Source organism: Agromyces seonyuensis, assembly GCF_009789225.1.
Taxonomy (GTDB): domain Bacteria; phylum Actinomycetota; class Actinomycetes; order Actinomycetales; family Microbacteriaceae; genus Agromyces; species Agromyces seonyuensis.
In genome coordinates this window covers 1-56,838 of record NZ_WSTA01000002.1, presented here as the reverse complement: position 1 = coordinate 56,838, position 56,838 = coordinate 1, and the positions used below count along the sequence as shown (strand labels likewise).

The following is a 56,838-nucleotide window of genomic DNA, read 5'->3' as shown; positions in this document are numbered from 1 at the left end:
GCCGCCGGCTGGCGGATGGAGGAGAGCGGCACGACGGCGGCACTCGCGAAGTCGATGTCGTCGTAGCCGATCAGGGCGATGTCCTCGGGCACGCGCAGGCGGTCGACGCCCGACATCGCGAGGGCCTGGAGCACGCCCATGGCGAGCAGGTCGTTGGCGGCGAACACGGCGTCCGGGCGGGCGTGCTCGTCGCGGTCGCGCAGCGCGGCGCCGGCGGCGCGGCCCTCGATCACGGTGAGCGCCGATGTCTCGACGATCTCGAGCGTCGCGCCGGGGGTCGCCTCGACCGCGCTGCGCGCGCCCGCGAGGCGGTCTTCGACCTGTCGGATGCTGCGAGGGCCGCCGACGAAGGCGAGGCGTCGTCGGCCGCTGCGCAGCAGGTGCTCGGCGGCGAGGCGCCCGCCGGCGACGTCGTCGACGGAGACCGAGGAGAAGCGGGCATCGCCGGCCTCGCGGTCGACGAGCACGACCGGGATGCCGCTCGCGCGCAGCCGGTCGAGCCGCGGCAGGTCATCGGCGAACGGGGTGATGAGCACCCCGGCGACGCGCTGCTCCTCGAACAGTTCGAGGTAGGCGCGCTCGCGGTCGGCGTCGTCGTCGGAGTTGCCGAGCAGCACGGTCATCCCGGCCTCGGCGGCGCGCTCCTCGGCTCCGCGACCGACGTCGGTGAAGAACGGGTTGCGCACGTCGAGCACGACGAGCCCGATCGAGCGGCTGCGGCCGGCGCGGAGCTGGCGGGCGGCGTCGTTGCGCACGAAGCCGAGCTCGGCGATGGCGGCGTGCACGCGCTCGACGGTCGTCGGCGACACCTTCTCGGGGCGATTGAGCACATTCGAGACCGTGCCCACCGAGACCTCGGCGAGCGCGGCGACGTCGCGGACACTGACTGCCATCGCGATCCTCCCGTCTCGTTGTCGACGCCGCCGTCGACCCCGTTCAGTATGTCCGACCAGCCGACCGCGCGAACGGATGCCCGCGGGTGGACGGCGCCGAGGTCGTGTTCATCGAGCCGGTGCACCGCGGCCGGGCTCGGGGATCGCCGGAGCACTGCCCCGGACGACCAGCCGAGGGCGCAGCTGCACGGTGCGGTGCACGTGCTCGGCTCCCTCGTTGACTTCGGCGAGCGCGCACCGCACCGCCTCGACGCCCATCTGGTGCGTCGGCTGCGCGACCGAGGTGAGCGGCACGGGCCCGTCGAGCGCGAGGGACTGGTCGCCGTAGCCGACCACGAGGGCCTGCGAGGGGACGTCCACGCCGTGCTCGCGCAGTCCGCCGATGATGCCGACGGCGAGCTGGTCGTTCACGCAGAAGACCGCGGGGCGGTTCGGGCCCGCCGCGAGCTGCCGGCCGACGCGGCGGCCGGCGTCGACGGTCATCGCGTCGACGACGATCTCGTGCAGGGCCGATGCCGGGAGCCCGGCCGCGGCAAGCGCCCGGAGCGCACCGGCGTGGCGGTCCGCGCACTGCTGGACGGAGTGCGGCCCGTTCACCAGGGTCACCGCGGCGGCACCGGAGGACAGCAGGTGCCGCACGGCGAGTTCGCCGCCGAGCACGTCGTCGATCCCGACGGAGCAGCCGTCGGCGTTCGCAGCGATGCGGTCGAGCAGCACGAGGCGGGTGCCGACCCGTCGCAGTTGGGAGAGCCGGGGGGCGTCGGCGGTGATCGGCACGACGATGGCGGCGGCAGCGCGCTGCTCGGCGAGCGAGTTCGCGAAGAACACTTCGCGCTCGGGTTCGTCGTGGGTGACGCAGAGCCCGATCACGAAGTCGTGCCGTGCCGCCTCGTCGGCGACGGCGCTCACGATCTCGCTGTAGAAGGCGTTGGCGACTTCGGGCACGAAGAGGGCGATGAGGTGGTTGGTGCCTCGCCGCAGCGTCGCGGCGGCCCGGTTCGGCACGAAGTCGAGCTCGCGGATCGCTTCGAACACGCGATCCCGGGTCGCGACGGCGACGATCTCGGGGCGGTTCAGGGCGTTCGACACGGTCGCGACGGAGACGCCGGCGACGCGCGCGACCTCGGCGAGGCCGATGCCCTGCGTCGGTGCCATCCTGCGATCCAATCGATTCAAGAAATCCGGTTCCGGTGATCGTAGCCCACCGCGAGGCGCTCGGGCTGGCCAACGGAGAGCCCCGCGAATGCGGGTCGCTCTCGCTCGACTTCCGCCTTGACTGGATTGAATCGATTGAATAGGTTACGGTTCCGACGCAGATCTTGACGAGCCGAGCGGGGCGCTCTATCGTCAGCCTGAATCGATTCAATGACGAGGAGATGGACACCGATGCGAGACGACACCCCCGGTCTGGAATCGCCGCCACCCCCGGTGCTCTCCCTCTCCGGAGCAGTGAAGACCTTCGGCCCGGTCGTCGCGCTGGCCGACGGCACGGTCGAGATCCGCCCCGGCGAGATCCACGCGCTGGTCGGCGAGAACGGCGCGGGCAAGTCGACGCTCGTGAAGATCCTCGCCGGGCTCTACCACCCCGACGCGGGCGAGTTCGAGGTTGAGGGCCGGCCGGTCTCCTTCCGCACCGTCGCCGATAGCAAGGCGGTCGGCATTTCGGTGATCTACCAGGAGCCGACCCTCTTCCCCGACCTCACGGTCGCCGAGAACATCTTCATAGGGCGGCAGCCGCGAGGCCGCCTCGGCCTCATCAGCCGCAACGAGATGCGCGCCCAGGCCGATCGGCTCTTCGAACGACTCGGCGTGCCGATCGACCCCGACCGCATCGCCGAGGGCCTCTCGATCGCCGACCAGCAGATCATCGAGATCGCGAAGGCCATCTCCCTCGACGCCAAGGTCCTCATCATGGACGAGCCGACCGCGGCCCTCTCGGGGGTCGAGGTCGACCGCCTCTTCGCGGTCGCGCGGAACCTTCGCGACCGCGGCGCGGGCATCCTCTTCATCTCCCACCGCTTCGACGAGATCTTCGCGCTGACCGACCGCATCACCGTGATGCGCGACGGCCGGTACATCGCCACGCACGACACCGCCGCCGTCTCCGCCCCGGAGATCGTGCGCGAGATGGTCGGCCGCGACATCGCCCAACTCTTCCCCAAGGAGCCCGCGGAGATCGGCGAAGTCGTCCTCGAGGTCGCGGGGCTCACCCGTGCCGGCGTGTTCGCCGACATCGACTTCGAGGTGCGGGCGGGCGAGATCGTCGCGCTCGCGGGTCTCGTGGGGGCGGGCCGCACGGAGGTCGCGCGCGCCGTGTTCGGCATCGACGCGTACGACCGCGGCTCGGTGCGGCTGCTCGGCGCGCAGGTGCGCGCCCGAAACCCGCAGGCGGCCATCGACGCCGGCATGGGATTCGTCCCCGAGGACCGTCGCAAGCAGGGCCTCGTCATGGACCTCTCGGTCACGCGCAACGTCTCCCTCACGCTCCGCAACACGCTCGCCCGGTTCGGCCTCATCAACGGGGCGCGCGAGCGCCGCGAGGCCGCCGAGTGGTCGCAGCGCCTGCAGGTGAAGACCGGATCGCCCGACTACGCGGTCTCCACGCTCTCGGGCGGCAACCAGCAGAAGGTCGTGCTCGCGAAATGGCTCGCGACGGAGCCGAAGTTCCTCATCGTCGACGAGCCGACCCGCGGCATCGACGTCGGCACCAAGTCCGAGGTGCACCGGCTGCTCTCCGATCTCGCCGGCCGCGGCATCGCGATCCTCATGATCTCGTCCGAGCTGCCCGAGGTGCTCGGCATGGCCGACCGCGTGCTCGTGATGCACGAAGGCCGCATCACCGCCCGCCTCGACCGCGCGGACGCCACCCCCGAAGCCGTGATGCACGCGGCCACCGCCTCGATGGAGCACAGCGCATGACCCAGACCGCCCCGCCCAGCCCCGCGCCGAACGCGCCGGCGCCGACCGCGAGACGCGCGGGACGCAGCCGCTTCGGCGGCATCCTGCGGCTCCGCGAACTCCCCGTCGCGTTCGCCCTCATCGTCCTCGTCGTCGTGACCTACGCGGCGAACCCGCTCTTCCTCTCGCCGCAGGGCACGAAAGACCTCCTGCTCAACTCGACGATCATGATCATCCTCGCCGTCGGGCAGGCGATCGTGATCATCACCCGGAACGTCGACCTCTCGGTCGGCTCGATCCTCGGCCTCGTCGCCTTCGGAACGGGCAGCCTGTTCGCGACCTTCCCGGGCATCCCGATTCCGGTCGTCTTCCTCATCGGGCTCGCGTTCGGCATGCTCCTCGGCGCGATCAACGGTCTGCTCGTCACCATCGCGAAGGTGCCCGCCCTCGTCATCACGCTCGGAACGCTGTACATCTACCGCGGTCTCAGCAACGCGTGGGCGGGCGGCACGCAGTACTTCGCCGACGACCGCCCCGAAGCGTTCGGCAACCTGTCGGTCGACACGTTCCTCGGCTTCCCGGTGATCACGCTGCTTGCCCTCGCCGTCGTCGTGATCGTCGCCGTCGTCATGGCGGGCACGCGAGGCGGGCGCGACCTCTACGCCATCGGTTCCGATCCGGATGCGGCGAAGCTCTTCGGCATCCCCGTCGGCCGACGCGTCTTCACGGCGTTCGCCGTCAACGGCCTGCTCGCCGGGCTCGCGGGCGTGCTCTACGCCTCGCGCTTCAACTCGGTCGGCGCCACGACCGGCAACGGCCTCGAGCTCGACGTCGTCGCGGCGGCCGTCGTCGGCGGCGTCGCGATCTTCGGCGGAAGCGGCTCGGTCGTGGGAGCCGCGCTCGGCGCGGTGCTCCTCACCACCATCACGAGCGCGCTGGCGGCCATGCGCGTCGACAAGTTCTGGCAGCAGGCGATCGTGGGCGTGCTCATCCTCGCCGCGATCATCATCGACCGCGTCGCGAGCCTCCGCACCGCACGCCGACTCCGAATCAGCGAGGCACGGGATGTCTGAGACGAACACGAAGGAATCGACCGCGACCTCGGTGCTGAGCGCCGACACGACGAAGACGCTCCGCGACGAGCCGCGCGGGCGCACCGGCTGGAGCCGCATCCTGCTCGGGCGCGACGCCATCATGATCTACGCGCTCATCGCGACGATCGTCGTCGCCATGATCTCGGTCCCCCGGTTCGCGTCGCCCGTGACGACGGGCTTCCTCCTGCTCGACGTCATCCCGGTGCTGCTCATCGCCATGCCGATGACGCTCATCATCATCACGGGCGAGATCGACCTCTCGGTCGCCTCGATCGCGGGCCTCACGAGCGCCAGCATCGGCGTGCTCTGGCAGGCGGGCTTCGACATCGGCCTCGTGCTCGTGCTCGGCGTCGTGATCGGCCTCGTCGCGGGCGCATTCAACGGCTTCCTCGTCGCCGTGATCGGGCTGCCGTCGCTCGCCGTCACGATCGGCACGCTCGCCCTCTTCCGCGGACTCGCGCTCGTCGTCATCGGCGACAATGCGGTCGCGAACTTCCCGCCGGAGCTGACCGGGTTCTTCACCTCGAAGCTCGGCGCCACGGGCATCCCGACCGTCATGATCGGCGTGGTGATCATCGTGCTGGCGTTCGGCGTGGTGCTCCACTTCACCCCGTTCGGCCGCGGCCTCTACGCCCTCGGCTACAGCCCCGAGGCCGCCCGCTTCGTCGGCATCCACGTCGCGCGATCGAAGTTCTGGCTCTACGTCGCCTCCGGCGGCGTCTCGGCGCTCGCCGGCATCTTCTGGACGCTGCGCTACTCGAGCGCCCGTTCGGACAACGCGAGCGGCCTCGAACTCGCGGTGATCGCGGCGGTGCTGCTCGGCGGCGTGTCGATCTTCGGCGGCAAGGGCTCGATCCCCGGCGTCGTCGCCGGCGTGCTGCTCATCGGCACGATCAACTACGCCCTGCGCCTCGGCCGGGTCTCCGACGTCGTCCTCATCATCGTGACGGGCACCCTGCTGATCGCGTCCGTCATCACCCCGAGCATCGCCGACGCCATCCGGCGACGGCGCCATGATCAGCGCCTTCGGCGCTCCCTCCCTCAGGCCTAGCCAGCGCTCCGGCCTCGGGACCACCACGCGCCACGCACCCGGCGCACGATGAAAGGAAGAAACAATGGAGTTGTTCCGCAACCGCGCGGGGGGCCGCCGAGCCCGTCGCATCGCGACGTTCGCCGCGGTGACCGCGACCGTCGCGCTCATCGCCACCGGCTGCGCCGCCGGTGACTCCGGATCTGACGGGGGCTCCGGCGCCGACGGCAGCCAGACCATCACGTTCATCCCCAAGCAGCTCAACAACCCCTACACCGACGTCGTCCTCGGCGGCGGCGAAGAGGGCGCGGACGCCGCGGGCTTCGCCTCGAGCGAGGTCGTCGGCCCGCTCGACGCGAGCGCTTCGAGCCAGGTCTCGTTCATCAACGCCGAGACGCAGGCGGGCACGAACGTCATCGTGATCGCGGCGAACGACCCCGATGCGGTCTGCTCCGCGCTCGAGGAGGCCCGTTCGGGCGGCGCCAAGATCGTGGCGTTCGACTCCGACACGAACCCCGACTGCCGCGACGTCTTCATCAGCCAGGTCGTCGCCAAGGACGTCGCGCTGATCCAGACCAAGCTCATCGCCGAGCAGATCGGCGGCTCGGGCCAGATCGCGATCCTGTCGGCGACGGCGAACGCGACGAACCAGAACGAGTGGATCAAGTACATGGAGGAGGACCTCGCCGCGAACTACCCCGACATCGAGCTGGTCGCGAAGGTCTACGGCGACGACGACGACACCAAGTCGTTCCAGGAGGCCCAGGGCCTGATGCAGGCCTACCCCGACCTCAAGGGCATCATCTCGCCCACGACGGTCGGCATCGCCGCCACCGCCCGCTACCTCTCGACCTCGGAGTACAAGGGCAAGGTCGCGCTGACGGGCCTCGGTCTGCCGAACGAGATGCGTCCGTTCGTCAAGGACGGCACCGTCACCGAGTTCGCGCTGTGGGACCCGGCGCAGCTCGGCTACGTCGCGGCCTTCGCCGGCAAGGCGCTGGCCGACGGCGACATCACGGGCGCCGAAGGCGACACGTTCGAGGCCGGCGACCTCGGCGAGCGCGAGGTCGGAGCGGACGGCATCGTGATCGTCGGTCCGCCGACCGTCTTCGACGCCGACAACATCGACGACTACGACTTCTAGTCGACCCGGGCGGATGCCCCGGCGCTGCGCCGGGGCATCCGCTCCCTCCCCCGATCCCGCTGCCGATCGTTTCGACGGCTGCACCGGGTGATCGCGCCCGAACGCAGCCGTGGAATCCACCGACAGCACCGGATCGAAGGACTCACATGGACACCCCTGCTGCAGCGAGCGTCAGCGCGCTCCTGCCCCCGAAAACCCGGCGCAAGCCCCGCATCGGGCTCGTCGCCGGCGGCCTCGGCACCTACTGGCCCCAGTTCCCAGACCTGCTGCCGCAACTGCGGGAGTCGGCTCGATACGTCTCGTCGCGCTTCCAGGCGATGGACGCCGAGGTCACCGACGTCGGGTTCATCTCCGACGCCCCCGAGGGCGTCGTCGCGGCCGAGCGGCTGCGCCAGGCCGACTGCGACCTCATCGTGCTCTTCCTCACGACGTACCTGACGTCGTCGATGGTGCTGCCGATCGCCCAGCGCACGAACACCCCGGTGCTCGTCATCGACCTGCAGCCCACCGAGAAGATGGACCACGCGGCATTCGACACCGGCCAGTGGCTCGCCTACTGCGGGCAGTGCCCGGTGCCCGAGGTCGGCAACGTCTTCCGCCGAGCGGGCATCCCGTTCCGCTCGGTCTCGGGGTGGCTGCGCCAGGAGTCGGCCTGGACGCGCATCGAACGCTGGATCAACGCGGCCCATGTGCGTGCCGCGCTGCGCCACGCGCGCCACGGCCTGATGGGCCACCTCTACCCGGGCATGCTCGACGTCTCGACCGACCTCACCCTGCTGCCGACGACGTTCGGCTCGCACGTCGAGGTGCTGGAGTTCGACGACCTCCGCGTGCGGGTCGAGGAGGTCACCGACGCCCAGACCGCGGAGCGCATGACGCTGGCTCGGGAGATCTTCACGCTCGACGAGACCGTGCAGGAAGCGGACTTCGAGTGGGGCGCGCGGGTCTCGGTCGGCCTCGACCGGCTCGTCGAGGACTTCGACCTCGACTCGCTCGCGTACTACCACCGCGGCCTCGCCGGCGAGCAGCACGAGCGACTCGGTGCCGGCATGATCCTCGGCGCGTCGCTCCTGACCGGCCGCGGGATCCCGACGACCGGCGAGTACGAGCTCCGCACGACGGTCGCGCAGCTCGCGACGCAGGTCGTCGGCGCCGGCGGCTCGTTCTGCGAGATCCAGGCGTTGAACTTCGAGGACGACGTCGTCGAGATGGGCCACGACGGTCCGGCGCACCTCGCCGTGTCGAGCCGCGACCCGCTCCTGCGCGGGCTCGGCGTCTACCACGGCAAGCGCGGCTGGGGCGTCTCGGTCGAGTTCGACGTGCAGGCCGGACCGGTGACGCTCCTCGGTCTCGGCCAGGATCGCGACGGCGCGTTGTCGTTCGTGGCCTCCGAGGGCACAGTGGTGCCGGGACCGCTGCTCGCGATCGGCAACACGACGAGCCGGGTCGACTTCGGGCGCGACCCCGGCGAGTGGGTCGACGAATGGTCGGCGACCGGCATCGGCCACCACTGGTCGCTCTCGCTCGGGCACCGGGCGGGCGACTACCGCGCGGCGGCGTCGCTGCTCGGCATCGACTTCCGGCAGGTGTGAGGTGTCCGCCGTCAGCGTGGTCGCCGTGCTCCAGGCGAAGCCCGGACTGGGCGCGCAGGTCATCGAGTCCTTCCGCGAGGTCTCGCCGCTCGTCCACGCCGAGCCGGGTTGCGAACTGTACGCGGCGCACCTCGAACTCGGCGGCGACACGGTCGTCATGGTGGAACGGTGGTCCTCACGGGAGGAACTCGATGCCCATGCGGCCGGCGCAGCGCTCGCGCGCCTGAACGAGCTCAACGACGGCTTGCTCGTCAGGCCGTACGACGTGTGGTTCCTCGACGCCGTCCCGCTCGGAGACGAGCGGCGCGGCGTCGTCGGCTGAGGACTCGCGCCGAGCTCGCCGGGTTGCAGGGGCTCCCGGATCGGGTTACGCTTTGAAACGATTCATTCAGACAGAAAGGGCTCGACGATGAGCGAACGCACGGACGCCGCGATGGAGCGCGTCTGCTTCCAGCTGCAGGTCAAACCCGACCGCATCGCCGAGTACCGGCAGCGTCACGCGGCCGTCTGGCCGGACATGCTCGTCGCCCTCAAGCGCACGGGGTGGAACAACTACTCCCTCTTCCTCCGCGAGGACGGTCTGCTCATCGGCTACGTCGAGACGCCGTCGATCGCGGATGCGCAGGCCGCCATGGCGCAGACCGAGGTCAACGAGCGCTGGCAGACCGAGATGGGCGAATTCTTCGTCGATCTCGATGTGCCGCCCGACGAGGGTTTCCTCCGTCTGACCGAGGTGTTCCACCTCGAAGACCAGCTCGCGGCGCTCGCCGACGACGCGCCCGCTCCGACCGAACCGCCCCACTGACCGTCGGCCCCGCGTCGACCTCCCCGACCGACCGACCCGCACTACCTACACGAAAGCGACGATCATGACGACCTTCACCGACGACGTCAGTCAGCAGCTCGAAGCCCAGGCCATCGAGCTGCCCTCCTGGGCGTTCGGCAACTCGGGCACCCGCTTCCGCGTCTTCACGACGCCCGGCACCCCGCGCGACCCTTACGAGAAGATCGCGGACGCCGCCCAGGTGCACCGCTACACCGCGCTCGCGCCGAGCGTCGCACTGCACATCCCGTGGGACAAGGTCGACTCCTACGACGACCTGCGCAAGCACGCGGAGGACTTGGGCGTCGCCCTCGGCACGATCAACTCGAACACGTTCCAGGACGAGGACTACAAGTTCGGCGCCCTCACTCACGAGGACCCGGCCGTGCGCCGCAAGGCGATCGACCACCACTTCGAGTGCATCGACATCATGCACGCGACCGGTTCGCGCGACCTGAAGATCTGGCTCGCCGAGGGCTCGAACTACCCGGGCCAGGCCGACCTCCGCGGCCGCCAGGACCGCCTGCAGGAGTCCCTCCAGGAGATCTACGCGCGCCTCGGCGACGAGCAGCGCCTCGTGCTCGAGTACAAGTTCTTCGAGCCGGCGTTCTACCACACCGACGTGCCGGACTGGGGCACGAGCTACGCCCAGGTCGCCGCCCTCGGCGAGCAGGCCATGGTCTGCCTCGACACCGGCCACCACGCCCCCGGCACGAACATCGAGTTCATCGTCATGCAGCTGCTGCGCCTCGGCAAGCTCGGCTCGTTCGACTTCAACTCGCGCTTCTACGCCGACGACGACCTCATCGTGGGCGCCGCCGACCCGTTCCAGCTCTTCCGCATCATCTACGAGGTGCTGCGCGGCGGCGGCCTGAACAACCCCGACGTCGCGTTCATGCTCGACCAGTGCCACAACGTCGAAGACAAGATCCCGGGCCAGATCCGCTCGGTGCTGAACGTCCAGGAGATGACGGCCCGCGCCCTGCTCGTGGATGACGAGGCGCTGCGCGCCGCCCAGGTCTCCGGCGACGTGCTCGAGGCCAACCGCGTCTTCATGGATGCCTTCTACACCGACGTCCGCCCCGCCCTCGCCGAGTGGCGCGAGTCCCGCGGCCTCCCGGCCGACCCGATGCGCGCCTTCGCCGACTCGGGCTATCTCGCCCGCGTCTCCGCGGAGCGCGTCGGCGGCACCCAGGCGGGCTGGGGCGCGTGAGCTTCCCGCCGGTCGAGCCGGCGCGAAGCGCCGTCGCTCCTCCGCCGGTCGAGCCGGCGCGAAGCGCCGTCGCCCTTCCGCCGGTCGAGTAGCGAAGCGTATCGAGACCCCCGCGAGGACCCTGCGAGGTCTCGATACGCGGCTCCGCCGCTACTCGACCGGCGGAACACCCGCTGCACGAAGCATCCATCGCGAACGAAGCATCGAAGGACCACTTTCATGACGAACCCCACCGCCGCCGAGCTCATCGCCCGCTCGAACCGCCTCGGCGCCGATCCGAAGAACACGAACTACGCGGGCGGCAACACGTCCGCCAAGGGCACCGCGACCGACCCGGTCACGGGCGAGCCCGTCGAGCTGCTCTGGGTGAAGGGCTCGGGCGGCGACCTCGGCACGCTCACCGAGTCGGGCCTGGCCGTGCTGCGCCTCGACCGCATGCGCGCCCTCGTCGACGTCTACCCCGGCCTCGACCGCGAGGACGAGATGGTCGCCGCGTTCGACTACTGCCTGCACGGCAAGGGCGGCGCGGCCCCTTCGATCGACACCGCCATGCACGGGCTCGTGGATGCCGCGCACGTCGACCACCTCCACCCCGACTCGGGCATCGCGATCGCGACGGCCGCCGACGGCGAGGAGCTCACGGGCAAGATCTTCGGCGACAAGGTCGTGTGGGTGCCCTGGCGCCGCCCGGGCTTCCAGCTCGGGCTCGACATCGCGGGCGTCAAGGCCGCGAACCCGCAGGCGATCGGCACGATCCTCGGCGGCCACGGCATCACCGCGTGGGGCGACACGTCCGAGGAGGCCGAGGCCAACTCGCGCTGGATCATCGACACCGCGGCGGCGTACCTCGCCGAGCACGGCGCGGCCGATCCGTTCGGCGGCGTCCGCGCCGGCTTCGAGGCCCTGCCCGAGGAAGAGCGCCGCGCCCGCGCCGCCGCCCTCGCGCCGACGATCCGCGGCCTCGCGTCGACCGACAAGCCCATGGTCGGCCACTACACCGATGCCGAGGTCGTGCTCGACTTCCTGGCATCCGAGCGGGCGCCCGAGCTCGCGGCGCTCGGCACGAGCTGCCCCGACCACTTCCTGCGCACCAAGGTCAAGCCGATGATCCTCGATCTGCCGGCGACGGCATCCGTCGAAGACCAGCTCGCCCGCCTGCAGGAGCTGCACGAGGTGTACCGCGCCGACTACCAGGCCTACTACGACGCCCACGCGACGGCCGAGTCCCCCGCGATCCGCGGCGCCGACCCGCTCATCGTGCTCGTGCCGGGCGTGGGCATGTTCAGCTTCGGCGCGAACAAGCAGACCGCCCGCGTCGCCGGCGAGTTCTACGTCAACGCGATCAACGTCATGCATGGCGCCGAGTCGGTCTCGACCTACACGCCGATCTCCGACGCCGAGAAGTTCGCGATCGAGTACTGGGCCCTCGAGGAGGCCAAGCTCCAGCGGATGCCGAAGCCGAAGACCCATCAGGGCCGCATCGCGTTCGTCACCGGCGCCGCCTCCGGCATCGGCAAGGCCATCGCGACCCGCCTCGCGGCCGAGGGCGCGTGCGTCGTCGTCGCCGACCTCGACCTGGCGAAGGCGCAGGCCTCGGCCGCCGAGCTCGGCGGCACCGACGTGGCGATCGGCGTCGCCGCGAACGTCGCGGACGCCGCGGGCGTGCAGGCCGCGATCGACGCCACCGTGCTCGCCTTCGGCGGCATCGACCTCGTCGTCAACAACGCCGGCCTCTCCCTCTCGAAGTCGCTCCTCGACACCACCGAGGCCGACTGGGACCTCCAGCACGACGTGATGGCGAAGGGCTCGTTCCTCGTCGCGAAGGCCGCCGCGAAGGCCCTCATCGAGCAGCAGATGGGCGGCGACGTCATCTACATCTCCTCGAAGAACTCGGTCTTCGCCGGCCCGAACAACATCGCGTACTCCGCGACGAAGGCCGACCAGGCGCACCAGGTGCGCCTCCTCGCGGTCGAGCTCGGCGAGCACGGCGTGCGCGTCAACGGCATCAACCCCGACGGCGTCGTGCGCGGCTCGGGCATCTTCGCCGCCGGCTGGGGCGCGAACCGCGCCGCGACCTACGGCGTGAAGGAAGAGGACCTCGGGCAGTTCTACGCGAACCGCACGATCCTCAAGCGCGAGGTCGTCCCCGAGAACGTCGCCGACGCGGTCTACGTGCTCACCGGCCCCGAGCTCAGCCGCACGACCGGCCTGCACATCCCGGTCGACTCCGGCGTCGCGGCGGCGTTCCTCCGATGAGCGCGTTCCGCTGGTCGAGTCGGCGCGCCTCCGGCTGTTCGAGTAGCGGCGAAGCCGCGTATCGAGACCTCGTGACAAGCCTGCCGGGGCCCGGCGGGGATCCTCACCAGGTCTCGATACGCTCGTGCCTCGCTACTCGACCAGCGGATGGAAGCACCCGATGACCCCCGTGGAGGTCGCCGCCGTCGACCTCGGCGCGACGAGCGGCCGCGTCATCGTAGGGAAGGTCGGCGGCGGCGAGCTGTCGATGCGCACCCTCGGCCGCTTCGAGAACCGCGCCGTGCCGACGCCGAACGGCTTGCACTGGGACATGCTCGGCCTCTACCGCGGGGCCCTCACGGGCCTCGCGGCGGCCGTGCGCGAGCATCCGTCGATCGCCTCGATCGGGGTCGACTCGTGGGCCGTCGACTACGCGCTCTTCGGCGGCGGCCGGATGCTCGGCACCCCGTACCACTACCGGGACGCCCGCACCGCGGCCGGCGTCGAGGCGGCGCACGCGCTCGTGCCGTTCGCCGAGCTCTACCGCCGCAACGGGCTGCAGTTCCTGCCGTTCAACACGCTCTACCAGCTCGCGGCGGAGCGCGCCGAGGGACCGCTGCTCGGCCTCGCCGACGCGCTGCTGCTCGTGCCCGACCTGTTCGGCTACTTCCTCACGGGCAATGCCGTCGCCGAGCGCACGAACGCGTCGACGACGGGGCTCGTGGACGTCTCGACCGGGCAATGGGACGACGGGCTCATCGAGCTGCTCGGCCTGCCGCGCGGCATCTTCCCCGGGCTCGTCGACCCGGGCGAGCGCATCGGCGCGACGCTGCCGTACGTCCAACGCGAGATCGGCGCGGACCGCCCGATCGACGTCGTCGCGGTCGGCTCGCACGACACGGCGTCCGCCGTCGTAGGCATCCCGATGCAGGATGCCTCGCGCGCCGCGTACATCTCGTGCGGCACGTGGGGACTCGTGGGGCTCGAGCTCGAGCACCCGGTGACGAGCGACGCCGCCCGCGAGGCGAACTTCACGAACGAGGGCGGCGTCGACGGACGCGTGCGCTTCCTGCACAACGTCATGGGCCTCTGGCTCCTCTCGGAGTCGGTGCGCCAGTGGGAGCTCGAGTCCGGCTCCGCGATCGACCTGCCGACGCTCATCGCGGAAGCCGGCGCCATCACGACGCCCGTGGCCGTCTTCGATCCGGATGACGCCCGCTTCGCGGCCCCCGGCGATCTCCCGGCGCGCATCGCCGAGTGGTGCCGCGAGCACGGCGAGCCGGTGCCGGCCTCGTGGGCGGAGTTCACCCGGTCGATCATCGAGTCGCTCGCGGAGGCCTTCGCGAAGACGGTGCAGACGGCCGCCGAGCTCACGGGCCGCGACGTCGACGTCATCCACCTCGTCGGCGGCGGCTCGCTCAACACGCTGCTCTGCCGCCGCACGGCCGACCGATCGGGCATCCCGGTGCTCGCCGGCCCCGTCGAGGCGACCGCGATCGGCAACGTCCTCGTGCAGGCCCGCGCGCAGGGGGCGACGGGCGCGAGCCTCGAGGAACTGCGCGCGATCGTCGCGACGGCCTTCCCGCCGCTGCGCTACGACCCGCGCGCTTCGTCGGTCGAGTAGCGGCGAAGCCGCCCGCTGGTCGAGTAGCGGCGAAGCCGCGTATCGAGACCCCGCAAGCCGATCAGGGTCTCGATACGGCGCTGCGCGCCTACTCGACCAACAGTGCGCCGGTCGAGTAGCGAAGCGTATCGAGACCACCGCGAGCGGACCTGCGGGGTCTCGATACGGCGCTGCGCGCCTACTCGACCAACAGTGCGCCGGTCGAGTAGCGAAGCGTATCGAGACCACCGCGAGCAGACCAACGGGGTCTCGATACGGCGCTGCGCGCCTACTCGACCAGCGTGGTGTGCGCGCCTACTCGACCGACGAAGCCACGTACTCCGCGAGATGCTGCCCGGTGAGGGTCGAGCGGGCCGCGACGAGTTCGGCCGGGGTGCCCTCGAACACGATGCGGCCGCCGTCGTGGCCGGCACCCGGCCCGAGGTCGATGATCCAATCGGCGTGCGCCATGACGGCCTGGTGGTGCTCGATCACGATGACCGACTTGCCCGACTCGACGAGCCGGTCGAGCAGGCCGAGCAACTGCTCGACGTCGGCGAGGTGCAGCCCCGCGGTCGGCTCGTCGAGCACGTAGACGTCGCCCTGCTCGGCCATCTGGGTCGCGAGCTTGAGCCGCTGGCGCTCGCCGCCGGAGAGCGTCGTGAGGGACTGCCCGAGGCTGACGTACCCGAGCCCGACATCGACGAGGCGGCCGAGGATCGTCGCGGCCTTCGGCACCTTCGACTCACTCGCGGCGAAGAACTCCCGCGCCTCGGCGACGGGCATCCCGAGCACCTCGCTGATGTCGCGGCCGCCGAACTTGTAGTCGAGCACGGAGGCGTCGAAGCGCTTGCCCTCGCAGACCTCGCAGACCGTCTCGACGGTCGCCATGGGGCCGAGCTCCGTGTAGACGATGCCGGCGCCGTTGCAGTTCGGGCACGCGCCCGCGGAGTTCGCGCTGAACAGGGCCGGCTTGACCCCGTTCGCCTTCGCGAACGCCGACCGGATCGGCTCGAGCATCCCCGTGTAGGTCGCCGGGTTCGAGCGGCGCGAGCCGCGGATGGCGCTCTGGTCGATGGCGACGACGCCCGGCCGCCCCGCGACCGAACCGTGGATGAGCGAGCTCTTGCCGGAGCCGGCGACGCCCGTGACGACGACGAGCTGCCCGAGCGGCACGTCGACGTCGACGCCCTGCAGGTTGTGGCTCGTCGCCCCGCGCACCTCGATGGCGCCCGTGCGCTCGCGCACCGACTCGCGCACCTTGGCGCGGTCGTCGAGGTGGCGGCCGGTGAGCGTGCCGCTCGCGCGCAGCCCTGCGACGGAGCCCTCGAACATGATCCGGCCGCCGGCCGAACCCGCACCCGGTCCGAGGTCGACGACGTGGTCGGCGATCTCGATCGTCTCGGGCTTGTGCTCGACGACGAGCACCGTGTTGCCCTTGTCGCGCAGCGCGACGAGCAGCGAGTTCATGCGCTGGATGTCGTGCGGGTGCAGCCCGATCGTGGGCTCGTCGAAGACGTAGGTGACGTCGGTGAGGGCCGAGCCGAGATGGCGGATGAGCTTCGTGCGCTGCGACTCGCCGCCGGAGAGCGTGCCCGAGGGCCGGTCGAGCGAGAGGTAGCCGAGGCCGATGTCGACGAAGGACTCGAGCGTCTGCGCGAGCGTCTCGAGCAGCGGGGCCACGGTCGGCTCGTCGAGCCCGCGCACCCACTCGGCGAGGTCGGAGATCTGCATCGCGCAGGCATCCGCGATGCTCTTGCCGTCGATCTTGGATGCCCGCGCGTGCGGAGCGAGCCGGGTGCCCTCGCACTCGGGGCAGGTCGCGAAGGCGACGGCCCGCTCGACGAAGGCGCGGATGTGCGGCTGCATCGACTCGGGATCCTTCGAGAGCATCGACTTGCGGATGCGCGAGACGAGGCCTTCGTAGGTGATGTTGATGCCGTTGATCTTGACCTTGACGGGCTCTTTGTGGAGGAAGTCGGCGAGCTCGCTCTCGGTGTACTCGCCGATGGCCTTGTCGGGATCGAGGAGACCGGACTCGCTGTACTGCTTGACGCTCCAGCCGCCGGCCGTGTAGCCGGGGATGGTGATCGCGCCGTCGTTGAGCGACTTCGTCGCGTCGTAGAGCTGGGTCACGTCGATGTCGTTCACCCGCCCGGTGCCCTCGCAGCGCGGGCACATGCCGCCGAGCTGGTTGAACTCCCGCACCTCCTTCTCGGCGCCGCCGACCGAGATCGCCCCCTTGCCCGAGACCGAGGGCACGTTGAACGAGAACGCCTGCGGCGCCCCGACGTGCGGCTGCCCGAGCCGGCTGAAGAGGATGCGCAGCATCGCGTTCGCGTCGGTGACCGTGCCGACGGTCGAGCGCGGATTCGCGCCGAGCCGTTCCTGATCGACGATGATCGCGGTCGTGAGGCCCTCGAGCCGGTCGACCTCCGGGCGCGCGAGCGAGGGCATGAAGCCCTGCACGAACGACGAGTACGTCTCGTTGATCATGCGCTGCGACTCGGCGGCGATCGTCGCGAAGACGAGCGAGCTCTTGCCCGATCCCGACACCCCGGTGAAGACGGTGAGGCGGCGCTTGGGCAGGTCGAGCGAGACGTCCTGGAGGTTGTGCTCGCGCGCCCCGACGACGCTGATGCGGTCGTGGGCGTCGGCGGGATGCTGGGCGGCAGCGGGCGGGGCGGCGTTGTCCGTCATGCGATCAGTGTGCCGCCTGGATGCGGATCATGTTGCCCGCCGGGTCGCGCAGCGCGCAGTCGCGCACGCCGTAGGGCTGGTCGATCGGTTCCTGCGCGATCTCCGCACCGCCCGCGACGGCCTGCTCGAAGGCGCCGTCCACATCGTCGGAGGCGAGCACCACCGTGCCGAACGAGCCCTTCGCCATGAGCTCGGCGATCGTCTGCTGCTCGTCGTCGGTGAGTCCGGGGGTCGCCGACGGCGGGTAGAGCACGATCGCCGTGTCGGGCTGGGCGGGCGAGCCGATCGTCACCCAGCGGATCGGGCCGTGGCCGATGTCCATTCGCACCTCGAAGCCGAGCACCTCGCGATAGAACGCGATCGACTCGTCGGGGTCGACGTGCGGGAGGAAGGAGTTCTGAATCGTGATGTCCATGGCTTCACCGTAGGGACGCGAGGTCGAAGCCCGCTTCTCGATTCCTGATCGGTCGGCCCGCGTGCTTCGTGACGACGGTCGGCAGCCCCTCGGTGGCATCCGCATGCTGGCGCTGGTACTCGCTCGGATTCACGCCGACGAGCTCGGTGAAGCGCGTCGAGAAGGTGCCGAGGGACGACGATCCGACTGCGAAGCAGACGTCGGTCACCGAGAGGTCGCCGCGGCGCAGCAGGGACATGGCCCGCTCGATGCGCCGCGTCATGAGGTACGAGTAGGGCGATTCGCCGAAGGCGGCCTTGAACTGCCGGCTCAAGTGCCCGGCGGACATGTTGGCGCCGCGCGCGAGCGACTCGACGTCGAGCGGCTGGGCGTACTCGCGGTCGATGCGGTCGCGCACCCGCCGCAGCACGGCGAGGTCGCGGAGCCGTTGAGCGCGGTCGGCGGGAGCGGTCACCCTCCGGATGCTGCCACGCACCGCCGACGCCCTCAACCGCCGGACGCCGCGCTCAGTCCGCGCGGTCGCCCGGTCGCACGAGCCCGGCCTCGTAGGCCGCGATCACGAGCTGGGCGCGGTCGTGCGCGCCGAGCTTGGCCATCACGCGGTTGACGTGGGTCTTCGCGGTGTGCGGCGAGATGACCAGGCGCCCGGCGATGCCCTCGTTCGAGCGGCCGGACGCGACGAGGACGAGCACTTCCCGCTCGCGTTCGGTGAGGGTCGCCAGTGCGCGTCCGAGCGGCGAGGATGCCTCGGGGGCCGGCACCCCGCCGCCGTGCACGTAGCGCTCGATGAGCACCCGGGTCGCCTGCGGGGAGAGCAGCGCGTCGCCCGCGTGCACGGTGCGCACCGCCTCGACGAGGTCGGCCGGGTCGGTGCCCTTGCCGATGAACCCGGATGCCCCGGCGCGCAGCGCGAGCGCGACGTTCTCGTCGTCCTCGAACGTCGTGAGCACGAGCACCCGCACCGAGGCGAGCGCCGGATCGTGCGTGATGGCGCGCGTCGCGGCGATCCCGTCGAGCACGGGCATCCGCAGATCCATGACGACGACATCGGGCACCAGCGTGCCGGCGAGTTCGACGCCCCGCCGCCCGTCGCCCGCTTCGCCGACGATCTCGATATCCGGCTCGACGTCGAGCAGGGCGGCGACGGCGCCGCGGATGAGCGGCTGGTCGTCGACGAGGAGCACGCGCACGGTCATCCGACGACCTCCCCCGACTCGTCGGTTCCGGGATGCCCCGCGCCGCCGCCGAGCGGCACTCGCACCCGCAGCCGGAAGACACCGCCGTCGCGTTCGGCGATCAGGACCCCGCCGACCCCGCCGACGCGTTCGCGGAGGCCGACGAGGCCGTAGCCGCTCGGGGCTCCTCCGGAGCGATCCGGTCCGACCGGGTTGACGACGCTCAGCTCGAGCGACGCGTCATCCTGTTCGACGAGCACGTGCGCCCGATGCTCGGCACCGTGCTTGTGGGCGTTGGTGAGCGCCTCGCGCACGACGAGGTACGCGACGCGGTCGACGTCGGCCGGTACGGACGCGGACCTCCCCTCGCGGCGCACGCCGACCTGCAGACCGGACTCGGCGAAGTCGGCGACGAGCTCGTCGAGGGCGCCGAGGCCCGGCATCGGTCCCGTCGGCGCCGACCCGCCGGCGCTGTCCGCCCGCAGCGCCGAGAGCAGCGTGCCGATCTGCTCGAGCACGCCGCGCGCGGCCCGGCCGACCGTGTCGACGGCCTCCCGCGCGCGCGGCAGGTCGGGCTCGCGGTCCGGGGCGATCGCGCGAGCGGCCACGCCCGCCTGCAGGTTCACGACCGCGACCTCATGGGCCACGGCGTCGTGGAGGTCCTGGGCGATCCGCAGCCGCTCCTCCGCCACACGTCGCTTCGCCTCGGACTCCCGTGTCGCCTCCGCGCGTTCCGCGCGTTCGGCGAGCATCGCGACGTAGGCGCGACGGGACCGGTTGCCGTCGCCCGCGGCGCCCGCGAAGGCGATGATGACCGGCCCGGGGAAGACCCGCGGGTCGAGGCCGACGGCATTGCCCGTGGCGTACTCGACGACGACGTACGCGACCACGACCGAGCCCACCGCGATGAGTCCGACCCGGCGCGGACGGCGCTTGGCGAGGCCGTAGACGGCGAGCGCCACCGGGATCGCGAACGGCATTCCGACCCCGGCGAGGGCGCTGCCGACGAGGAGCAGCACGGATTCCCCGACGAACACCGCCAACGGCAGACGTCGGCGGAGCAGCAGCGCGCCGGCCTGCAGGCCCACGACGACGTAGAGGAGCACCGGGAGGGCGACGCCGGGCAGGTCGGGCAGGGAGGCGTGAGCGCGGGCCCCCGGATCGCGGTACGGCGCGAAGGCCCCGACGAGCGAGAATCCCACGACGAGCACGTCCCAGACCCACGCCGGCACCCGATGCCGCATCGGCATCCGGTCCGGTCCGAGCGGCGGCGGCGCCGTGCGTGCATCCATGTGCCGATCCTCGTCCATCCCGCTCATGGTGCGGGCGACCCGGTCGCGGTGTCGCGCGTCCGGGCCGCCCGTCTCATCCATCGGCCCGCTACTCGTAGCGCAGCGACTCGATGGGGTCTTGCCGGGCCGCCCGGGCGGCCGGGATGGTGCCGGCGAGGAACGCGATCGCCATGATGAGCAGCACGATCGAGAGCACGCCGAGAGGCTCGTAGGCGAACAGCATCAACCCGGGCAGGTCGGCGAATAGCGTTGTCGCGAGGACGTTGCCGAGGCCGAGACCGACGGCCATGCCCGCACCGACGCCGACGGCCGCGCCGAGCAGTCCGATGAAAGTCGCCTCGGTCGAGAAGAGCCCGAACACCTTGCCGGAGCTCATGCCCATGGCCTTCATGAGGCCGATCTCGCGAGTGCGCTCCTGCACCGACATCAGCAGCGTGTTCACGATGCCGAAGCCGGCCGCGACGAGCGCGATGACCGCGAAGGCGTTGAGCACGAGCACGATGGCGTCGATGACGGTCTTGAAGGCGCCGATCTGGTCCTCGACGGTCGTCGCGGCGAAGCCCGCGTCGGCGAGGTCGTCCTTGAGCGCCTGCGTCGCGTCGTCACCCGCGGCCGGGTCGAAGCGCACGATCGCCGAGCCGTAGCGCTCCGCCTGCGCGGCGGGCGCACCGGTCTGCTGTGCCTCGTACAGCGCGTCGGTGAGCGCCGGGTTCGGCGATGCGCCGAGGCTGCCCGCGAGGCCCGCCTCGGAGACGCCCACGATCTCGGCGTCGACGACGTGCGTGCCGCCGACGGCGTCCGTCAGCCCGAGCTCGATCGTCGCGCCCACGGCATCCGCATCGGAATCGAAGCCGAACGCCTCGACGTAGTCGACCGGGATGGCGATCTCGTTCGCGGTCGCGTCGAGGTCGGGCTGCGAACCGGCAGCGAGCTCGACCTCCATGCCGGGCACGAACGTGCCGACGCTCATCGTGTACGGAGTGCCGTCACCGACCTGCGCGTAGTCGACGCTCACCCGCTTGGACGGCTCCACGCTCTCGACGCCGTCGATCCCGGCGATCATGTCGAGGTCGTCCGCGGTGATCGGGTCGATCGCCGACCTCCCGGGCGCAGTTGCGCCGCCCGGCCCGTTGAGCTCGACGGCGTCGGGGTCGTATTCGGTCGGCCCGCTGTCGAGCCCGGCGTCCGCCTGCTCGTGGGTGACGGTCATGACGTCCTCGGCGCCGATCCCGGCGACCGTCTGATCGATGTACTGGTTAATGCCCGTGCCGAGGCCGGTCGTGATCGTGAGGGTGAACCCGCCGATGAAGATCGCGAGGATCGTCAGGATCGTGCGGGTGCGCGAACGGAACGTGTTGCCGACGGCAGTGCCGAGGACGTCTGCGGTCTTCACGCGGCCGCCTCCCCGAGTTCGGCGTCGGCCTCGGCGTCGACGTCGACGAGCAGGCCGTCGCGCACCGTGATGCGGCGGTCGCAGCGGGCCGCGAGGTCCTCGTCGTGCGTGACCACGACGAGCGTGATGCCCTGCTCGCGGTTCAACCGGAACAGGATCTCCTCGACGGAGCTCCCCGTGGCGGAGTCCAGGTTGCCCGTCGGCTCGTCGGCGAAGATGAGCGCCGGGTCGTTGACCAGGGCGCGCGCGATGACGACGCGCTGCTTCTGCCCGCCGGAGAGGTCGGAGGCCTTGTTCTTCGCCTTGTCGGCGAGGTCGAGCTGCGCGAGCGCCGCCATCCCGCGGCGCTTGCGCTCGGCCCGGCCGACACCGGCGATCTTCAACGGCAGGATGACGTTCTCCAGCACGCTCTGGCCGGGCGTCAGGAAGAACTGCTGGAAGACGAACCCGAACGTCTTGTTGCGGGCGCGGTTCAGCGCGGCGCCCTGCAGCCGCTCGGCGGGTTCGCCGTGGAGCAGCACGCGGCCCTCGGTGGGCCGGTCGAGCAGGGCGAGCAGGTGCATGAGGGTCGATTTGCCGGAGCCGGACTTGCCGACGATCGCGAGCGACTCGCCCTGGCGCACCTCGAAGCTCACCCCCTTGAGGGCGTCGAAGCGCGTGGCGCCCCGACCGTAGGACTTGCGCAGGTCCTCGACCTGCAGCACGGGGGTGGTCATCGGGTTCCTTCCACGATCCCGGGCCGCTGGCCGGCTGCCGGGTCGTGTTCCAGTCAACGCGGCGACGCGCGCTCGCACGTCCCCCCGGAGGATGCTCCTCGCATACCGCGGTCGCGGTACGGCGGAGTAACCGCAGCCCTTGTGCGACGCTCGGTGCAGATCGTTGCGGCTCGATGGGCCCTTTGCAATACTCCCCCGAACCGTGTCGCTCGTTCGTTGGGGGGTGGACGTGACACCGGACCGACGTCGGTCGTTGGCGGTACCGGCCGCCATCGTGCTCGGTACGGCATTCCTGCCGACATCGGCCGCGCACGCGATGCCCTGGGCGGGCAGCGCCGCAGATGGATGCGCGCCGGCCTTCAGCGTGGCCTCGGGCGACTCCGCGATCGGCCCGCAGGGCCTGGCGCCGTTCGGCTTCGGGTACTGCATCGGCGAGGCCGGACCCGAGGGACCGCAGGGATCCATCGGCCCGCAGGGGCCGGTCGGGCTCACCGGCGCGAACGGCACCGGCACGGGCACCGGCACGACCGGAGCCCAAGGCGCCAGTGGCGCGGACGGAACCGACGGTGCCGACGGAGCTGACGGCACGACCGGCGCGACGGGAGCCGCCGGACCGCAGGGGGCGGCGGGAGCCGCTGGCCCGCAGGGGGCGGCGGGAGCTGCAGGCCCGCAGGGCGCGGCGGGAGCCGCTGGCCCGCAGGGTGTGATCGGTCCGAGCGGACCGCAGGGCTCGGAGGGCGCGGACGGAGCGCAGGGCGACGCCGGCACCGACGGCGCGGATGGCGCCGCTGGGGTGCAAGGCGCCGACGGTGCCGCCGGACCGCAAGGCTTCCAAGGAGCGACCGGAGCACAGGGCGACACCGGAGCCGACGGAGCACAAGGTGCTGAGGGCGCAACCGGCGCACAAGGCGACGCAGGCGCCGACGGCGCCCAAGGCGCAGACGGCGCAACCGGAGCACAGGGCGACACCGGAGCCGACGGAGCACAAGGCGCTGAGGGCGCACAGGGAGCTCAGGGCGACACCGGAGCCGACGGCGCACAAGGAGCAGACGGAGCTGCCGGACCGCAAGGCTTCCAAGGAGCGACCGGAGCACAGGGCGACATCGGAGCCGACGGAGCACAAGGCGCAGACGGCGCAACTGGCGCCGACGGAGCACAAGGCGCGGACGGAGCACAAGGCGCAGACGGCGCACAAGGCGCCGACGGAGCACAAGGCGCCGACGGTGCCGCCGGCCCGCAAGGCTTCCAAGGAGCGACCGGAGCACAGGGCGACACCGGAGCCAACGGAGCACAAGGAGCCGAAGGCGCAACCGGCGCACAAGGCGACACCGGAGCCGACGGAGCACAAGGCGCTGAGGGCGCACAGGGAGCTCAGGGCGACACCGGAGCCGACGGCGCACAAGGAGCAGACGGAGCTGCCGGACCGCAAGGCTTCCAAGGAGCGACCGGAGCACAGGGCGACACCGGAGCCAACGGAGCACAAGGCGCAGACGGCGCAACCGGCGCACAAGGCGACACCGGAGCCAACGGAGCACAAGGCGCTGAGGGCGCAACCGGCGCACAAGGCGACACCGGAGCCGACGGAGCACAAGGCGCAGACGGCGCACAGGGCGCAGACGGTGCCGCCGGACCGCAAGGCTTCCAAGGAGCGACCGGAGCACAGGGCGACACCGGAGCCGACGGAGCACAAGGCGACACCGGAGCCGACGGCGCACAAGGCGACACCGGAGCCGACGGCGCACAAGGAGCCGACGGCGCACAAGGAGCCGTCGGCGCACAGGGAGCAACCGGCGCACAAGGCGCCGACGGCGGAGAAGGCGCACCCGGGGATGTCGGCCCGCAGGGCCCACAGGGCGACACCGGAGCACAAGGCGACACCGGCGCACAGGGCGCAACCGGAGCGCAAGGCGCACAAGGCGCGAGTGGCTTCCAGGGGCTTGCCGGTGCGCAGGGCCTCCGGGGCCTCCAAGGCTCTGACGGTGCCGACGGTGCGCAGGGCGCGGCCGGGGCGACGGGAGCCCAGGGTCTCCGCGGGCTCCAGGGCTTCCAAGGGCTTGCGGGTTCGACCGGTGCCCAGGGCGCAGCCGGGGCGACCGGTGCCCAGGGCGCGGCCGGGGCGACGGGAGCCCAGGGTCTCCGCGGACTCCAGGGCTTCCAAGGAACCCCGGGCGCAACCGGAGCGCAGGGAAGCGCCGGGGCGGCAGGAGCGCAGGGAGCCCGCGGATTCCAAGGCTTCCAAGGAGTGACGGGCGCGACCGGAGCGCAGGGCGCGAACGGCGGCATCGGGCCCCAAGGCCTCGTCGGCGCTGCCGGAGCGCAGGGTGCGACCGGCGCGCAGGGCACCGCGGGGTCGGCCGGCGCGGCCGGATCACAGGGTCTCCGGGGTCTGCAGGGCGCCCCCGGCGCGACCGGCGCGACCGGCGCGGCCGGCAGCGCGGGCCCCCAGGGCAGCCAGGGGTTCCAGGGCGCGGCCGGTGGTGCCGGCCCGCAGGGAACTCAGGGCGAGCAAGGCTCGGTCGCCGGCGCGCTCGCCCGCTTCTCCAACACTGCAGCGCAGGGATCGATTGCGGCGAACACCATCGTCAACCTCAACTCCAACGACGTGAATACGGCGACCGAGTTCATCTCCCGCTCCGGGAACTCGATCACCCTCGCCCCCGGCACGTACGCCCTCAGCGGTTCGATCGGCGGCGTCACCGGAGTCGCCGGCGGCGCGAGCGTCTATTTCGGCTTCTACAGCGTCACGAACGGGGCCTGGATCGGTCAGGGCGGCGCGAACGAGTCGTCCAACCTGGCCGACAACGACGCAGGTCCCGAAGGACCGGCCACGGTGGCCTTCACCACCACGAGCGTGATCACGGTGCAACTGCGGCTCGTTTCGGTGACCGCGGCGAATCAGATCTCGTCGCCGCTCGACTTCGGGACCGCCGCCTCGATCGGCCTCGGCCGCACCTGGGTGCAGATCGTCCGGTATTGATGAACCACGAGAGGAACTTCATGAATCCACGCATCGGCGGTGCAGCTGCCGCCTTGCTGGCGGCAACGCTCGTGCTCTCGGGGTGCACCGACTCGACGCAGGATGCCCCGGACAGCGCCGGCCCTTCGGCGACGTCGTCGGCCGGCGCCATCAGCGTGGATGATCTCGTGCAGCTGGGCATCGCCTCCGCGAACGCCGGCGAGACCGATCAGGCGAAAGCGACCTTCGAGAACGTGCTCGCCCTCGATCCCGGCAATGCATTCGCCAATTACAACCTCGGGGTGCTCGCACAGCAGAACGGCGACGCCGATGCGGCCATGGGCTACTACGACAAGGCGATCGAGACCGATCCGGCGTTCACGTCGGCGATGTACAACAAGGCGATCCTCCTCGAGGACGCCGACCAGGACGCCGCCGTCGCCCTCTACCGGCAGATCGTGTCGCTCGACGATCAGGCCGCGACCGCCTACTACCGGCTCTCGTCGCTGCTCGAGGCGCAGGGCGATGCGGCGGGTGCCGCGGAGGCGCGCGAGCGCGCCCTCGCGATCGACCCGACGCTGACGGACGCCCCCGCGAGCGACGAGTGAGTCCGCGCGATCGGATGCCCCGGGCATCGGTCGTCACGCCGTCGCACGATCCGCGCTTCCTCGACGCCGCCGCCGCGTCGCTCCGCACCCAGACGCTCGAGGAGTGGGAATGGATCGTGCTCCTCAACGGTCCGGCCGAGTGGGCGCCGGCGGAGCCCGACGAGCGCATCCGGGTCATCCGTCACGATCGGCCCGTCTCCGGGGTCGGCGAGGCGAAGCGGTTCGCGAACGGGTACGCGCGCGGCGACGTCCTCGTGGAGTTCGACCACGACGACGTGCTGCTCCCCGGGGCGCTCGAACGCGTCGTCGAGACCTTCGAGGCGCATCCCGAGGCATCGCTCGTCTATTCGCACGCGGCCTCGATCGACTCCGCCGGCGACCCGCTCGACGTTGCCTACAACCAGGAGATGGGGTGGCAGTACGCCGAGACCGACGTCGACGGCGTGCACTACCGGTATCCGGTCTCCTTCCCGCCGACGCCGCACAACGTCTCGTACATCTGGTTCGCCCCGAATCACGTGCGCGCGTTCCGACGGGATGCGTACGTCGCGGTCGGGGGGCACGACGCGAGCCTCGCCGTGCTCGACGACCACGAGCTCATGAGCCGGCTCTACCAGGCGGGCCCGTTCGTCGCGATCGACGAGTGCCTCTACCTCCAGCGCATCCACGACGGCAACACGCACCGCATCGCGGGGGTGAACGCCGAGATCCAGCAGCGCACGGTCGACCTCTACGACCGGCACTTCGAAGCGAACGCGCTCGCGTGGGCCCGTCGCGAGGGCCTCGCCTGCCTCGACCTCGGCGCCGCGCACGCGAAGCCGCAGGGCTACCTCGGCGTCGACCAGCACGACGGACCGGGCGTCGACGTCGTGGCGCGGCTGCCCGAGCGGCTCGACCTGCCCGACAGCTCGGTGGGGGTCATCCGCGCCGTCGACTTCTTCGAGCACGTCGCCGACAAGATCGGGCTCATCAACGAGCTCCACCGGCTGCTCGTGCCGGGCGGCGTGCTGATCACGCGGACCCCGAGCACCGACGGCCGCGGCGCCTTCCAGGATCCGACGCATGTCGCCTTCTACAACGAGAACTCGTTCTGGTACTACTCCGACGAGAACTACACGCGGTACGTGCCGGAGATCGAGGCCCGCTTCCAGGTCTCGCGCCTGCACACGCACTTCCCGACGGAGTGGCATCGCCAGACGGACATCCCGTACGTCGTCGCGCACCTGCTCGCGCTGAAGCCGGGCGCTCCGCCGAACGGCGGCCCGGTGCGCTTCGCCGGTTTGCGCTGAGCGGTCGTTCGGAGCGGGCGAGCGGATGCCGGCACGAGAAGGATGCCCGGGCGCCGCGTGCTACGGCGCGCCGCCGGCGACCTCGGCGACCCCGAGCCAGCGGAGCGCCGCGTCGACCGCGTCGGCGGGCTCGACCGCCGCGCCGGCATCCGCCCACGCGGCGAGCGCGGTGATCGTCGCCGCCTCGTAGGCCGCGGCGATCGCCTGCCTGGCGGCACGGGGAGCGCCCGGCAGCCGTCGATCGAGGAAGTCCTCGAGCAGGCCGGTCCAGGCGCGGTTGGCGGCGGCCGCCGTCGCGGCGAACTCCGGCTCGCTCGCGATGAGGCGCACCCACGCGGGCACGCCGGAACGCATGAACGGGTCATGGGAGATCGAGGCGACGACGATGCGCCGCAGCGCCTCGGCGATCGGCAGATCGGGATCGAGGTGCTCGATCGCCCCGGCGAGGCGCCCGTTGGCGGATTCCACCTCGGTCCAGGCGATGCGGTCGCGCGTGCCGTAGTGCCGCATGAGCGTGCGCGCACTGACGCCGGTCGCCTCGGCGAGCTCCTTCCACCCGGTCGCGGCGTACCCCCGCTCCGCCCAGAGCCGGAGTGCGGCCTCGGCGACCGCGTCGGGGTCGATGACGCTCGGCCGGCCGCGGCCGCGGGTCCCGTCGTCCATCGCGCGTTCCTCCCCTGCTCGGGGACCGATCCGTTCTCGGAGCGATCCCGACGCCCGATTCTCCCAGGCTCCTCCCTCTATTTTTGGCGTACGGTGTCAAATATCAGCCGAGGCGCGACGGAGCGCCCGGTCGCGATTCGGAAGGAACCACCCCATGACCCGCACCTACGTCGTCACCGGCGCCGCATCCGGCATCGGTGCCGCCACCGCCCGCCTCCTCGCCGAACGGGGCGAGCGCGTGATCGGCGTCGACCTGCGCGACGCCGACGTCGAGGCCGACCTGTCCACCCGCGAGGGCCGCCTCGCCGCGGTCGAGCGGGTCGCCGAGCTCTCCGGCGGCGTCGTCGACGGCGTCATCGCGTGCGCCGGCATCTCCGCGCCGATCCCGGCGACGATCTCGGTCAACTTCTTCGGCGTCACCGAGGTGCTCGAGGGACTGCTCCCCGCGCTCCGCGCCTCCGACGCCCCGCGCGCGGCCGTGGTGTCCTCGATGGCCTCGCTCCAGCCCGTCGTGCCCGCGATGGTCGAGGCCGCCCTCGCCGGCGACGAGGAGCGCGCCCTCGCGGTTGCCGCGGCGACCGCCGAGCAGGGACCCGAACTCGGCTACCTCGTCTACCCGTCGTCCAAGCGCGCGCTCTCGCGCTGGGTGCGTCGCGAGTCCATCACCGAGGCGTGGGCCGGCGCCGGCATCCCGCTCAACGCGGTCGCCCCCGGCACCGTCATCACGCCGATGACCGCGGCCCTCCTCGACAACCCCGAGGGCCTCGCCATGGTCGACGCCGCCGTGCCGATGCCGCTGAACTCCCACCAGCCGGCGGAGTCGATCGCGAACCTGCTGATCTTCCTCACGAGCGTCGAGAACACGCACATGGCGGGTCAGACCATCTACGACGACGGCGGCGCCGACGCGACGCTGCGCGGCGACGACATCTGGTCGTGGAACGACCCGGCCGCCTGAGCCCGTTCCTCCCCGCCCTTCCCCGCCCCTACCGAGGAGATCTGCATTCCTGAGGACGAATGCTCGCCGGAGCATCCTCAGATCGGCGGATCTCCTCGGTACCGCGACGCGGCAGGGCGAGCGGCGGCCGCTCAGGCGAACGGGTTCGGCGTGAGCGTGTACTTCGTCTGCAGGTACTCGTGGATGCCCTCGGCGCCGCCCTCGCGGCCGAGGCCGGAGAACTTCCACCCGCCGAAGGGCGCCGCCGCGTTCGAGACCACCCCGACGTTGAGGCCCATCATCCCCGTCTCGAGACGCTCGATCATGCGCTGCCCGCGCGAGAGGCTCTCGGTGTAGACGTAGGAGACGAGGCCGTACTCGGTCGAGTTCGCGAGCGCCACCGCCTCGTCCTCGTCGTCGAACGGCACGATCGCGAGCACCGGCCCGAAAATCTCCTCGCGCAGGATGTCGCTGCCCGCAGCCACGTCGGTGAGCACGGTCGCCGCGTAGAACGTGCCCGGCCCCTCGATCGCCGCGCCGCCCGTTCGCAGCACCGCGCCGCGGTCCACGGCATCCGTGACGAGCGCGTCGGCCTTGGCGACGGCGCGGTCGTCGATGAGCGGGCCGATGACGACGCCGTCCTCGGTGCCGCGACCGGTGGCGAACGACTCGACGCGCGCGGTGACGCGCGCGGCGAACTCCTCGACGAGCGAGCGGTGCACGATGAAGCGGTTCGCCGCGGTGCAGGCCTGTCCGATGTTGCGGAACTTCGCGGCGATCGCCCCGTCGACGGCTTTGTCGAGGTCGGCGTCGTCGAACACGACGAAGGGGGCGTTGCCGCCGAGCTCCATGCTCGTGCGCAGCACGCCGTCGGCGGCCTGCTTGAGCAGCGCCTGCCCGACGGGCGTCGAACCGGTGAAGGAGAGCTTGCGGAGCCGACGGTCGGCGAGGATCGCATCGGACACCTCGCCCGAATGCGCCGTCGTGACGACATTGACGACGCCCGACGGGACGCCCGCGTCCTCGAGGAGCTTCACGAAGTACAGCGTCGTGAGCGGGGTCAGCGACGCCGGCTTGACGACGACGGTGCAGCCCGCGGCGAGCGCCGGTGCGATCTTGCGCGTCGCCATCGCGAGCGGGAAGTTCCACGGCGTGATGAGGAAGCACGGGCCGACGGGGTGCTGGGTGACGATCATGCGGCCGGTGCCCTCGGGGTTCGCGCCGTAGCGGCCCTGCACCCGCGCCGCCTCCTCGCTGAACCAGCGCAGGAACTCGCCGCCGTAGGCGACCTCGCCGCGGGCCTCCGCGAGCGGCTTGCCCATCTCGACGGTCATGAGGAGGGCGAACTCCTCCTTGCGCTCCTGCAACAGGTCGAAGGCCCGGCGGAGCACCTCGGCCCGCGTGCGGGCGGGGGTCGCGGCCCACCCGGGGAAGGCCGCGTCGGCGGCGGCGAGGGCGGCGATGCCGTCGGCGCTCGTCGCGCTCGCGATGGCCTTGACGACCTCGCCGGTCGCGGGGTCCCGGACGTCGAGGGTCGCGCCACCGGACGCCGGACGCCACGCGCCGTCGATGAAGAGTCCGTCGGGGACGGCGGCGAGCAGTTCGGTCTCGTCGATGAGGGTCATGGATGCTCCTTCAGGTGTGCCGAAAGCGTACGACGCCGCGCGCCCGTTCGCGCGGGCCCGGCGCAGGGCGGCCCGGGCTAGCCTCGGAGGATGCGCCACGGTCTCGTCATCTTGCCCCAGTACGACCGACCCGAAGTCTTCCGCCGCTGGCGGGCGGCCGAGGAGTTCGGCTTCAACCACGCCTGGACGTACGACCACCTCGCGTGGCGCGGCCTCGCCGGCGAGCGCTGGCACGCGACGATCCCGACGCTCACGGCGGCCGCCCTGTCGACGGAGCGCATCGAGCTCGGCCTCTTCGTCACGAGCCCGAACTTCCGCCACCCCGTGCCGTTCGCCAAGGAGCTCGGCACCGTCGACGACCTCGCCGGGGGGCGCCTGCTGCTCGGCGTCGGCTCGGGCGGCACCGGCTTCGACGCGTTCGTGCTCGGCCAGGAGGAGCTCACGCCGCGGCAGCGCCACGAGCGCTACGTCGAGTTCGTGCGCGGCCTCGACGCGCTGCTGCGCTTCGAGGAGCCGGGCTCTGGCGGCATCTCGTTCGCGGGCGACTGGTTCGAGGCGAAGGACGCCCGCATGGTCGGCGCGCCCGCCCGCGAGCCCCGGATGCCGCTCCTGCTCGCCGGCAACGGCCCGAAGTCGATCCGCTTCGCGGCGGAGGTCGGCGACGGCTGGGTGACCACCGGCGGCGAGGCCGACGAGGCGGAGGCGTGGTGGGCGGGCGTCGCCGCCCTCGCGGCCCGCTACGCCGACGCGTGGGCGGCGACCGGGCGCGCCGGCGAGGCGCGGAGCATCCTCTCGCTCGACGGCGTCCACGGCTACTCGCTGGCAAGCACGGCCGCCTACGAGGACGCCGTCGGCCGCGCCGCCGGGCTCGGCTTCACCGACGTCGTCGCCCACTTCCCGCGCGAGTCCGGGCTGTACGCGGGCGACGAGTCGGTGCTCGAGGAAGTCGCGGCGCTGCTGCCCGGCCTCCGCTGACGGCGGGAGCACCGCCGGGACGCCGAACGGGCCGGATGCCACCCGGCATCCGGCCCGTTCGGAGCGGCGTGCGGCTCAGCCGTTGTAGCCGGGGTCGGGCCGGTTCATGTCGGGGATCACGATGGGCGTCGTCGTGGGCGAGGTCGCCCGGTTGAGGAACGCCATCGCGATGGCGCGGACGAGTTGGTCGAACAGGTAGAAGTTCGCCGGCATGATCGGGTTCAACCCCTCGCGGAACAGGATGAACGCCGGCCAGCCGACGCGGATCGTCGCGGCGGAGACGTAGTCGCGCGGCAGCCCCAGCCAGTCGCCGATCTCGTTGCCGAGGAGGTAGCGCACGAACTCGTTGAGGAACCCGCGGGTGAGGCCGCGGTCGACCTGGGCGACGAGGCCGAGCAGCACCTCGGCGAGGTACTGCCCCTCCTGCGTCCAGGTGAGCCGGGGGTAGAGGATCTCGGAGGCCTGCTGGGTCGCCGCCTTCCACGTCGCCGGGATGTACTCGTCGCGCACCCCGAGGAAGTGCAGCGCGACCTGCCACGAGTGGAGGAACGCCTCCTCGTCGCGGGTCGACATCGGGATGCGCCATTCCTTGAGCTTCTGGTACGCGAACGTGCCGGTGGAGTGGAAGGTGACGAGGATGTCCTGGTTGGAGATCGGGATCGACTCGTCGCGGACGGCGAGCCAGTGGGGCGACTGCGGCAGCAGGTGGCGCACGGCCGCGTGCGTCATGCGCGTCTTGTTCGAGGTGACGCGGAACTCGCCCGTGTTCTCGAACGCGTCGATGTCGGAGAGGTCGTAGCCGAACGAGAAGGTCTTCGCGGCGCGGTCCTGCATGTCGGCACCGCCCTTGGACCAGTAGACCGACTTCGCCTCCCGAGGGATGACCGTCGACATGATGCCGCCGCCGACGCCGTAGAGCATGAAGAGGTAGGTGTCCTTGCGACGGTTGAAGTCGGCGGCGCGGCGGAGCTTCGTCATGTCGGCCCAGGCCGGCATCTGGACGCTCTCCTGCAGCCACGCGGCGAGGTCGGCGGGCAGGCCCGCGCTCGGCACGGGGTCGTAGTGGTGCACCCACGGCAGCAGCGCCGCGTTGATCTGGGCCGTCTCGCCGCGCTGGATGGCCTGGGCGATGATCGTGTCGATCGGCTCGTCCCACACCCAGGCGGGGTCGACGGTCGACCCGCCGCCGAGGGCGGTGGGGACGACGGAATTGGCGGCCGACCAGGTCCACTCCCGGGTCGCGGCCTGGGCGGCCCCGGGTACGATGGCCCCGCCGAGGCCGAAGACGGCCCCCAGGGTCAAGACGGAACGTCGATTCAAGTCGGCCACGTTGCCTCCTGCTCTTCGAAGCGGCGGGGCGTCGTCACGCCGGCGTCGTCGCCGCCGCGAAAGCACCGCGTCCCATCCGCACTGATGTGAATGCTCGTTAACTTACGGATGTGAACCGCGATTCACAAGAGCCGGAAGATGAGAGCTTCGGCGCAGTCGGCGCACGGCCTGCGAGGGGGTACGCGCAGACCCTGGCTCGAATCACCCAGCGGACGCATGCTGGATACCGGCGGCGGCGAACGCCCGCCGTCGGAGGGGAACGCACGATGAGCACCTGGAATCCCGACGACCTGAGCGCCCTCGAACGCGCACGCGAGGTGCGCGTGGCGGGCCGACGCGCCGACGGCACGCTCCGGCCCCTCGTCACGATCTGGGACGTGGTCGTCGACGGCGCGGTCTACGTGCGCTCCGCGCGGGGAGCCGAGGGCGGGTGGTACCGCGGCGTCCTCGCCGGGACGGGCGGCGCGCTCGAGTGGGACGGCACCCCGCGCGACGTCGTCTACGCTTCCGACTCCTCGGCGGACGAGGCGGTCGACGCCGCGTACTTCGCCAAGTACGGGGACACGAGTTCGAGCCGCACGATGATCGCTCCCGGCGCCGTCGCGACGACGCTCCGGGTCGACCCGGCCTGAGCCGCCGTCGCGCGCTCGGGGACGGGGAACGGCGACGAGCGGGCCGGATGCCTCGAGGCATCCGACCCGCCCGTCGTGCGTCGCCGATCAGCCGAGCAGGTCGCCCATCTGCTTGGCGATGAGCTCGGTCGCGCGCTTCGGGCTGAGGCGGGCGATGCGGTCCATCATGGTCGCGTCCGAGCCGATGGTCGCCCGGAACTTGCCCTTGACCAGGGTGTCGACGATGACGCGGCCGGCGACGTCGACGGAGGTGGTCTTGTGCTTGGAGTCCTTCGCGGCCTCGGCGCCCTGCTCGGCCCCGCCGATCGAGACGCCCGAGTTCTTGGCGATGTTCGTCGCGATCGCGCCGGGGTAGACGACGGAGATCTGCACGTTCGAGCCGAGCAGCTCGGCGTAGAGCGCCTCGGTGAGCAGCACGACGGCCGCCTTGGAGGCGCCGTAGACGGCCTGACCGGGGACCGGCGCGTAGGCGCCCATGCTCGCGACGTTGAGGATGGCGGCCGTCGGCCGCTCGAGCAGCACGGGCAGGAACGCCTTGACCGTGTTCATCGTGCCGCCGAAGTTGACGGCCATGACCTTGTCGACCTCCTCGAACGGGAGGTCGAGCACCTTGACGAACTTCTGGATGACGCCCGCGATGTTGAGCAGGCCGTCGACCTGACCGTGGGCGGCGATCACGGCCGCCGGGAGGGCTGCGACGGCCTCGCGGTCGGTGATGTTGGTCGGGTGCAGCGAGAAGTTCTCCGCCGCGCCCGCGAGCTCCGCCGTCTCGGCGAGCCCCGCCTCGCTGAGGTCGACGCCGGCGACGCGGGCTCCCGCGCCGAGCAGCTGCAGGGCGACCTCGCGCCCCATGCCGTTGCCGGCGCCGGTGACGACGAAGACCTTGCCGTTGATGTCCATTCGGGGATGCTCCTGCTCGATCGCGAGATTTACGACGGATGTCGGAGAGCAGTGTGACAGGCGCGGATGACGGGGAGATAACGGCCTCCGTCTCCCGAGAGCGATCGCGAGACCGGCTCAACCGGCAGAGGCGTCCGCCGCGAAGCGCACGAGCCGTGCGTGGGCGAACTCGCAGAGGATCGCGTGCCGGTAGACGGTCTCGGGCACGTCGACGTTGGAATCCATCCGCAGGCTCAGCATCCCGGTCTTCCACTGCCGGAACCCGTCGTCGCCGGTGACGCGCGCGAGGATCTCGAGGAACGAGTCGTCGAAGCGCATCGAGTGCACCGCGCGGCGGTACTCCCCGAGGGTGAGCGCGATCGAGAACGGGATGTTCATGAGGCAGAGCGCCGTCTGGATGTCGAGGCGCAGCAGCCGCACGCGCCGGCGTTCGGCGTCGAGCGGCGGCACGTCGAGCTCGGCGAAGTCGAATCGCACGGGCGGCGCCGGGTCGACGCCGTCGAGCGCGATCAGCACGTCGTAGACGTTGACGTCGTGCTCGACGACGGCGTGGTCGCCGAGGCCGGCGAGCGTCGTCGGGCGGAGCGTGACCGGCGCGAGGGTCGCCGGGGTGTTCCGCAGCACGAAGTTCACGAGGTTCGTCTCGACGACGAAGTGCCGGATGAGCAGCTCGACGGCGTCAGGGGAGACGAAGCGGCGCAGGAACCAGACGCAGAGCGCATCCATCGTCGCCAGCGGCATCCACCGGAACGGCAGCACGCGCTTGAGGATCGAGACCACGGCGACGAGCACGCGCGAGACGACCCGGGCGACGGGGTAGAGCCAACGCCGCGAGAGCCGGCGCTGGTCGTCGACGATCTGCCGCACCAGCGAACGGTCGAGGGGGATCGACGGGTCGGCGGCGACCGCCTCCCACAGCTCCGGGTCGTTCACCTCAGCGATCCAGTTCTTCCAGCTGCAGCACGTAGAGGCGGGCGACGACCTGGGCGCAGCGCACGATCTCGTCGGCAGTCGCGTCATCGATGAGCCCGGAGTAGAGGATCGCCTCCATCGCGCCCGTGTGCTGCCCGTCGGCCTCCTGGTGGTACTGCATGAAGTGCACCTGGTTGTCGGCCAGGCCGAGCACCTCCTGGAAGCGGCTCGCCCAACCGGCGGCCTTGTTCGCGCCGAGCCCCTCGATGACGAACATCGCGCCGAGCAGGCCCGCGGGGTTCGGCCGATCGGCGTAGTGGAAGAGGTAGCCGGACAGCGCCTCGGAGCCGAGGTTTTTGCGGCCGGTGCGCAGTTCGGCGAGCGAACCGCCGATGGCGACGTAGTCGCGCTCGAGCATGAGGTGGTCGCGGTGCTCCTCCTCCGCGTGTCGGATCGCGGCCGAGCGCAGGTCGAAGTGGTCGACGTCGAAGTTGGAGGCCGCGCGCGCGATCCAGGGCGAGCCGTCGACGACCTGCTGACGGAGGTTGAAGAGCAGGCGCCGGTAGTCGTCGAGGGTCACCGTGCCCTCGGCGAGCGCGCGGAGAACAGGCACGCGGTCGAGCCGTGCATCGAGGTCGGCCCAGACGGCGGCGAGCCGCTCGGCGAGGATCGCGACACCGCCTCCGGCGGTGTCGGGGGCCGTGGTCGTGGCGTCGATGGTCATACCGGTTCTCCTTGTTCGGCGGGCGGTGCGGACGGCGCGAGACGCGCGGGCGGTGCGACGACGGTGAGGTGTGCGAACGCGAACGAGAAGCGGCCGGACTCGGGCACGGCGAGCAGGATCGTCTCGCCGGGGGCGAAGCGGCCGGTGCGCCAGGCCTCTTCGAGGGCGATGAAGATGCTCGCCGAGCCCGTGTTGCCGCGAGTCTCGAGGTTGGAGTACCAGCGATCGGCCTCGAGAGTCGGCAGCCGCTTGCGGAGGCCCTCGAACGCGAGGTCGCGGAAGGCGTTGGTGCTGTAGTGGCAGAGCACGTGGTCGAGATGGCCGACGTCGACGAGGCCGAGATCCACGAGTTCCTCGAACTGCGCGAGTCCGGCGCCCGCGAGGTCGTCGAGCACGCCGACGTCCTGCCGGAGCAGGAACATGCCCCTGGCCTCCGCCTCGGCGAGGTCGACGTCCTGCCAGGTGGCGCCGACGGCCGGGTCGATGCCGTCCATACCGGCGCGCATGCACACGTCGTGCTCGTGGGCGAGCGAGACGTGGCGCACCCAGTCGACCCGCAACGACGGCCGGTCGGGGTGGGGCTGGAACTCGACGACCACCGCGCCCGCGCCGTCGGAGAGCATCCAGCGCAGGAAATGCGAGTCCATGCCGGCCCGGATGCCGTCGTAGCGGCGCTGGCGGAGGCTGCGGCTCGCGAGCTCCGAACCGACGACGGCCGCGCGCGGGTGGTCGCCCAGCCGGATCTTGCTGACCGCAGCGTCGAGGGCGGCGAGGCTCGATGCACACACGCCCGACGCCGAAAGCAGCTGCATCGGCCCGCCGCCGAGCCGGCCGTGCACCATCGACGCGAAGCCCGGCACGAGGACGTCGCCCATGGTCGTGGCGCACGCGAGCATCCGGAGGTCGGATGCGGCGATGCCGCGGTCTTCGAGCGCAGCGGTGAGCGCCGCGACGGCGAGCTCTTCGTTGAGCGCCGTCGGCTCGCCGTGCTCGTCGAGGGCGTAGTGACGCTGCCGGATGCCGTTGGCGTCGAGGATGCGCCGGCGGATGCGCTCCGAAACCGCGTCGGTGCCCCCGAGCCGCGCCGCGATGCCGTCGTTGTCGACCGGGTCCCCCGGGAGATACGAGCCGAAGCCGGTGAGGTATGCGGTCGCCGTCGTGCCCATTCGGTCACTCAACCACGGACGGCATGCCGGGCCGCGCACGTGTCCACAGCCGCCGTCGGTCCACGGTCGCCGGGCCGCACCGCTCGGCGGGGAGAATGAACGGATGAGCGAGGCCGGCGAGTTCGTGGACGAGCGTCTGCGGTACGAGGGCGACGAGTACCGCGCCGAGGACGTGCGCGACGCCCTCGGGCTCGACTCGTACGGGGCCTCTGTGGGCGCCGTCCGCGGCACGATCCGCGACGCCGGCAACCGCTATCGCGGCCTCGGGCACGACGAGATCACGGCCCTCGCCTCGGAGCTGTGGTCCGTGCCCGTCTTCGAGCGCCGGCTCGCCGCCATCGTGCTCCTGCAGTCGCGGGTGCGGATGCTCGGACACAACGATCTGACGCGCCTCGAGGGCTTCCTCCGCGAGGCATCCGTCGACGCCCTGTTCAGCCCGCTCGTCGACGACGTCGTGCGGCCGCTCGTCGACGGGCTCGACGGCGCCGCGCGGACGCGGGCGTCGGCGGTGCTGGCCCGGTGGGCCGACGCCGACGACCCACGGCTCCGTGCGGCGGCGGAGCGGCTCAGCGCCTGATCGGCCGCCGAGCCGCGCATCCCGCTACGGGCGCAGCAGGATCTTGCCGGCGCGGCCGGGGGCGAAGTTGGCGCGGGCCGCCTCGGCGATGCCGTCGAAGCCGAACGTCGCCTCGACGGGCAGCGTCATCGCGCCCGAGCGGAGCCGCTCGAAGACCTCGCCCATGAGTGCGGCGCGCTGCGCGGGCGCCATCGCGGCGCTCACCCGGTTGCCCCAGAACCCCTTCACCGTGGCCTGCTTGAAGATCACCTGGCCGGAGGGGATCTCCAGCGTCGGCGAGGCCATCGCGCCGAAGACGACGAGGGTGCCGTGCTCGGCCAGGAGGGAGAGCACGTCGCCCGCCGCGGTGCCGCCGACCGACTCGACGCCGACGCGGATCGGCGCGCCGCCCGTGAGCTCCGCGACGCGATCGCGCCAGGCGGGGTCGTCCGTCGCGACGATGTTCCCGATGCCCTGGGCGGCGAGTTCCTCGACGCCCGCGGCGCGGCGCACGAGACCGAGCACGTGGATGCCCCGGGCCGGGGCGAGCTGCGCGAGCAACCGGCCGACGGCGCCGTTGGCGGCGTTCTGCACGAGCCAGTCGCCGGCTTCGAGACCGAGCGAGTCGAGGAGGCTGATCGCGCTGAACGGCATCGCGACGAGCTGCGCCGCGACCTCGTCGGGCACGCCCTCCGGCACAGGGATGAGGCCGCCGGCCGGCGAGACGAAGAACTCCGCCCACGCGCCGGGGGTGCCGCCCGTGGCGACCCGGGTGCCGACGGCGAGCCCTTCGACGCCCTCGCCGAGCGCGTCGATCACACCGACCGCCTCGGTGCCGCCGATCGCGGGCAGCTCGGGCTTGACGCCGTAGGTGCCGCGAACCGTCCAGATGTCGTGGTTGTGGATGGGCGAGGCCAGCAGCCGCACGCGCACCTGGCCGGGGCCGGGCTCGGGCACCGGCACGTCGCGCACTTCGAGCACCTCCGCCGCATCGCCGAAGGTCTCGTGCACGAGTGCCCGCATCGTCTGGTCCGCCATGTTCGTCGCTCTCCTGTTCCGCGCCGCGCGAGGATCCGGCGGCGACGATCCATCCAACGCCCGCCGTCTGACCGTTCGCCGAAGATCGGTGTCAGCGCAGGCCGGTGGGCGCCGCGAGCCGCATGGTCGCGCCCGCCCGCGCGGCGAACTCGATCGCGGTCGCGGCGATCGTCTGCGCCATGACGCCGACGGCGGCGGTCGGCGCGACGCCGGCCGGGCGCACGAGGCTGATCGTGCGCTCGAGCGCCGAGGCGTCGAGACGGGCCGCGCGCAGGCCCGGCCGGCCGACGAGCACCATCGCGGGCACGATCGCGACGCCGAGCCCGCGTTCGACGAAGCGCAGCACGGCATCCATCTCGGCGCCCTCGAGCACGACGTCGGACGTGAGGCCCGCGGCGCGGAACGCGGCATCGGTCGCCCCGCGGAGGTCGTACGCCGAACTGAAGACGATCTGCGGCAGGCCGGCGACTGTCGAGAGCCCGACGGTCTCAGCGTCGACGATCGCCGGGGCGGATGCCGCGGAGATCACGACGAGCTCCTCGACGAGCAGCGGGGTCGCCTCGAAGCGCGTCGGGGCCGCGGTGGCCTCGGAGGTCGTGACGAGCGCGAGGTCGAGTTCGCCCGCCGCGAGTTCGTCGAGCAGGCGCCGCGAGCCGTGCTCGGACAGGTGCAGCTCGACCCCCGGATGCTTCACATGGAAGGCGCTCAGCACCTCGGCGACGAGGCTGATGCAGAGGGTCGGCGTCGCGCCGAGGCGCACCCGCCCGCGCTGGAGGCCCGCGAGTTCGGCCAGTTCGCGGCGCACGGAGTCCGCATCGGCGAGCATGCGCCGTGCGAGCGGGAGGAGCGACGCCCCGGCCTCCGTCAGCGTGCTGCCGGCGCGGTCGCGATGGAAGAGCGGCGCACCGAGGTCCTGCTCGAGGGCGCCGATCTGCCGGCTCAGGGTCGGCTGCGCGAGATAGAGCCGGTCGGCAGCTCGCGTGAAGTTGCCGGTCTGCGCGACCGCGACGAACGCCTGCAACTGCTCGAGGTTCATATCCATACTCTAGGCGCATGGTCATCCCAATCAATATGCATTGGAGGAATGGGGCGCGGCTGCCTAGCGTGTCCGCATGACCGCTTCTGAACGCCAGCTCTCCACCACCGTGCTCGTCATCGGCACCGGCGGTTCGGGACTGCGCGCCGCCATCGAGATCGCCGAGGCCGGGGTCGACGTGCTCGCCGTCGGCAAGCGCCCCAAGTCCGACGCCCACACCTCCCTCGCCGCCGGCGGCATCAACGCCGCGCTCGCCACCATGGACGCCGACGACAGCTGGCAGCAGCATGCCGCCGACACCCTGAAGGAGAGCTACCTGCTCGCCGACCCGCGCGTCGTGCAGACCGTCACCGAGGGCGCAGCCCGCGGCATCGAGGACCTCGAGCGCTACGGGATGCCCTTCGCCCGCGAGGACGACGGCCGCATCTCGCAACGCTTCTTCGGCGCCCACACCTACCGCCGCACGGCCTTCGCCGGCGACTACACCGGCCTCGAGATCCAGCGCACCCTCGTCAACCGCGCCGTGCAGCTCGACGTGCCGATCCTCGACACCGTCTACATCACCCGCATCCTCGTCGACGAGGACGGCGCCGTCTTCGGCGCCTACGGCTTCGACCTCGACGACGGCACGGGCTACCTCATCCACGCCGACGCGGTCATCCTCGCCGCCGGCGGCCACAACCGCATCTGGCGGCGCACGTCCTCCCGGCGCGACGAGAACACGGGCGACTCGTGGCGGCTCGCCGTCGAGGCCGGCGGCCGGGTGCGCGACCCCGAGCTCGTGCAGTTCCACCCGTCGGGCATCATCGAGCCCGAGAACGCCGCCGGCACCCTCATCAGCGAGGCCGCCCGAGGCGAGGGCGGCATCCTCACCAACGCCCTCGGCGAGCGCTTCATGGCGAAGTACGACCCCGAGCGCCTGGAGCTCTCGACCCGCGACCGCGTCGCCCTGGCCTGCTACACCGAGATCAAGGAGGGGCGCGGCACCCCGAACGGCGGGGTGTGGCTGGATGTCTCGCACCTGCCGCGCGAGACGATCATGCGGCGCCTCCCCCGCGTCTACCAGACGATGCTCGAACTCCAGATGCTCGACATCACGACGGCGCCGATCGAGATCGCGCCGACCGCGCACTACTCGATGGGCGGGGTCTGGGTGCGCCCCGACGACCACGGCACCGACGTGCCCGGCCTCTACGCGATCGGCGAAGCCTCGTCGGGCCTGCACGGTGCGAACCGGCTCGGCGGCAACTCCCTCATCGAACTGCTCGTCTTCGGCCGCATCGTCGGACAGGCGGCGATCGACTACTCCCGAGCCCTGCCCGCGCAGCCCCGCTCGGCCGCCGCCGTGCAGTCCGCGCGCGACGAGATCGCCGGCCTCCTGGCCTCCGACGGCGCCGAGAACGTGCGCGCCCTCCAGCGCGCCATCCGCAACACGATGACCGAACACGCCGGCGTCGTGCGCGACGAGGCGGGCCTGCGCGCCGGCCTCGCCGAACTCGATGCGATCGAGGCGAGGATGACGCAGATCGGCGTGCACCCCGACATCGCCGGCTACCAGGACCTCGCCCACGCGTTCGACCTGAAGTCCGCGGCCCTCGCGGCCCGCGCGACCCTCGAGGCCGCCCTCGAGCGCCGCGAGACCCGCGGCTGCCACAACCGCAGCGACTTCCCCGACCTCGACGAGTCGTTGCAGGTGAACCTCGTGTGGTCGCCCCGCGACGGAGTCGCGCGCGAGTCGATCCCGGAGATCCCCGAGGAGATCGCCGCGCTCATGCGCGAGGTCGAGACGGTCGGCAAGCTCGTCGAATAGACCCGGCGAACGCGGAACTTCCTTCAGGCCGTCCGACGGGTCGTGCCGCGCAGCCCGATCGAGACGACGACGCCGAGCACGCACGCCCCGGCCGCGACCCAGAACGCCGCCGAGAACACGTTCGCCGGATCCGACGCGCCGACCGCGGCCGCGGCGAGGAGCGCGGAGACGACCGGCGCCGCCGACGCAGACCCGATGGTACGGACGACACCGTTCAGACCCGTCGCCGCCCCGACCTCGTTCGCGGGCGACGCGGTCACGACGAGCTGCGAGCAGATCGCGTACCCGATGCCGTTGCCGAAGCCGAGCACCCCGAACGCCACGACCACGAGCCACGGCACCGTCGGCCAGATCGCCAGGGCCCCAGCCCCGATCCCCATGACGGCCGCCGCGATCACGGCCGCGCCGCCGCCGCCGAGTCGGGCGGCGAGCCACGGCGAGAGCCTGCCGCCGAGGAAGACGAGGACCGCGCTCGGCAGCATCGCCAGGGCGGAAGCGGTCACGCTCATGCCATGCCCGTAGCCGGTCCCGGCGGGGGCCTGCATGAGGATCGGGAGGGCGACGTAGAACACGTAGGGAACGAAGCCGACGACGACGGTGAGCAGGCTCACGAGCACGATCGGGCCGTGCCGGAACGTGCGCACGTCGACCACGGGCGCCGGGCTGCGCAGCTCGACGACCACGAGCGCGGCCAGCAGCAGGATTCCCGCAATGCCGACGCCGATCGTCCACGGTGACGCCCAGCCCCACGCGCCGCCCTGGGAGACGGCGAGCAGCACGCCCACGAGGCCGCCCGCGAGCAGCAGGATGCCGGGCCAGTCGGTTCTGCGGGCGGAGGCGCCCGTGCCGCCGCTCGGCACCCACGCGAGCACGAACGCCACCGCGACGAGGATGAGCGCGGCGCCGATGAAGAAGATCCAACGCCAGCCGAGCGCGTCGACGACGAGGCCGCCCATCACGAGCGCGAGTCCGGCGCCGAGGCCGATCATGCCCGGGATCCAGCCGAACGCCGCCGCGAGCCTGGGGCCGGTCAGCTCGGCGCGCACGAGCGCGAGCGCGAGGGGGAAGGTCGCCGTGCTGACGCCCTGCGCGACCCGCGCCGCGAGCAGCACACCGAGGTTCGGCGCGACGGCGGCGACGAGCGTCGCCGCGGCGAAGACGAGCATCGCGATCAGCATGATGCGTCGGTGGCCGAAGCGGTCGCCGAGGTTGCCGATCACGGGCGAGAAGACCGCGCCGGCGAGGAGGAAGGCCGTGAGGATCCACCCAGTGCCGAGGCTGCTCGCCCCGAGCTCACGGCCGATCGTCGGCAGCGCGGGCACCGAGAGCGTCTGCATGAGGGAGAACACGAGCACGGCGGCGCTGAGCGCGAAGGTGAAGCGTCCGGGACGGGCCGGCGCGGCGGGGTGGCCGGCGCGACGCACGGCGGCGCGCTCTGGCGTCTCCGAAGCGGTGATCGCGGGGGGCATGGGCGGCTCGCTCTCGAGAGTCATCGGGGATCGAAATTCGATCGGAACGGAGGTTCCGTTCCAATCTGAGCGTAGCATCCTCCTAGACTTGAGGAATGCAAGTGCCCGACGTCCCCCACCGTCGACTGCCGGGACGCCAGCAGGAGGCCCGGTCGAACGATTCCGCAGTGCTCGCCGCCGCCCGCGAGGTGTTCTCCACCCGCGGCTCCGACGCCTCGATGGCCGAAGTCGCGCAGCGGGCCGGCGTCGGCGTCGGCTCGGTCTACCGCCGCTACCCCACCAAAGAGGCACTCATCGAAGCGCTTCGTGTGAGCGCCGTGAGCGAGGCCGCGGCACTCGCCCACGAGGTCGCGGCCGACGCCGACGCGCAGACCGACGCCGGCTCCGACGCAGGCGCCGACTCGGACACGATCGCCGAGTCGGGCGGAGCGGTCGCGACCTTCCTCCGGCGCCAAATCCTCGGCGCCGCAGGACCGAATCTCCAGCCGACGGGCGGCGGCGCGGGCAAGAGCTCGGCGGCGCTCGCGGCGGCGTCCGACTACCTGCACGAGGGGTTGGAACGCCTCGTCGCGCGCGACCTCGCCCACGGGCTCGTCCCCGCGGGCTTCACCGCGGCCGACGTCATGCAGCTCCTCCTGCACCTGCGCCCAGTACTGCCCATCCCGCGTTCACGCGCCGACGAGCTCCACCTGCGCTATCTGGGATTCGTGATGCGGGGGCTCGTCGAACAGGCGCGCGCCGGCATCCCGGTCGACGACGGCCCCGACTGGGCCGAGTGGCTCGGCGCCTGGCACGACTGACGGACGTCGGGCCCCCCGCGGCCGCGCCCGCGCCCGCGCCGGATCGTCGGGCTCCGTGACGCCGACGGGGCGCGTGGATGCTCGCAGGAGCATCCACGCGCCCCGTCGGGCGCGCTGGATCAGCCGAGGTTGAACTCGTACGTCGAGGCGTTGCCGGCCAGGTCGTAGACGACCAGGGTGTTCGCACCCGCCACGGCGCCGAAGACGCCCGGCTTGATGAAGTTCACGTCCGACCACTGGTTGTCGGTGAGGTCCTTCACCTTGCCGTTGATCGTGACCTTGTCGATCTTCTGGGCGTCGTACAGCTTGAAGCTGATCAGGCCGTAGGCCTCACCGGTCTTGACCGTGAAGCCCGCGCCGTCCTTGATCGTCGCGGTCGGCTTGGTCGCGTCGATCGTGAACTCGAACCGGCCCGTCGTCGAGATGTTGCCGGCGAGGTCCTGCGCGTTGTACTTGACGAAGTACGCACCCGTCGGGAGCGTCACGGTGGCCGAGTGCGTGCCCGAGGTCGCGCCGTTCGCCACGGCCGACTGCGTCGACTTCACGAGCGTGCCCGCCGCGTCGTAGACGTTCGCCACGATGCGCTTGAGTCCGACCTCGTCGGTCGCGTCGACGCGCACCTGGAGCTGCTGGAACGGACCGGCCGTCGTCGGGGTGACGAAGGTCACCAGCGGACGCGTCGTGTCGGGCTTCGGCACGCCCTGCTCGCCGAGGTGCAGGTCGCAGTCGATGCGGCTCGTGTAGAGCGCGTGGCCCTCGGTCGCGCTGCCGGCACCGGTGCCCGCGATGCCGTCGTCGCCCCAGACCACCGTCTTCGTGCCGTCGACGCACGTCGAGTTCGGCGCGATCGCGAAGCCCTCGAAGTTGTTCACGGGCAGGCCGGCGGGCTTCGCGTAGACGGGCTCGGGCACGATCGCACCCGTGGCGTCGACCTTCAGCACCGTGGCGGCGACGCCGCAGGTGTTGTCGCAGACCGCCCAGATGCGCTGGGCGTCCGCGTCGAACTGCACCTCCATGGCGTGGCCCATGCCGCTGTCGACGACCGAGACGCGGTGGAACGAGCCGTCGGAGTCGAGCGCGTAGGCGTAGAGCTTGCCGTCGTTCTCGAGCGCCGCGAAGTAGAGGCCGGTGCCGTGCAACGGGTAGTCCGCCGGGCGGTACGTCGTGCCCGTCGACTGGTCGACGAAGCCGTTGGCCGTCAGGTACGAGTCGGGCACGAACGCGACGCCCTCGAAGCCGAGGTTCGCCTCGGTCTTGTTGCCGGCGTGGAGCTCGGGGAACTCGGCGGTCAGGTTCCACTGCGCCGTCGCGACGAGCCGGGTGCCCGGCTGCGTCGGGTCGATCCGCAGGATCGAGTTCAGCGGGATGTCGTTGGCCGCGTTGTTGCGCTCCGACGTGATGTAGAGCGCGCCGTCGGGGCCGACGGTCAGGCCCTCGGAGTCGGGCTGGTTCGTGGCCGAGTCGGTCGAGCCGGGGAAGAAGATCTGCTTGCCCGCGGCCCAGTCGTTCGCGGTGTCGGCGACCCAGAGGCCGTCCTGCTGCACGAGGCGGTAGACCCAGCTCTTGTTCTTCACCGCGTAGAGCACGTTCGCGTCGGTCGGGTCGAAGACGAGGCCGCTGATGTCGCGGCCCTCGGGGCCGGTCGTGGTCTTCCATGCGCACACCGCGTCGGCGACGCCGACGTCGGCGCTGCCCGGCCAGGCGAGCGCCCCCGCAGGGAGCGCCCCGGTGCCGGAGGCGGCCTCGGGCTGGCAGTCGAGGCTCGGCGTGGGCTCCTCGCCCGGGTTGGTCAGGATGTTCTCGCACGCGGTGGCGTTCGAGGCGCCGAAGCTCTTCAGGGCGACCGACGCGAACGCGCCCGTGCCGTCGCCGCAGCGCGCGAAGGCGCCCGCCCCGAACTCGTTCGACTCGTCGCTGCCGGCCTCGCCGGCGGTGTACGCGGCCGAGTCGACGAGCGTGCCGTCGGCGAGGTAGACCTTCACGCCGTCGCCGCCCGAGCCGAGGCCCTTGGTCGAGGAGAAGTAGACGTAGCCGTGCGCCGGGACGACCGTGGTCGCGGTGCCGTCGGCGAGCTTCGTCGCGAACGTCTTCGCGGCAGAGAGGTCGCCGCTGTCGATCTGCAGCCAGCCCGTGAGGTCGACGTCCACGTCGCCCGTGTTGACGAGCTCGATCGCATCGCCGACGGGGGTGTTCCCGTTGTCGGAGGAGATCTCGTTGATGCGGACCGCGGCCCACGAAGGAGTCGGCTCGCCCTCGGGCGCGAACCGGCTCGTGCCGGGCGAGCCGAGGTCGCCCGCGGTGGAGGCCCACGTGCCCTCGGCGTCACCGGCGACCGAGAGCTGCCACTGCGTCGCGTCGTTCGCGCCGAGCGCGGCCTCGGTCTTCGGGATGCCCGCGACGCCCTGGGTGCGCGGACCGCCCACCGTGTTGTCGCCGTAGGCGAGCCGGTCGACGAGGTTCGCCACCGGGTCGGCGCCGTCGAAGAGGTTGATCTCGTCGGCGCGACCGAGGTTGGTCGTGTTGCCGGCGAGGACCTTCACGTCGGCGCCGAGCTTCCACTCGCTGCGGAAGGTCGCATCCGCCGACTCGGTGATGATCACGGACTGCCCGGCGGCGAGCGTGCCGAGGCCGTCGAGCGCGACCGCGCCGGGAGTGCGGCTGTCGTCGTCGAACGACCACCCGGCGAGGCTCACGGGGGCGTCGCCGAGGTTCGTGAACTCGATGAACTCGCCGGAGGAGTTCACCGGGTTGTACATCCACTCGGTGATGCGGACGTCGGAGGCGTCCGCCGCCTGGGCGGTCAGGGGCAGCGCGATCGCGAACGCCGCGCCGGCGGTGGCGGCCGCGGCGACGGCCGCGACGGTGCGGGGAAGTTGAAGTCTCACAGGCCCCGAACGTAACGACGCCGCAGGACTCGGAGGCGACCCCGAAGTGAACGCGAGGCGAACGGAGTATCCGGACGCTCCCGCTCGCCGGAGTGGCGCCGAGCGCCCGCCGTTCAGCCGAGCCGCTCGAGCGCCTCCTGCACCAACTCGCCGAGCGGATGCACGATGTCGAGCACGACGCCCGCTTCGTCGTCGCCGAGCACCTCGAGCGTCGCGAGCTGCGACGCCAGCAGGCTCGGCGGCATGAAGTGGCCGGCCCGGCCCTGAGCCCGCTCGGCGAGCAGGTCGGGCGTGCCGGTCAGATGCACGAACGCCGTACCCGGTGCCGCGGCGCGCAGCCGGTCCCGGTAGGCGCGCTTGAGCGCCGAACAGGCGATGACGACACCGCCGTCATCCCCGCCGGCGGCGAGCCGCTGACCGACGAGGTCGAGCCAGGGCCGACGATCCTCGTCGTCGAGCGGGATGCCCGCGGCCATCTTCTCGACGTTCGCTCGCGGATGCAGGTCGTCGGCATCCACGAAGGGCACTCCGAGCCGCGCGGCGAGCGCGATCCCCATCGAGGACTTCCCCGACGCGGACACCCCCATGACGACGATCTGCGGCGCGGTGCGACGAGGTTCGGACACGGCGGGCATGGTGATCACCGTAGCCGTCGGCACCGATCGGGGATCGTGGCCAACGCCCGGTCGCTCTGCTAGCGTCCGAATCGCAATCCGAGCCAATGGGGGGATCTCGAGAATGACCGAAAAGCCGAACATCATCCTGTTCATGTCCGACGACGTCGGGTGGGGAGACCTGGGCTGCTACGGCGGCGGTGAGAACCGCGGCGCGCCCACGCCGCACCTCGACCGTCTCGCCGCCGAAGGCCTGCAGTTCCTCTCGTTCTACGGGCAGCCCAGTTGCACCCCGGGGCGCGCCGCGGCGATCACCGGGCGACTTCCGATTCGCAGCGGCATGACCACGGTCGCGTTCCCCGGTCAGGGCGGCGGCCTCCCGTCCGGCGAGTGGACGCTCGCCAGCGTGCTGAAGCAGGCGCAGTACGACACCTGCCACATCGGGAAGTGGCATCTCGGCGAGGCCGACTACGCGATGCCGACCTCGCACGGCTTCGACGAGATGTACAACACGACGCTGTACCACCTGAACGCGTACACCTACACCGACAAGGCCTACAACCCGGACTTCCCGTTCGACGACCCGGCGACGATGAAGATGTGGGGCGACGTCGTCGGCGCGCTGGAGGGCAAGGCCGGCGAGGCGGCGCACGAGGTGGAGAAGGTCGACTCGTCGAACATCCCCCTCATCGACGAGAAATCCACCGACTTCGCGCTCGACTACATCGAGAACCACGCGAACGGCGACAACCCGTTCTTCCTCTACTTGAACACCGCGAAACTGCACCAGCCGAACCTGCCGCATCCGGACTTCGAGGGCGCATCCCTTGCGAAGTCGAAGTACCTCGATTCGCTCGTCGAGCTCGACCATCGTGTCGGACAGGTCGTCGACAAGGTCCGCGAACTCGGCATCGCCGAGAACACCCTGATCGTCTGGACGACCGACAACGGCGCCTGGCAGGACGTCTACCCCGATTGCGGATACACGCCGTATCGCGGCACGAAGGGCACCGACTACGAAGGCGGCAGTCGTGTCCCCGCGATCGCCTGGTGGCCGGGAACCATCGAAGCGGGGCGTCGCAACTCCGACATCGTGGGTTCGCTGGATCTGATGGCCACCTTCGCGAGCCTCGCGGGGCTCGAGCTCCCCACCGTCGACCGCGAGGGCGAGCCCACCATTTTCGACAGCTACGACCAGACCGCCCTGCTCAAGGGCGAGGGGCCCTCCGCCCGGGACCACTGGTTCTACATGACCGAAACCGAGATGATCCCCGGCGCCATCCGGCTCGGCAAGTGGAAGGCCGTCTGGAATGTGCGCGATGGATGGCGCGGACCCGCGTCCTACACCGCGATCGTCCCCGAGTTGTTCGACCTGTGGCAAGACCCGCAGGAGCGGTACGACATCTTCATGAACAGCTTCGCGGAGAAGACCTGGCAGCTGCCGCAGATGGCCGACCGTTTGCTCGGCGTGCTCCCCACCTACAAGCAGTATCCCAACCGGCCCATCCAGACCGCCGGTATCAGCTACGCCATCTTCGAGACCGACGACGCCCAAGTCCAAGAGCAGATCGCCAAGATGCTCCACGGGCTCTCCTCCGCCGGATAACCTCCGCATCGAAGGCGGTTTGGGCCGCGCCATCGCGCGGCCCGAACTCGCCCGGCAAGTACGGTCGGAGTATCCGCCTTCGACGCCGCCGGGATGCTGCCCGGCAGGGCGGGCGAGGCCGACCGAGGCGAACTCCACCGATGCGAATCGTTCGGAGACCGAGTCGACACGCGGCTCGCCGCATCCGATCTTCGAGCAGGGAGCGCATGGACCGGCGCACGATCATCATCACCGGGGCGTCCGACGGCATCGGCGCCGCCGCGTCTCGTGCACTCGCCGCACGGGGCGAACGGCTGCTGCTCGTCGGCCGGTCGCCCGAGAAGTTGGCGGCCGTCGCCGAACCGCTCGGCGCCGAGCGCTTCGCGGCCGACTTCGCGCGCCTCGACGAGGTGCGGGCACTCGCGCAGTGGGTGCAGGAACGTACCGACCGCATCGACGTGCTCGCCAACAATGCGGGCGGCGTCTTCGCCGAGCGCGTCGTCACCGTCGACGGCAACGAGCGCACCATGCAGGTGAACCACGACGCGGCGTTCCTGCTCACCCACCTGCTGCTCGACACGCTGGTCACGAGCGGGGCGAAGGTCGTGAACACCTCGAGCGCCGCTGCGGGCAAGTTCGGCGAGCTCGATCTGGACGACCTCGAGCACGACGGCAAGTACGCCGCGATGCGCGCCTACGGCGACTCGAAGCTCGCGAACATCCTCTTCACCGCCGGCCTCGACGCCCGCTACCGCTCGCGTGGGCTCAGCGCCGTCGCCTTCCACCCCGGCGACATCGCGTCGAACTTCGCCAAGGACACCGGCGGCGGCCTGGTGCGCTTCTTCTACGCGAGTCCGCTCGCCGCGTTCCTGCAGTCCCCCGAGGCGGGTGCGCACCGCCTCCTCTGGGCCGTCGACGGCACGCCCGGCGCCGACTGGCAGTCCGGTGCGTACTACTCGGCACCCGGCCGCCTCCCCCGCCGCCCGCACCCCCAGCAGGACGACACGGCCCTCATGGACGCCTTCTGGGTTGAGAGTGCGCGTCGCGTCGGCGTCGGCGGCTGATCGGAGATCGTTCGACGTGCGCCGACGACCGATTTCCGCGAACGCGCTCGCCCTTCGTGAGCCGGCCGAAGGTCCCGAACCGGCACCGCACGGCGGCTCGAACGGCTACGGTCTGCCTCCAGGAGAGAGCGGAGGCCCTGGATGTCGGCGACACCGCCCCACCCGCCGTTCGACCCCGAGCTCGCCGCGGCCCTCGCACGGTCCGCCATGCCGGCGACGATCACGGCCGACATGATTCCGGCGCGGCGGAGCGCGGCCCGCGGCATCACCGACGAGGCGCTCGCAACCCTCGGTCTCGGCGCCCGCGAGGTGCGGATCGCCGGTTTCGAGGGCGGCGGGGTCGACCTCACTGTCGTCGAGCCGACGGAACCGTCCGGCGTCGGCTTCCTCTTCCTCCACGGCGGCGGCATGATCGGCGGCGACCGGCGCGCGTTCCCGGCGCTGCTGCTGCGCTGGGCGAGCGAACTCGGCGCGGTCGTCGTGGGGGTCGGCTACCGGCTCGCCCCGGAGCATCCGGATCCGATCCCGGTCGAGGACTGCTTCGCCGCGCTCGAGTGGACGGTCGCGCACACGGCCGAACTGAGCATCCGCCCCGATCGTCTCGTCGTCGCCGGGACCAGCGCGGGCGGCGGGCTCGCCGCGGGCACCGCGCTGCTCGCGCGCGATCGGGGCGGCCCGCGCATCGCCGCACTGCTGCTGACCTCCCCGATGCTCGACGACCGCGACCGCACCGTCTCGACGCAGCAGATCGACGGCGTCGGGGTGTGGGACCGCACGAGCAACGTCACCGGCTGGACGGCGCTGCTCGGCGACCGCCGCGGCGGCGACGACGTCTCGATCTACGCCGCGCCGGCCCGCGCCGGCGACCTCGCCGGCCTGCCGCCCACCTACCTCGATTGCGGCAGCAGCGAGGTCTTCCGCGACGAGGACGTCGCCTTCGCGAGCCGCATCTGGGCGGCCGGGGGCCGAGCCGAACTGCACGTCTGGCCGGGCGCGTTCCACGCGTTCGACAGCATCGCCCCGGATGCGACGCTCACGAAGCAGGCGATCGCCGCCAGGGACGGCTGGCTCGTCCGCACGCTCGCCGAACAGCATCCGCGCTCGACCGAAGCCGAGAACACCACCGCGGCGGGCGCGCCGGCCCCCGGCACCGGCACCGGCTCCTGATCCGCGGCACGCGCGGACGCACGAAGGGGCGGGCGGATGCTCCAAGCAGCATCCGCCCGCCCCTTCGATTCACGCCATCAGCGCGAGGGGAGGCTCGGGATCAGAAGTCCCAGTCCTCGTCCTCGGTGTTGACCGCTTTTCCGATGACGTAGGACGAACCCGACCCCGAGAAGAAGTCGTGGTTCTCGTCGGCGTTCGGCGAGAGCGCCGAGAGGATGGCGGGGTTCACGTCCGTCACGCTCGACGGGAACATCGCCTCGTAGCCGAGGTTCATGAGCGCCTTGTTGGCGTTGTAGTGCAGGAACTTCTTGACGTCCTCGGTCAGGCCGACGCCGTCGTAGAGGTCCTGCGTGTACTGCACCTCGTTCTCGTAGAGCTCGTACATGAGCGAGAACGTGTAGTCCTTGATCTCGTCGCGCTTGGCCTGGTCGACCCGCTCGAGCCCCTTCTGGAACTTGTAGCCGATGTAATAGCCGTGCACGGCCTCGTCGCGGATGATGAGGCGGATGAGGTCGGCCGTGTTGGTGAGCTTCGCCCGGCTGGACCAGTACATGGGCAGGTAGAAGCCCGAGTAGAACAGGAACGACTCGAGCAGCGTCGAGGCGACCTTGCGCTTGAGGGGCTCGTCGCCGCGGTAGTAGTCCATGACGATCTCGGCCTTGCGCTGCAGGTTCGGGTTCTCGACCGACCAGCGGAAGGCGGCGTCGATCTCGTCCGTCGAGCAGAGCGTCGAGAAGATCGACGAGTAGCTCTTGGCGTGCACCGACTCCATGAACGCGATGTTCGTATACACGGCCTCTTCGTGCGGCGTGATCGAGTCCGGGATGAGCGAGACCGCGCCGACCGTGCCCTGGATCGTGTCGAGCAGGGTGAGGCCGGTGAACACGCGCATCGTGAGCGTCTGCTCGTCGGGCGTGAGCGTGTTCCACGACTGGATGTCGTTGGACAGCGGCACCTTCTCGGGCAGCCAGAAGTTGTTCACGAGACGGTTCCAGACCTCGAGGTCCTTGTCGTCCTGGATGCGGTTCCAGTTGATGGCCTGCACGTGGTCGATCAGCTTGAGCTTCTCGGGAGGAGTCATCCTTGTTCGTTCCTATTCTCGGAAAAAGACCAGATCAACGCGCCATTAGAGCATGCAGGAGACGCACATGTCGAGCTCCGTGCCCTCGAGCGCCATCTGCCGCAGGCGGATGTAGTAGATGGTCTTGATGCCCTTCTTCCAGGCGTAGATCTGCGCCCGGTTGATGTCGCGCGTGGTCGCGGTGTCCTTGAAGAACAGCGTCAGCGAGAGGCCCTGGTCGACGTGCTGCGTCGCCGCGGCGTACGTGTCGATGATCTTCTCGTAGCCGATCTCGTAGGCGTCCTGGTAGTACTCCAGGTTGTCGTTCGTCATGAACGCCGCCGGGTAGTAGACGCGGCCGAGCTTGCCTTCCTTGCGGATCTCGATCTTCGAGGCGATCGGGTGGATCGACGCCGTCGAGTTGTTGATGTACGAGATCGAGCCGGTCGGCGGCACCGCCTGCAGGTTCTGGTTGTAGATGCCGTGCTCCTGGATGCTCGCCTTCAGCGCGCGCCAGTCGTCCTGCGTGGGGATGTGCACGTTCGACGTCTCGAAGAGCTCGGCGACGCGCGCCGTGGCCGGCACCCACTCCTGCTCGGTGTACTTGTCGAAGAACTCGCCCGAGGCGTACTTCGAGTCGGCGAAGCCCTCGAAGGTCTCACCGCGCTCGATCGCGATGTTGTTGGATGCCCGCAGGGAGTGGAACAGCACCGTGTAGAAGTAGAGGTTCGTGAAGTCGATGCCCTCTTCGCTGCCGTAGAAGATGCGCTCGCGGGCGAGGTAGCCGTGCAGGTTCATCTGGCCGAGGCCGATGGCGTGCGACTTGTCGTTGCCGTCCTCGATGGAGCGCACCGACGTGATGTGCGACTGGTTCGACACCGAGGTCAGGCCGCGGATGGCCGTCTCGACGGTCTTGCCGAAGTCCGGGGCATCCATCGTCAGCGCGATGTTGAGCGAACCCAGGTTGCAGGAGATGTCCTTGCCGATGTTCGCGTAGCTGAGGTCTTCGTTGTACGTCGTCGGGGTGTTGACCTGCAGGATCTCCGAGCACAGGTTCGACATGTTGATGCGGCCCTTGATCGGGTTCGCCTTGTTCACCGTGTCCTCGAACACGATGTACGGGTAGCCCGACTCGAACTGGATCTCGGCGAGCGTCTGGAAGAAGTCGCGCGCGTTGATCTTCGTCTTCTTGATGCGCGCGTCGTCGACCATGGCCCGGTAGTTCTCGGTGAGGGGCACGTCGCCGAACGGCTTGCCGTAGACGCGCTCGACGTCGTACGGGGAGAAGAGGTACATGTCCTCGTTGTTCTTGGCGAGCTCGAACGTGATGTCGGGCACGACGACGCCGAGCGAGAGCGTCTTGATGCGGATCTTCTCGTCCGCGTTCTCGCGCTTGGTGTCGAGGAACTTCATGATGTCGGGGTGGTGCGCCGACAGGTACACGGCGCCGGCGCCCTGGCGCGCGCCGAGCTGGTTCGCGTAGGAGAACGAGTCTTCGAGCAGCTTCATCACGGGGATGATGCCGCTCGACTGGTTCTCGATCTGCTTGATCGGGGCGCCCGACTCGCGGATGTTCGAGAGCAGCAGCGCCACGCCGCCGCCGCGCTTGGAGAGCTGCAGCGCCGAGTTGATGCCGCGCGCGATCGACTCCATGTTGTCTTCGATGCGGAGCAGGAAGCAGGAGACGAGCTCGCCGCGCTGGGCCTTGCCCGTGTTGAGGAACGTCGGGGTCGCCGGCTGGAACCGGCCGCCGATGATCTCCTCGACGAGGTCGATCGCGAGCTGCTCGTCGCCCTGCGCGAGGCCGAGGGCGGTCATGACGACGCGGTCCTCGAAGCGCTCGAGGTAGCGCTTGCCGTCGAAGGTCTTGAGCGTGTAGCTCGTGTAGTACTTGAACGCGCCGAGGAAGGTCTCGAACCGGAACTTCTTCGAGTACGCGAGGTCGTTGAGCTGCTGGATGAACGCGAAGTCGTACTGCGCGAGCACCTCCGGCTCGTAGTATTCCTTCTCGACGAGGTAGTCGAGGCGCTCCTTGAGGGAGTGGAAGAAGACCGTGTTCTGGTTGACGTGCTGCAGGAAGTACTCCCGAGCCGCCTCGCGGTCCTTCTCGAACTGGATCTGCCCGTCCGCGCCGTACAGGTTGAGCATCGCGTTGAGCGAGTGGTAGTCCATCGCCTGGCGCGGCGCTTCCATGAGGGCTACGCCGTCTGCTGCCGGTGCGTTCGCCGCTGAGTTGACCAAAATGCGTCCAATCCGTCGATGACGACGCGCACGTCGTCGGGAGTTCCGAAGAGTTCGAAGCGGTAGAGGTGCGGCACCCCGGTCTTCGCGGCGATCACATCGCCGGCGAGTCCGTAGGCCGAACCGAAGTTGGTGTTGCCCGCGGCCATGACGCCGCGTAGGAGCGATCGGTTGTGCGGATCGTTGAGGAACTTGATGACCTGCTTCGGGACGGCGCCCTTGCCGTCGCCGCCGCCGTAGGTCGGCACGATCAGCACGTAGGGTTCGTCGGCCTGGATCGGTTCCTCGCGCGGGAAGACCGGGATCCGCAGTGCGGGGATCCCGAGCTTCTCCACGAAGCGATGCGTGTTGCCCGAGACGCTCGAGAAGTAGACGAGATCCGCCATGATTCCTCCTGCTCGCGCTCGTCGGCCGGCTTCCGAGTCATCCGATCGAACGGATGACCGACCGCCGGCCGCGGGCCGACCCGATCAGATGCGGGCGGCCAGCTCGGCGATCTTGTCGGGGCGGAAGCCCGACCAGTGATCTTCATCGGTGATGACGACGGGCGCCTGCAGGTAGCCGAGGTCCTTGACCGTCTGGAGGGCGAGCTCGTCGGCCGAGACGTCGAGCACTTCGTACTCGATTCCCTTGCTGTCGAGGGCGCGGTAGGTGGCTGCGCACTGGACGCAGGACGGCTTCGTGTACACCGTGACGGTCATGTCGGTTTCCCCTCGTTGAAAGTCGTTCCGAGTCCCCCGTCCCCCCGGGTTCCTCTTGGGCTTCGATACTACATCTAGTGCCGGACATCGGGAACGACCCCTAGATGCAGTAGTTACAAAGGTGTAGTTTTCCACAGCTTTCCACCGGTCCATCAACAGCCGCCGGCGCCGCGAGGGCCGGAATTCCGGGCCGGTCGGGCATGTTGTCCACAGCTCGGGGCAGTCGGCGGTTTCGGCCTGTGGATGCCTCCTGGGCGTGTCGTCGGCGTGTCGCGAGTTTCCCTCGCCTTCACCGACCGCACATCTCGTGTCGACCCCGCTTCCGACCCCCACATGTAGTGGTGACCGCTGCCTCCAGTCTCCGCCCCACCGCCGACAATTCCTCAGCACCCGACGCCGATCCGCGCCGACGCCGTTCCGCTTGACCGGTGCACCCCGCATCCGTACACTCGGCGACGTCCGCATTTCGACGCAGAAGTCGAAACTTTCGAGAGGTGTTCAACGATGAACCAGCACAGCAGCATCAGGAGGGCGATCGGGGCGGCGACCGCCGCGGCCGCCATGGTCGCCCTCGCCGGGTGCAGCGGCGCGAGCGAGGGCGGCGACGCCGGAGGCGACGTCACCCTCACGTGGTGGCACAACGCCACGTCCGGTCCCCTGCCCGCCGTCTGGGAGGAGGTCGCCGCCGAGTTCGAGGCCGACCACCCCGGCGTCACGGTCGAGCAGACCGGTTACCAGAACGAAGACCTGCAGCGCACCCTCATCCCCAACGCCCTGGCCGCCGGCGACCCGCCGGACCTCTTCCAGGTCTGGCCGGGCGGCGAGCTGCGCGACCAGGTCGCCAACGACTACCTCATGCCGCTCGACGACGCGATCCCCGACACCGTCACCGCCGTCGGCAGCACGGTCGGCCCGTGGCAGGTCGACGGGGCCACCTACGGCATCCCCTTCACCTTCGGCATCGAGGGCTTCTGGTACAACACCGACCTGTTCGAGCAGGCCGGCATCGACGCGCCGCCGACGACCCTCGACGAGCTCGTCGACGACGTCGCGAAGCTGCGCGACGCCGGCATCACCCCGATCGCCGTCGGCGCGGGCGACAAGTGGCCGGCCGCGCACTGGTGGTACCAGTTCGCCCTCCACTCCTGCTCGGCCGACGCCCTGCAGGCCGCCGAAACCGACAACGACTTCGACGACCCGTGCTGGGTCGAGGCGGGCGAGCAGCTCGAGGAGTTCATCGGCGTCGAGCCGTTCCAGGACGGCTTCCTCGGCACCCCCGCGCAGACGGGCGCCGGTTCGTCGGCGGGCCTCATCGCCAACGGGCAGGCCGCCATGGAGCTCATGGGCCACTGGAACGCCGGCGTCATCGGCGGCCTGACGGCCGACCAGCAGGTGCCCGAGTTCCTCGGCTGGTTCCCCTTCCCCGGCATCCCCGGTTCGTCGGGCGACCCGACCGCGGCCCTCGGCGGCGGCGACGGTTTCGCCTGCTCGGCCGACGCGCCCCCGGAGTGCGCCGAACTGCTCGCGTACATCATGAGCGACGACGTGCAGGCGCGCTTCGCCGCGAGCGGCGCGGGCATCCCCACCGTCGCGAGCGCGATGGGCTCCATCGAGGACCCGAACCTCGCCCTGGTGGCCGAGGGCCTCGCGGATGCCTCCTACGTGCAGCTCTGGTTCGACACGGCCTTCGGCACCACCGTCGGCAACGCCATGAACGAGGGCATCGTGAACCTCTTCGGCGGCGCCGGCAGCGCGGAGGACATCGTCACCAAGATGCAGGACGCCGCGGCGACGCTCTGAGCCATGACCGCACTCCTCGAATCGGCCGGGCCCGCCACCGCGGGCCCGGCCCCCCGGTCCCCCCGCTCGGCCCGCCGCGG

49 protein-coding genes (1 of these 49 only partly in view) are annotated in these 56,838 nt (G+C 71.0%); 24 read left to right on the top strand and 25 right to left on the bottom strand.

Going from position 1 to position 56,838, the window contains the following annotated elements; translation table 11 throughout:
• On the bottom strand, positions 1–893 hold the 5' portion of the coding sequence (locus GB864_RS00985) for a LacI family DNA-binding transcriptional regulator (protein WP_160422413.1). It extends 127 nt beyond the left edge of the window; only the first 893 of its 1,020 coding nucleotides appear in the window; it begins with the start codon at positions 891–893; the stop codon falls past the left edge of the window.
• Positions 894–1,001: 108 nt separating this feature from the next.
• Positions 1,002–2,048 (bottom strand): LacI family DNA-binding transcriptional regulator, encoded by a 1,047-nt coding sequence (locus GB864_RS00980; protein WP_160422412.1) that lies wholly within the window; start codon positions 2,046–2,048, stop codon positions 1,002–1,004.
• Between the two features lie 231 nt (positions 2,049–2,279).
• On the opposite strand from GB864_RS00980, the gene GB864_RS00975 reads away from it, so the two are divergent.
• The 10 genes from GB864_RS00975 (at position 2,280) to GB864_RS00930 (ending at position 14,546) form a co-directional block, all read left to right on the top strand.
• Positions 2,280–3,812 carry a sugar ABC transporter ATP-binding protein gene (locus tag GB864_RS00975; RefSeq protein ID WP_160422411.1) on the top strand — a complete coding sequence of 511 codons (1,533 nt, stop codon included), beginning with the start codon at positions 2,280–2,282 and terminating at the stop codon, positions 3,810–3,812.
• Complete coding sequence (locus GB864_RS00970; protein WP_160422410.1) at positions 3,809–4,864, top strand: ABC transporter permease; 1,056 nt, start codon at positions 3,809–3,811, stop codon at positions 4,862–4,864. Before GB864_RS00975 ends, GB864_RS00970 begins: the two co-directional genes overlap by 4 nt.
• A complete protein-coding gene (locus tag GB864_RS00965; protein WP_160422409.1) occupies positions 4,857–5,936 on the top strand; it encodes an ABC transporter permease in 1,080 nt (359 codons plus the stop codon). Before GB864_RS00970 ends, GB864_RS00965 begins: the two co-directional genes overlap by 8 nt.
• Positions 5,937–6,000: 64 nt before the next feature.
• On the top strand, positions 6,001–7,059 hold the full coding sequence (gene rhaS, locus GB864_RS00960) for a rhamnose ABC transporter substrate-binding protein (protein WP_160422408.1): 1,059 nt from the start codon (positions 6,001–6,003) through the stop codon (positions 7,057–7,059).
• A gap of 146 nt (positions 7,060–7,205) precedes the next feature.
• Positions 7,206–8,651, top strand: coding sequence for an L-fucose/L-arabinose isomerase family protein (locus GB864_RS00955; protein ID WP_160422407.1), 1,446 nt, complete (start codon positions 7,206–7,208; stop codon positions 8,649–8,651).
• Position 8,652: 1 nt separating this feature from the next.
• The gene (locus GB864_RS00950; protein WP_336603829.1) at positions 8,653–8,973 is read left to right on the top strand and encodes a putative quinol monooxygenase; all 321 of its coding nucleotides are present in this window, start codon (positions 8,653–8,655) and stop codon (positions 8,971–8,973) included.
• Positions 8,974–9,060: 87 nt separating this feature from the next.
• Complete coding sequence (locus GB864_RS00945) at positions 9,061–9,456, top strand: L-rhamnose mutarotase (protein ID WP_236778793.1); 396 nt, start codon at positions 9,061–9,063, stop codon at positions 9,454–9,456.
• A 64-nt stretch (positions 9,457–9,520) separates the two neighbouring features.
• Positions 9,521–10,687: an L-rhamnose isomerase gene (rhaI, locus tag GB864_RS00940; RefSeq protein WP_160422406.1), complete on the top strand. Its 1,167-nt coding sequence runs from the start codon at positions 9,521–9,523 to the stop codon at positions 10,685–10,687.
• A gap of 219 nt (positions 10,688–10,906) precedes the next feature.
• Complete coding sequence (locus GB864_RS00935; protein WP_160422405.1) at positions 10,907–12,943, top strand: bifunctional aldolase/short-chain dehydrogenase; 2,037 nt, start codon at positions 10,907–10,909, stop codon at positions 12,941–12,943.
• 160 nt (positions 12,944–13,103) lie between these two features.
• A complete protein-coding gene (locus GB864_RS00930; protein WP_160422404.1) occupies positions 13,104–14,546 on the top strand; it encodes a rhamnulokinase in 1,443 nt (480 codons plus the stop codon).
• A gap of 294 nt (positions 14,547–14,840) precedes the next feature.
• Here GB864_RS00930 and GB864_RS00925 read toward each other — a convergent pair whose 3' ends face one another.
• The 7 genes from GB864_RS00925 to GB864_RS00895 all read right to left on the bottom strand — a co-directional run bounded on the left by GB864_RS00925 (position 14,841) and on the right by GB864_RS00895 (position 22,216).
• Positions 14,841–17,225: an ATP-binding cassette domain-containing protein gene (locus GB864_RS00925; RefSeq protein WP_160422403.1), complete on the bottom strand. Its 2,385-nt coding sequence runs from the start codon at positions 17,223–17,225 to the stop codon at positions 14,841–14,843.
• Positions 17,226–17,229: 4 nt separating this feature from the next.
• Positions 17,230–17,640 (bottom strand): VOC family protein, encoded by a 411-nt coding sequence (locus GB864_RS00920; RefSeq protein ID WP_160422402.1) that lies wholly within the window; start codon positions 17,638–17,640, stop codon positions 17,230–17,232.
• A gap of 4 nt (positions 17,641–17,644) precedes the next feature.
• Entirely contained in the window at positions 17,645–18,094 is a 450-nt protein-coding gene (locus GB864_RS00915; RefSeq protein ID WP_160422401.1) for a helix-turn-helix domain-containing protein, read from the bottom strand.
• A 52-nt stretch (positions 18,095–18,146) separates the two neighbouring features.
• The gene (locus GB864_RS00910) at positions 18,147–18,836 is read right to left on the bottom strand and encodes a response regulator (protein ID WP_160422400.1); all 690 of its coding nucleotides are present in this window, start codon (positions 18,834–18,836) and stop codon (positions 18,147–18,149) included.
• Positions 18,833–20,107 (bottom strand): sensor histidine kinase, encoded by a 1,275-nt coding sequence (locus GB864_RS00905; protein WP_160422399.1) that lies wholly within the window; start codon positions 20,105–20,107, stop codon positions 18,833–18,835. Before GB864_RS00905 ends, GB864_RS00910 begins: the two co-directional genes overlap by 4 nt.
• Before the next feature lie 88 nt (positions 20,108–20,195).
• Positions 20,196–21,500, bottom strand: coding sequence for an FtsX-like permease family protein (locus tag GB864_RS00900; RefSeq protein WP_160422398.1), 1,305 nt, complete (start codon positions 21,498–21,500; stop codon positions 20,196–20,198).
• Positions 21,497–22,216: an ABC transporter ATP-binding protein gene (locus GB864_RS00895; RefSeq protein WP_160422397.1), complete on the bottom strand. Its 720-nt coding sequence runs from the start codon at positions 22,214–22,216 to the stop codon at positions 21,497–21,499. Before GB864_RS00895 ends, GB864_RS00900 begins: the two co-directional genes overlap by 4 nt.
• 809 nt (positions 22,217–23,025) lie before the next feature.
• On the opposite strand from GB864_RS00895, the gene GB864_RS00890 reads away from it, so the two are divergent.
• The 4 genes from GB864_RS00890 to GB864_RS00880 are packed head-to-tail and all read left to right on the top strand — an operon-like array spanning position 23,026 to position 27,069.
• Complete coding sequence (locus GB864_RS00890) at positions 23,026–24,462, top strand: hypothetical protein (RefSeq protein ID WP_202106895.1); 1,437 nt, start codon at positions 23,026–23,028, stop codon at positions 24,460–24,462.
• On the top strand, positions 24,459–25,193 hold the full coding sequence (locus GB864_RS18085) for a hypothetical protein (RefSeq protein WP_202106894.1): 735 nt from the start codon (positions 24,459–24,461) through the stop codon (positions 25,191–25,193). The genes GB864_RS00890 and GB864_RS18085 overlap by 4 nt, the downstream gene beginning before the upstream one ends.
• 20 nt (positions 25,194–25,213) lie before the next feature.
• Positions 25,214–25,780, top strand: a complete 567-nt coding sequence (locus GB864_RS00885; RefSeq protein WP_160422396.1) for a tetratricopeptide repeat protein — start codon at positions 25,214–25,216, stop codon at positions 25,778–25,780.
• 14 nt (positions 25,781–25,794) lie between these two features.
• Positions 25,795–27,069 (top strand): glycosyltransferase, encoded by a 1,275-nt coding sequence (locus GB864_RS00880; RefSeq protein WP_160422395.1) that lies wholly within the window; start codon positions 25,795–25,797, stop codon positions 27,067–27,069.
• Positions 27,070–27,129: 60 nt separating this feature from the next.
• Here the strand turns inward: GB864_RS00880 and GB864_RS00875 are convergent, their stop codons facing one another.
• Positions 27,130–27,732, bottom strand: a complete 603-nt coding sequence (locus tag GB864_RS00875) for a TetR/AcrR family transcriptional regulator (protein WP_160422394.1) — start codon at positions 27,730–27,732, stop codon at positions 27,130–27,132.
• 154 nt (positions 27,733–27,886) lie between these two features.
• Between GB864_RS00875 and GB864_RS00870 the strand changes: the two genes are divergently transcribed.
• Entirely contained in the window at positions 27,887–28,690 is an 804-nt protein-coding gene (locus GB864_RS00870; protein ID WP_160422393.1) for an SDR family oxidoreductase, read from the top strand.
• Positions 28,691–28,821: 131 nt separating this feature from the next.
• On the opposite strand, the gene GB864_RS00865 is transcribed toward GB864_RS00870, so the two are convergent.
• Entirely contained in the window at positions 28,822–30,294 is a 1,473-nt protein-coding gene (locus GB864_RS00865; protein ID WP_160422392.1) for an NAD-dependent succinate-semialdehyde dehydrogenase, read from the bottom strand.
• 90 nt (positions 30,295–30,384) lie between these two features.
• On the opposite strand from GB864_RS00865, the gene GB864_RS00860 reads away from it, so the two are divergent.
• Positions 30,385–31,269 carry an LLM class flavin-dependent oxidoreductase gene (locus GB864_RS00860; protein ID WP_160422391.1) on the top strand — a complete coding sequence of 295 codons (885 nt, stop codon included), beginning with the start codon at positions 30,385–30,387 and terminating at the stop codon, positions 31,267–31,269.
• Positions 31,270–31,344: 75 nt separating this feature from the next.
• On the opposite strand, the gene GB864_RS00855 is transcribed toward GB864_RS00860, so the two are convergent.
• Positions 31,345–32,571 carry an oxygenase MpaB family protein gene (locus tag GB864_RS00855; RefSeq protein WP_236778792.1) on the bottom strand — a complete coding sequence of 409 codons (1,227 nt, stop codon included), beginning with the start codon at positions 32,569–32,571 and terminating at the stop codon, positions 31,345–31,347.
• Between the two features lie 293 nt (positions 32,572–32,864).
• Between GB864_RS00855 and GB864_RS00850 the strand changes: the two genes are divergently transcribed.
• On the top strand, positions 32,865–33,230 hold the full coding sequence (locus GB864_RS00850) for a DUF2255 family protein (protein ID WP_160422389.1): 366 nt from the start codon (positions 32,865–32,867) through the stop codon (positions 33,228–33,230).
• Positions 33,231–33,317: 87 nt separating this feature from the next.
• On the opposite strand, the gene GB864_RS00845 is transcribed toward GB864_RS00850, so the two are convergent.
• The 4 genes from GB864_RS00845 to GB864_RS00830 form a co-directional block, all read right to left on the bottom strand.
• Positions 33,318–34,130 (bottom strand): SDR family NAD(P)-dependent oxidoreductase, encoded by an 813-nt coding sequence (locus GB864_RS00845; protein ID WP_160422388.1) that lies wholly within the window; start codon positions 34,128–34,130, stop codon positions 33,318–33,320.
• A 117-nt stretch (positions 34,131–34,247) separates the two neighbouring features.
• Complete coding sequence (locus GB864_RS00840) at positions 34,248–35,063, bottom strand: DUF6999 family protein (RefSeq protein ID WP_336603828.1); 816 nt, start codon at positions 35,061–35,063, stop codon at positions 34,248–34,250.
• A gap of 1 nt (position 35,064) precedes the next feature.
• On the bottom strand, positions 35,065–35,766 hold the full coding sequence (locus GB864_RS00835; protein ID WP_160422387.1) for an iron-containing redox enzyme family protein: 702 nt from the start codon (positions 35,764–35,766) through the stop codon (positions 35,065–35,067).
• Positions 35,763–36,932 carry a 3-oxoacyl-[acyl-carrier-protein] synthase III C-terminal domain-containing protein gene (locus tag GB864_RS00830; protein WP_160422386.1) on the bottom strand — a complete coding sequence of 390 codons (1,170 nt, stop codon included), beginning with the start codon at positions 36,930–36,932 and terminating at the stop codon, positions 35,763–35,765. The genes GB864_RS00835 and GB864_RS00830 overlap by 4 nt, the downstream gene beginning before the upstream one ends.
• A 103-nt stretch (positions 36,933–37,035) precedes the next feature.
• Here GB864_RS00830 and GB864_RS00825 point away from each other — a divergent pair, with 103 nt between their 5' ends.
• A complete protein-coding gene (locus tag GB864_RS00825) occupies positions 37,036–37,509 on the top strand; it encodes a DNA alkylation repair protein (protein ID WP_160422385.1) in 474 nt (157 codons plus the stop codon).
• Positions 37,510–37,533: 24 nt separating this feature from the next.
• Here GB864_RS00825 and GB864_RS00820 read toward each other — a convergent pair whose 3' ends face one another.
• On the bottom strand, positions 37,534–38,511 hold the full coding sequence (locus tag GB864_RS00820) for a zinc-binding dehydrogenase (RefSeq protein WP_160422442.1): 978 nt from the start codon (positions 38,509–38,511) through the stop codon (positions 37,534–37,536).
• 106 nt (positions 38,512–38,617) lie between these two features.
• Positions 38,618–39,562, bottom strand: a complete 945-nt coding sequence (locus GB864_RS00815; protein WP_419672755.1) for a LysR family transcriptional regulator — start codon at positions 39,560–39,562, stop codon at positions 38,618–38,620.
• A 76-nt stretch (positions 39,563–39,638) separates the two neighbouring features.
• On the opposite strand from GB864_RS00815, the gene GB864_RS00810 reads away from it, so the two are divergent.
• Complete coding sequence (locus GB864_RS00810) at positions 39,639–41,372, top strand: L-aspartate oxidase (protein ID WP_160422383.1); 1,734 nt, start codon at positions 39,639–39,641, stop codon at positions 41,370–41,372.
• A gap of 23 nt (positions 41,373–41,395) precedes the next feature.
• Here GB864_RS00810 and GB864_RS00805 read toward each other — a convergent pair whose 3' ends face one another.
• On the bottom strand, positions 41,396–42,841 hold the full coding sequence (locus GB864_RS00805) for an MFS transporter (RefSeq protein WP_160422382.1): 1,446 nt from the start codon (positions 42,839–42,841) through the stop codon (positions 41,396–41,398).
• A 95-nt stretch (positions 42,842–42,936) separates the two neighbouring features.
• Between GB864_RS00805 and GB864_RS00800 the strand changes: the two genes are divergently transcribed.
• Positions 42,937–43,641 (top strand): helix-turn-helix domain-containing protein, encoded by a 705-nt coding sequence (locus GB864_RS00800; protein WP_160422381.1) that lies wholly within the window; start codon positions 42,937–42,939, stop codon positions 43,639–43,641.
• 119 nt (positions 43,642–43,760) lie between these two features.
• On the opposite strand, the gene GB864_RS00795 is transcribed toward GB864_RS00800, so the two are convergent.
• Both GB864_RS00795 and GB864_RS00790 read right to left on the bottom strand, forming a co-directional pair.
• Positions 43,761–46,526, bottom strand: coding sequence for a lamin tail domain-containing protein (locus GB864_RS00795; protein WP_160422380.1), 2,766 nt, complete (start codon positions 46,524–46,526; stop codon positions 43,761–43,763).
• 113 nt (positions 46,527–46,639) lie between these two features.
• Entirely contained in the window at positions 46,640–47,161 is a 522-nt protein-coding gene (locus tag GB864_RS00790) for a gluconokinase (protein ID WP_160422379.1), read from the bottom strand.
• On the opposite strand from GB864_RS00790, the gene GB864_RS00785 reads away from it, so the two are divergent.
• The 3 genes from GB864_RS00785 to GB864_RS00775 all read left to right on the top strand — a co-directional run bounded on the left by GB864_RS00785 (position 47,112) and on the right by GB864_RS00775 (position 50,956).
• Positions 47,112–48,746, top strand: a complete 1,635-nt coding sequence (locus tag GB864_RS00785) for an arylsulfatase (protein ID WP_202106892.1) — start codon at positions 47,112–47,114, stop codon at positions 48,744–48,746. The two genes, GB864_RS00790 and GB864_RS00785, sit on opposite strands and share 50 nt — an antisense overlap.
• 206 nt (positions 48,747–48,952) lie before the next feature.
• Entirely contained in the window at positions 48,953–49,789 is an 837-nt protein-coding gene (locus tag GB864_RS00780; RefSeq protein ID WP_160422378.1) for an SDR family NAD(P)-dependent oxidoreductase, read from the top strand.
• 141 nt (positions 49,790–49,930) lie between these two features.
• Positions 49,931–50,956: an alpha/beta hydrolase fold domain-containing protein gene (locus tag GB864_RS00775; RefSeq protein WP_160422377.1), complete on the top strand. Its 1,026-nt coding sequence runs from the start codon at positions 49,931–49,933 to the stop codon at positions 50,954–50,956.
• 100 nt (positions 50,957–51,056) lie between these two features.
• Here GB864_RS00775 and nrdF read toward each other — a convergent pair whose 3' ends face one another.
• The 4 genes from nrdF to nrdH all read right to left on the bottom strand — a co-directional run bounded on the left by nrdF (position 51,057) and on the right by nrdH (position 54,958).
• Entirely contained in the window at positions 51,057–52,037 is a 981-nt protein-coding gene (gene nrdF / locus GB864_RS00770; RefSeq protein WP_160422376.1) for a class 1b ribonucleoside-diphosphate reductase subunit beta, read from the bottom strand.
• A 45-nt stretch (positions 52,038–52,082) separates the two neighbouring features.
• A complete protein-coding gene (gene nrdE, locus GB864_RS00765) occupies positions 52,083–54,209 on the bottom strand; it encodes a class 1b ribonucleoside-diphosphate reductase subunit alpha (protein WP_160422375.1) in 2,127 nt (708 codons plus the stop codon).
• A 5-nt stretch (positions 54,210–54,214) separates the two neighbouring features.
• On the bottom strand, positions 54,215–54,643 hold the full coding sequence (nrdI, locus tag GB864_RS00760) for a class Ib ribonucleoside-diphosphate reductase assembly flavoprotein NrdI (RefSeq protein ID WP_160422374.1): 429 nt from the start codon (positions 54,641–54,643) through the stop codon (positions 54,215–54,217).
• A gap of 84 nt (positions 54,644–54,727) precedes the next feature.
• Complete coding sequence (gene nrdH / locus GB864_RS00755) at positions 54,728–54,958, bottom strand: glutaredoxin-like protein NrdH (RefSeq protein WP_160422373.1); 231 nt, start codon at positions 54,956–54,958, stop codon at positions 54,728–54,730.
• A gap of 504 nt (positions 54,959–55,462) precedes the next feature.
• On the opposite strand from nrdH, the gene GB864_RS00750 reads away from it, so the two are divergent.
• The gene (locus GB864_RS00750; RefSeq protein WP_160422372.1) at positions 55,463–56,758 is read left to right on the top strand and encodes an ABC transporter substrate-binding protein; all 1,296 of its coding nucleotides are present in this window, start codon (positions 55,463–55,465) and stop codon (positions 56,756–56,758) included.
• The last annotated feature ends 80 nt before the right edge of the window (positions 56,759–56,838 follow it).

Excerpts from the sequence above, each read along its gene's own strand:
- GB864_RS00850 (WP_160422389.1), top strand. The coding sequence starts at position 32,865 with ATGAGCACCTGGAATCCCGACGACCTGAGCGCCCTCGAACGCGCACGC.
- GB864_RS00945 (WP_236778793.1), top strand. The coding sequence starts at position 9,061 with ATGAGCGAACGCACGGACGCCGCGATGGAGCGCGTCTGCTTCCAGCTG.
- GB864_RS00975 (WP_160422411.1), top strand. The coding sequence starts at position 2,280 with ATGCGAGACGACACCCCCGGTCTGGAATCGCCGCCACCCCCGGTGCTC.
- GB864_RS00860 (WP_160422391.1), top strand. The coding sequence starts at position 30,385 with ATGCGCCACGGTCTCGTCATCTTGCCCCAGTACGACCGACCCGAAGTC.
- GB864_RS00980 (WP_160422412.1), bottom strand. The coding sequence starts at position 2,048 with ATGGCACCGACGCAGGGCATCGGCCTCGCCGAGGTCGCGCGCGTCGCC.
- GB864_RS00875 (WP_160422394.1), bottom strand. The coding sequence starts at position 27,732 with ATGGACGACGGGACCCGCGGCCGCGGCCGGCCGAGCGTCATCGACCCC.
- GB864_RS00785 (WP_202106892.1), top strand. The coding sequence starts at position 47,112 with ATGACGACGATCTGCGGCGCGGTGCGACGAGGTTCGGACACGGCGGGC.
- GB864_RS00930 (WP_160422404.1), top strand. The coding sequence starts at position 13,104 with ATGACCCCCGTGGAGGTCGCCGCCGTCGACCTCGGCGCGACGAGCGGC.
- GB864_RS00935 (WP_160422405.1), top strand. The coding sequence starts at position 10,907 with ATGACGAACCCCACCGCCGCCGAGCTCATCGCCCGCTCGAACCGCCTC.
- GB864_RS00800 (WP_160422381.1), top strand. The coding sequence starts at position 42,937 with ATGCAAGTGCCCGACGTCCCCCACCGTCGACTGCCGGGACGCCAGCAG.
- GB864_RS00815 (WP_419672755.1), bottom strand. The coding sequence starts at position 39,562 with ATGAACCTCGAGCAGTTGCAGGCGTTCGTCGCGGTCGCGCAGACCGGC.
- GB864_RS00825 (WP_160422385.1), top strand. The coding sequence starts at position 37,036 with ATGAGCGAGGCCGGCGAGTTCGTGGACGAGCGTCTGCGGTACGAGGGC.
- GB864_RS00750 (WP_160422372.1), top strand. The coding sequence starts at position 55,463 with ATGAACCAGCACAGCAGCATCAGGAGGGCGATCGGGGCGGCGACCGCC.
- GB864_RS00870 (WP_160422393.1), top strand. The coding sequence starts at position 27,887 with ATGACCCGCACCTACGTCGTCACCGGCGCCGCATCCGGCATCGGTGCC.
- nrdF (WP_160422376.1), bottom strand. The coding sequence starts at position 52,037 with ATGACTCCTCCCGAGAAGCTCAAGCTGATCGACCACGTGCAGGCCATC.
- GB864_RS00905 (WP_160422399.1), bottom strand. The coding sequence starts at position 20,107 with ATGGATGCACGCACGGCGCCGCCGCCGCTCGGACCGGACCGGATGCCG.
- GB864_RS00920 (WP_160422402.1), bottom strand. The coding sequence starts at position 17,640 with ATGGACATCACGATTCAGAACTCCTTCCTCCCGCACGTCGACCCCGAC.
- GB864_RS00925 (WP_160422403.1), bottom strand. The coding sequence starts at position 17,225 with ATGACGGACAACGCCGCCCCGCCCGCTGCCGCCCAGCATCCCGCCGAC.
- GB864_RS00780 (WP_160422378.1), top strand. The coding sequence starts at position 48,953 with ATGGACCGGCGCACGATCATCATCACCGGGGCGTCCGACGGCATCGGC.
- GB864_RS00775 (WP_160422377.1), top strand. The coding sequence starts at position 49,931 with ATGTCGGCGACACCGCCCCACCCGCCGTTCGACCCCGAGCTCGCCGCG.
- GB864_RS00895 (WP_160422397.1), bottom strand. The coding sequence starts at position 22,216 with ATGACCACCCCCGTGCTGCAGGTCGAGGACCTGCGCAAGTCCTACGGT.
- GB864_RS00845 (WP_160422388.1), bottom strand. The coding sequence starts at position 34,130 with ATGGACATCAACGGCAAGGTCTTCGTCGTCACCGGCGCCGGCAACGGC.
- GB864_RS00970 (WP_160422410.1), top strand. The coding sequence starts at position 3,809 with ATGACCCAGACCGCCCCGCCCAGCCCCGCGCCGAACGCGCCGGCGCCG.
- GB864_RS00910 (WP_160422400.1), bottom strand. The coding sequence starts at position 18,836 with ATGACCGTGCGCGTGCTCCTCGTCGACGACCAGCCGCTCATCCGCGGC.
- GB864_RS00835 (WP_160422387.1), bottom strand. The coding sequence starts at position 35,766 with ATGACCATCGACGCCACGACCACGGCCCCCGACACCGCCGGAGGCGGT.
- GB864_RS00955 (WP_160422407.1), top strand. The coding sequence starts at position 7,206 with ATGGACACCCCTGCTGCAGCGAGCGTCAGCGCGCTCCTGCCCCCGAAA.
- GB864_RS00810 (WP_160422383.1), top strand. The coding sequence starts at position 39,639 with ATGACCGCTTCTGAACGCCAGCTCTCCACCACCGTGCTCGTCATCGGC.
- nrdI (WP_160422374.1), bottom strand. The coding sequence starts at position 54,643 with ATGGCGGATCTCGTCTACTTCTCGAGCGTCTCGGGCAACACGCATCGC.
- GB864_RS00885 (WP_160422396.1), top strand. The coding sequence starts at position 25,214 with ATGAATCCACGCATCGGCGGTGCAGCTGCCGCCTTGCTGGCGGCAACG.
- rhaS (WP_160422408.1), top strand. The coding sequence starts at position 6,001 with ATGGAGTTGTTCCGCAACCGCGCGGGGGGCCGCCGAGCCCGTCGCATC.
- rhaI (WP_160422406.1), top strand. The coding sequence starts at position 9,521 with ATGACGACCTTCACCGACGACGTCAGTCAGCAGCTCGAAGCCCAGGCC.
- nrdE (WP_160422375.1), bottom strand. The coding sequence starts at position 54,209 with ATGGAAGCGCCGCGCCAGGCGATGGACTACCACTCGCTCAACGCGATG.
- GB864_RS00805 (WP_160422382.1), bottom strand. The coding sequence starts at position 42,841 with ATGCCCCCCGCGATCACCGCTTCGGAGACGCCAGAGCGCGCCGCCGTG.
- nrdH (WP_160422373.1), bottom strand. The coding sequence starts at position 54,958 with ATGACCGTCACGGTGTACACGAAGCCGTCCTGCGTCCAGTGCGCAGCC.
- GB864_RS00865 (WP_160422392.1), bottom strand. The coding sequence starts at position 30,294 with ATGACCCTCATCGACGAGACCGAACTGCTCGCCGCCGTCCCCGACGGA.
- GB864_RS00880 (WP_160422395.1), top strand. The coding sequence starts at position 25,795 with ATGCCCCGGGCATCGGTCGTCACGCCGTCGCACGATCCGCGCTTCCTC.
- GB864_RS00830 (WP_160422386.1), bottom strand. The coding sequence starts at position 36,932 with ATGGGCACGACGGCGACCGCATACCTCACCGGCTTCGGCTCGTATCTC.
- GB864_RS00965 (WP_160422409.1), top strand. The coding sequence starts at position 4,857 with ATGTCTGAGACGAACACGAAGGAATCGACCGCGACCTCGGTGCTGAGC.
- GB864_RS00790 (WP_160422379.1), bottom strand. The coding sequence starts at position 47,161 with ATGCCCGCCGTGTCCGAACCTCGTCGCACCGCGCCGCAGATCGTCGTC.
- GB864_RS00820 (WP_160422442.1), bottom strand. The coding sequence starts at position 38,511 with ATGCGGGCACTCGTGCACGAGACCTTCGGCGATGCGGCGGAGGTGCTC.